Genomic DNA, 45159 nt, shown 5'->3' on the forward strand with positions numbered 1-45159 from the left:
AAATATTACCGCATCCTTTTTATCATTTTTCCGTCTATAATGGGGAAGAGAGGAATTGGGGGATACAAATGGAAGATCGTGAGCTCATTAAACGCATTCAAGAGGGGGATAATCAAGCAATAATAACTTTACATAACCGGTATGCCGATCGTATTTTTCATTATATTTATATGCAAACGGGCAGTTATCATGACGCAGAAGAACTTTTGCAGGATGTGTTCTTTAAAGCTGCCAAAAATTTAAATCAATTTAAAGGAAAATCAACTTTTAAAACCTGGGTTTTTAAAATCGCACGTCACACAATAATCGATTATTACCGGGGATCAGCGAAGGAAAAGGATACTATAACAGTAGAAGTGGAAAAATTTGACTTCATTGGCCAATACGTAGATTCAGCTGAAGATAAAGCCTTAAGCCGTATCCAGGTAAATGAGGTACTCAAGTATATAGAAGAACTGCCACTTCAATATCAATCTGTCTTGCATTTACGGTTTTTTGAAGGGTTCACGGTCAAAGAGACTTCTGACATTATGGGAAAATCCGTTTTAGCCGTAAAATCAATGCAACATAGGGCAAGAGCAGCATTGAACATCAAAATGAAATGGGAGGTGTATGACGCTTGAAAAAGAAAAACGATGAAAATCAGGAGCTGAAGAAAATAATAAAACAAAAGAGCCTGATCAAAGCGCCCAAAGAAGCACATCAAAAGAGTTTACGCACTTTTCAAAAGGGGATGGAGACAAACAAAATGACAAAGCCTTCTAATTCAAAAATTAATAGACAACTATTAGCAAGTATAGCAACTTCTGCCGCGGTTATTGGGATCATGATTGTATTATTGCTGGATACAGATTTATTTGCAAATAATGAACCAAGTTCGACACCATCCCCACCTGCTGCAGATGTGGAAGAGGACGTGGAGGAGGAAATTGAAGAAGAAGTTGAAGAAAATGCAGAACAGAGCAGCCAGCCGATACATTTAAAAGATATTGGGGAAGATGGAGAATTTATCAATGAAGTGCTGGAACGACCAATATTCGACGCCATGGAATATCACCCGAGATATCAATCTTTTGATGAAAATCAGTTTGTCCTGGATTTGCCGTCAAACTGGTCCATGGAAGAAACAACAGAGGAAGATAATTTGAATGTTCACCTCAGCGGAGACGAAACGGAGCAGATTCAAATTATTTTATTTGATGAGGATCAGACTAATGAGGCGATAATTGATTACGCAGAGGAACTACTATCTAGTTATAATCAAACGGATCAAACCATTGTCCCGAGCTCCAGTATTATTGAAAAAATTACGCAGGAACCTCTGTCATTCAACCGTTATGAAATGCTGTTTCCATTTAATATAGAGGAGGCTCAGGTGTATGCATTTAAAAATGAAGATATAGGACGTTATTACGAACTTTTTGTAGCAGAATTATTTAACAGACAAATGATTTATGTTTCCGATTTGCCATTGGACAATAAAGATACATGGCAAACATCATGGGAAATGCTTGCTTCCTTGGCGCCTGAAGAAACGCCACTACTGATTCTGGATGAGACAGAAATGCACCCAACTTATGATAGACCATTACAGGGTGAGGCTATTGTAGCCAAAGGGGCCCTGAGCATCGATACCGTGGATTTAGAACTTTATGTAAATGAGGAGCTGGGGATGACCAGTTATTTTGAATCCACCACAGAGACAGACAAAATAGATGATGACTTATATACGGAGTGGCGTTTTTATGACAAGAGATACTCGGATTATAGTTTCTATTCATACGGAATGCTGAAGGAAGGATTTCCATTGGATCAGGGATATCAACTCATTTTTGAGACGTTTGATATGGATCCCGCTACATATGAAGAGATGGATGGAGCTATACCTTATCATTATAGCTATGGAAATAACGCCAACGGAAATAATTATAATGGTTATATTGAGTTTTTCGAGGTGGAAGATAGTTGGTACTTCGTGCGTGTTCATGAAGATTATCAAGACTATAATGGCGGAATTTTCCATGAGCGAATGAGACTATTGAAAAATGAGGCGGAATATTTTTGATATAAAACGCCCGTACACCCATTACTTTAGTGGTGGGTGTACGGGTGTTTGTTTCTATTAAAGACTATGAATTAACGAAGGTGTATATTATGAAACAGTCAATCGGTGTAGCCCTTATATTCTTTAGTTATTTACTTTTAGTCCCCTACTTAATAATCTTGATTTCTTATCCATTTACTTAGTATATGAGGAAATTATTTACTCATCTTTAAGCATTGTTGATAGGCATTGGAGATGAAAATATGTATCTATTTGCACCCATTGTAGGAAGTATAATTCTTTTCAGTGTGATAATAATTTTTATATCTAAGGTTTTAAGTAGGAAAAAGCATCCCTACACTTGGTTTATACTTGTTATGCTCATTATTATTTTATCTATTTCTATTTATTCTTTTGTTGGGTCTTTAAAATAACAGTATTGAAAAAGCGAACCACTCAAAGGCGGGAAATAAGCAATGATGTTGCTAAGGGAGTTGACAAGAACATATTTTTTGAGATTTTAGGAATTAGACAAAGCTATCGAGCATAAATTCTCGAATCAAAACGTATTCAGGAATGTATATGTGTATTGGAAAGCACTCAACATCAAACCACAGAAGTAACAATGAAAGAATTAATTATTAAAAGGGGATATAAAGAAAAATTAGCAAACTTGTGCTACGCTTAGATTAAGTAAATTTGTTTATAAAACACCTATGCTTATTCAACAACTATTGAAGCCGTTTAGTGGAATAAAATTTTTAAATGAAATATCGGGGGGATAAGTGTGAGTAAAAACACATGAAGTATTATATCGGTTATTCTTTTCATTCCATTGGTCTTTCTGATAATAACTTGGTTATGGAACTTAGCCAATCCGAGTAGCTTTACATTGGGGACTAAGATTTATTTAGGTTATTTAATTACTTTACTCAGTGTTCCTATAGCCTATTTACTCAGTGTAGGCAAAATTAACAAAAAGAAGTGCAAAATATGGGGTATTGCTATTATGCTACCAATTTCTGCACCCTTAGCTTACTCAATTGGATTTAGTTATGCAATTTTTATAGGAGACGGTTTTGCAGCATTGCTGATGTTATTTGTATTTCCAATTCTTTTCATCATAGGGCTTATTCTTTTGTTGGTTGGCATTTTTAAAAAGGACGAAGCAGGACTACTATAACTAACGGTACTTTAATTAAATAAGACATTGTTATACATTAGAAATTCCAAAAAATGTAATATGGAATTTCTATTTTTTTATCTTATATTAACAATAAGATTTAACTGAACCAAATTCATAAGTTTAAAATACAATATAGAAGAGATGAAAAGAATCACACCAAAAGAATCAAAGATTTTTCATTTCAAAAAAGACCCTAACAGTAGGACATAAAGACTGTAAAGTAAACTTGACGTAAAGTTTACTTTACTATAAGCTGAATATGAAAGTGGGTGGCGGCAACTTGAGAAATAAATTAGTGGATTACAGACAAAAATTTGGCTATTCACAGGAAAAGCTTGCAGAGATGCTTGAAGTTTCCAGACAAACAATTATCTCAATAGAAAAAGGAAAATACAATCCATCGCTGCCTCTTGCTATGAGGATGGCAGAAATTTTCCGGACAAATGTGGAAAGTATTTTTATCCTTGAGGAAAATGATTATAAGAAATGATTTTAAAAGGAGGGGTTTGATGGCAAACAAAGATTACATGCCAGTAACTTACTTTATACTAGGTGTTTTAAATTTGATTTTGGTTGGTTTTATGCTATTTGCAGCCTATATGGCAAAAGCTGCTCCGCCTCAGCAGACATACATAATATTTGCTCTTATGGTAATGACCTTTTCACTTAGCTACTTATATCCGCATTTGAAACAGAAAGATGAAAGAGCAAAACTGATCAGGCAAAAAGGTATGTTTTACAGTTATTTTGCATTGGTTTTTTACTATATAATACTTACATTAATTATCCAATTTGATATTTTGCAGCTGACAGCCATGGATTTACTAAATATTTTAGTTGTGCTTACAATTTGTACAGTTTTTCTTTCCTGGGTCATTTTAGCGAAACGAAATTAAAATAGAAGCGAGGCGAAGTATTATTATAGATTGGGAAATTTATATAGGTTTTTTGATTGTGTGGGGCATCATATATCTAATCGTTCGTAAATTTTATGATAAGAAAAAGGGACTGTCGAGGAAAGGATTTATTATTATAATTTCTTCTATTTTTATTTTTTTTGTGGCTGTGGCAATACTTGGTTTTATTATGGGGGGAGTTAATTAATGGCTCACAATGCACTGTGATTTTGCAGGTTGGAACAGTTGGGAAAGCTACATGTATATTATGTCTAGAGGAAAAAAGAAAGAGGTAATGTTCTAATGAAAAACAATCATAAATTATTAATAGCATTTTTTTCAGTAGTACTAGTTATCCTGGCTGCTTGCGGGAACTCAGTGGATGAGCCAGATACTGAATCAGATGATAACGCGGCAGCGCATTCTGATGATAACGCAGATGAACAAGAAGATACATCTCAAGAAACAGAAGCTGATTCTTCGGAAGACATATTCTCCAAACAGGAAGAGGAAAAAAAGGATAATCCATCTGAGGAACCTTTAGAGGAATATGAACCAAGTGAAGCTGATGTTGTATTTAATGATAATGTATTGAAAAATAAAGATACACTGGAAAATTTCATAGAAGTTGCCGGTGAAAATGGCGAAAATAATGAAAGCGAAATTAAAGTAGTCAAAGATGAAGGGGAGAAAGGTGTATTGATTTATGATTTGAAATCAAGATATGACGAAGATGCTGATCAGGGGTGGATTGATGTCTTTCCGGATTTAAGTTACTATAGAACTTCAGAAAATGAAGGGCAAGATGTATTTAATAATGCGCGTCAGCAATGTGGATATATGGAAAAAGATGAAATACAGGGATTTTATAAGTTATATGAATGCAGAACGCATTGGGAATATCATCTTATTCCGATGGTTGATGCTGATGAATAATAATGGTTTGTGATTGAGGTTAAGCTTAATCCTTTAATAGATGTAAGAAACACGCAGTGACTATTAGTGATTTTTTAAATTTCACCGGTCACTTTTATTTTATTTAACAAGAGAAAAATAAACACGGAGAGATAAATATGGAACAGGAACAGACCCCTTTATATGATACCTTAGTCAATTTCACAAAACAAAACCCGATTTCCCTCCATGTGCCGGGTCATAAAAATGGGGAGATTTTCCCTGTCAAGGATTTTTACGACCGGATATTGCAGCTTGATCTAACTGAACTGTCAGGTATGGATGATCTGCATGCCCCAACAGGAGCTATTGCTGAAGCACAGGAGCTTGCTGCTGATTTTTTCCAATCAGACCATACATTCTTTCTTGTAGGCGGAAGTACTGCAGGAAATCTCGCAATGATTTTAGCGGCATGTTCCAACGGGGATAAAGTAATCGTACAGCGCAACTGTCATAAATCGATCATGAATGGACTGGAGTTAGCAGGGGCGCATCCAGTGTTTATCTCACCAATGTACGATGAGACAGTTGACCGGTATACAAATCCGGAAATACATACATTAGAAACAACGCTTAAGGAGCATCTGGATGCCAAAGCCGTGATGCTCACGTATCCTGATTATTTTGGAAAAACCTATCCTATTCAGGAGATGATTAAAGCAGCACATGCTTACAATATTCCTGTACTGGTGGATGAAGCGCATGGGGTTCATTTTTCTCTGGGTGAACCATTTCCTCCCTCAGCTTTATCACTTGGTGCGGATGCCGTTGTCCAGTCAGCGCATAAAATGGCGCCGGCCATGACAATGGGAGCCTTTTTGCACGTCGCAAAACCATCACGCATTTCCAAAGAGAGGCTGGCTCATTATTTGCAAATGGTGCAATCTAGCAGTCCTTCCTACCCGTTAATGGCTTCCTTGGATATTTCACGAAAATTTTTAGCCACTATGACTGGACCAAAGATACAAGAAGTCCTGGCAAGTGCGGCACATGTAAAACAAGTACTGCAGGCTTCGAATAAATGGCGGCTTGTACCATCAGATGATCCAGTGAAAATGACACTGCAGATGGATAAAGGGATCTCTGCAAAGGAAACAGCAGCACTGTTTGAACAGGAAAATATCTATCCGGAACTCACCACACATAACCAAATTTTATTTATTCATGGACTTGCCCCATTCCCGCATAACTCGAGGTTAGAAAAAACAGCAAAAACAGTCAATGAACAATTAAAAAAACGGGACAATCATGATATAATAGAGGGGAAAGACCTATTTATGAAATCAATCCAGGAATTAGAGTTATCCTATCAGAAAATGGATGAATTACAGCAAATATTTGTGCCTTTTCATAAGGCAATAGGATATATAGCGGCGGAAGCCATCATTCCCTATCCACCAGGCATACCGCTTATTCTCAAAGGAGAAAAAGTGAGAGAAGCGCATATGGAAATGATAACGCATCTTAAACAGCAGCAGGTATCCATCCAAAAGTGGGAAAAGCATGGTATGATGATATTTCAGCAGTGAAAAGGGGATATGATTACGGTGAGCGGATATTTTATCACGTTTGAAGGCGGAGAGGGAGCAGGGAAGACGACGGTTCTTCACGCCGTAGGTAAAGTACTGAAGGAACAGGGCTATGATGTACTTACAACCCGGGAGCCAGGCGGAATTGAAATAGCAGAAGAGATCAGAAATGTCATCCTTAACCCTGACAATATAAAGATGAAAAAAAGAACGGAAGCATTGCTGTTTGCTGCAGCCCGCCATCAGCATTTGACAGAAAAAGTATTACCGGCACTGGAAGCGGGAAAGATTGTTTTATGCGATCGGTTTATTGATAGCAGTCTTGCATATCAGGGGTATGCTCAGGGGCTTGGCATAGATGATGTATTTTCGATCAATGAATTTGCCATCCAGGACAGCATGCCCGATTTAACATTATTTTTTGATATTGCACCAAAAAAGGGATTAGCCCGGATTGCAGCGAATAAAGATAGAGAAAGAAACCGTTTGGATTTGGAAACCATCCAATTCCATGAACACGTTTATGACGCTTATCATATTTTATTAAAAAGATTTCCGAATCGCATGCATACTGTTAATGCGGATCAATCAATAGAAGCAGTGGCAGCAGATGCATTAAATCAAATTGTTTCCCATTTGAAAACGTAAGGAGGTGGACGGGTTGAAACTGATAATTGCGGTTATTCAGGATAAAGATTCCAATCGCCTGTCGGATGCATTGAGTGATGAAAATTTTAAAACAACCAAGCTTGCGACAACTGGCGGATTTTTGAAAGAAGGAAATACGACATTAATGATAGGCTGTGAGGATCAATATGTAGATGAGGCATTGGAAATCATCAAGGAAAATTGTTCCCACCGTGAACAAATGGTAGCTCCAATTTCTCCGATGGGCGGGAATGCAGATTCCTATATTCCTAAACCGGTCAAAGTGGAAGTTGGCGGCGCAACCTGCTTTATACTGCCAATCGAGTCATTTTACCAATTTTGAAACCGCGGGACGGTTCTTTTGGGACTGCGCTGAATGCTCGTCCCACCGAAAACCATTGTTGCATTTGATGAAAAAATCAGTCTAGTGCAACAAAAGAACCGTCCCTATGTTGCACGAAGGGGCCAAATCATATGAAAATCGGTCATGAGATGAAAACACAATCGGATACAGCAGCATACACACGGACATCTGCAAACAATGCGGAGGCTTTTCAAAAAACGTTTCAGTCACAGATGCACCAAGTGAAAGCGCAGGAATTAGAACAATTAATGAAAGCTATTACAGCGCAGGGAAATAAACTCGCACGTTTCCGTTCCTTTCGCGATTTGGCCAAATTCAAGCGAATGATCAAAGGCTTTTTGCAAAAAGCAGTGAAGGAAGGGCTGGATCTTGAGCAGTCCCATAGCTTCGGGATGGATGGACAGACGCGTCAATTGACGGTTGTTACTAACGTAGATGAAAAACTAATGGAATTAACAGAAGAAATAATGAACCAGGAAAAGAAGACAGTGGACATATTAGGCCTGATAGGGGAAATTAAAGGTCTGCTGATTAATATATATTCATGATTTTCCAGAGGAGCAATACATAATGAAAACATGGTCTGAAATGGCGGAGATACAGCCATTGGCAGGTAGAATCATTACAAATAGTATAAAAAAAGGCCGCATTTCCCATGCATACTTGATTCAAGGAGAGCGGGGAACAGGAAAGGAAGCCATTGCAACATTAATTGCAAAGGGCTTATTTTGTACCGACAAAGAGGCATTAGAACCGTGCCAAACATGTAATATGTGTAAACGAATTGATTCGGGGAACCATCCGGACGTACATTGGTTGGCGCCTGATGGGAAATCAATTAAAATAGAACAAATTAAAAACCTGCAGAAAGAATTTACATACTCCGGCATGGAATCTAATAAAAAAGTTTATATTATCAAAGCTGCAGATACATTAACGCCAAATGCCGCAAATCGTATTTTGAAATTTCTGGAGGAACCATCCAGACAAGCGACCGCCATTATGCTGACAGAAAACAGCGGGGCCATTATTTCAACCATTCGTTCCAGATGCCAGGTGATTGACCTACAGCCGCTTAATCCAAAAAACTTCCAAAAAAAATTAATGGAACAAGGGATGTCTGAGCATCAGGCTGTTTTAATGAATGCGTTGACGAACAGTATGGATGAGGCGCTTGCCTTGAAGGCTGATGACTGGTTTGCCACAGCCTCAAAATTAGTGGTACAATTGGTAGAAACGCTTGTAAATAACGCTGAAGATGCATACTTACTTATTCACCACTCCTGGATGCCTCATTTTAAGGAAAGGGCAGAACAGGAACAAGGACTGGATTTAATGCTTTTGGCATGGAAGGATATGCTTTATTATCATATCGGCAATGAAGAACAGCTCGTATTTTTTCAGAGAGATAGTGATTTACTCCAAAAGTGCGCATTGTCATTTTCGCAGGAAAATATTATAGAAATCTTACAGGTTATTTTACAGGCGAAAAGAAAATTGAAGCAAAATGTCCATCCGACTTTAGTGATGGAACAGCTTACACTTCAACTAAAGAGGTGAAAAAGATTGATTACAGTTACAGGCGTCCGCTTTAAAAAAGCGGGTAAAATATATTATTTTGACCCAGGAGATGCTCCCGTTGAACTGGACAGTTACGTGATAGTGGAGACTGTTCGGGGCATAGAGCTTGGCAAGGTTGTCCTTGTCGATAAGAAGGTAGATGAAGAGGATGTCGTGCTGCCTCTGAAAAAGATTATTCGCATGGCTACGGAAAAAGATAAATTAATCGTAGTGGAAAACCAGGAACAGGCCGAGGAAGCCTTGAATACAGGTACGAAGAAAATTAAAGAACATAATCTGGATATGAATCTAGTAGATGTAGAATATACATTTGACCGGAATAAAATCATTTTTTACTTTACGGCAGATGGGCGTGTCGATTTCCGTAACTTAGTAAAAGATCTGGCTTCTATGTTTAAAACCCGCATCGAACTAAGACAAATTGGTGTGCGAGACGAGGCAAAAATGCTCGGGGGTATCGGCCCGTGCGGAAGAATGCTTTGCTGTTCCACGTTTTTAGGTGATTTTGAGCCGGTATCTATTAAAATGGCAAAGGATCAGAACCTATCTTTAAATCCGGCAAAAATTTCTGGTTTATGCGGACGGCTAATGTGCTGCCTGAAATACGAAAATGATGAGTATGAGCAGGCTAAACGTGAGCTGCCTGACATGGGTGAAACTATAAAGACTCCGTATGGAAAAGGAAAAGTAGTCGGTTTAAATATGCTGGAGCGGCTGATCCAAATAGAAATCAGTGAAAATGATCAGGTCATTGAGTATACATTGGATGAACTCATTAATGAAGGTATGGTTGCAGCCGCAAAATAATGGAGTGAGTGAGCGTGGATAACAATCGGAGAAAAATATTTGATCAAGTCTCTGATATGGAGAAACAGATAGGGGAACTATATGAGCAGCTTGGCGATCTTAAGGATAAGCTAAGTGAGCTCCTAGAAGAAAATCACCGGCTGGCCATGGAAAACCATCATTTGCGCGAACATTTCGGTGAAGCTGAGGAAAAAGAAGAAGACAAAACTGGCGAAAGAAAGTCCAGGTACAGCTCTCCGAAAGAAGGCCACGATAATTTAGCAAGACTATATGAAGAAGGCTTTCATATATGCAACTTCGAATTCGGCAGTCCAAGACAGGAAGATTGCATTTTCTGCCTTGACTTTTTCAATAAAACGTCGTAAACACAGGGACGGTTCTTCTGTTGCAACTGCAGCGGGGGAATCGTCCCTGTGTTGCATCAGTATGATAAAACAGGTTAGGTCGCTGATATATCCTATGTCTAAACGCTTAATTCGGTAAATCGGTATTCTCAGCTGATTAGCCTCCCTTAATAAAGATTTTGCAACGAGAGAACCGTTCCTGTGTTGCAAAAAGAAAGGAAGAACAATGGTACAATTATATGATGATGAACGGCTGGATTATTTACTGGCAGATGAGAGCATGAAGATTATCCAAAGTCCGACGGCATTTTCTTTTTCGCTTGATGCTGTCCTGCTTGCTTATTTTGCTTATATTCCGATTAAAAAAGGTGAAATATTGGATTTATGTACGGGTAATGGGGTGATTCCCCTGTTGTTATCCAAACGCACCAATGCAAAAATAACCGGGGTAGAGATCCAGGAACGTATTTTTCAGATGGCAGAAAGGAATATCCAATTAAATGAGCTTACAGATCAATTAAACGTGATGCATGGTGATTTAAAAGAAATGCAGCCTGTGCTCGGTCAAAGCAATTTTGATGTGGTAACATGCAATCCGCCATATTTTCGCACACCGTCCAAAAATGAATATAATCATAATGAGTATTTAACCATTGCCCGGCATGAAGTATATTGTACCCTGGAAGATGTGGTGAAGGCGTGCAAATTGCATGTAAGACCAGGAGGAAAAGTTGCCATGGTGCATCGTCCGGGAAGGTTAGTAGATATCATCGCATTGTTCCGTGCTTACAAGCTCGAACCAAAACGAATCCGGTTCATTTACCCGAAAAAAGGGAAAGATGCGAACATGCTGCTGATAGAAGGAGTCCGGGACGGAAAACCGGATTTAAAAATTTTGCCGCCTTTATACATTTATGAAGCGGATGGAAACTATACAAAAGAAGCAGAGGAAATCATTTATGACAGAGCATGAGCGTGAACATATTGTTTATATATTGAAATGCAAGGATAATACGTTTTATACCGGCTATACCAATGATTTGGAGCATCGCTTGAAGATGCATACAGCAGGAAAAGGGGCAAAATATACGAGGGGAAGAGGACCGTTTCAGGTGGTATATGTGGAACGTTTTCCAACAAAGGAAACTGCGATGAAAAGGGAATATGAGGTTAAGCAGTTGAATAGGCAGGAAAAATTACAGCTGATCCGGCGTATGCTAAAGGAAGTGAGTAGCAATGAACATTCAAAAGAGCTTTGAAGAGACGGAAAAAGGGGTACTTTATGTCGTGCCCACGCCTATTGGAAATCTGGAGGATATTACATATCGGGCTTTAAAAATTCTTGAATCCGCTCATTACATTGCAGCAGAGGATACAAGGAACACGAAAAAGCTGTTGAATCACTTTGAAATCGCAACTTCCTTAATTAGTTATCACGAACATAATAAAATGGCCAGGGAAGAACAACTGATCCATAAACTTTCACAAGGTGAATCCATCGCAATTGTCAGTGATGCCGGCATGCCTGCGATTTCCGATCCGGGTTATGAAATCGTTCAGACAGCAATAAAAAGAGAGTTCAAAGTGGTTGTTTTGCCTGGTGCCAATGCAGCTTTATGTGCACTAATTGGCTCAGGACTCCCGACAAATGAATTCTATTTCTACGGATTTTTGCCGAGAAAGAAAAAAGAAAAAGAGACTGAGCTTGTTCGTTTAAAAAATGTGCAAGCGACACTTTTATTTTACGAATCTCCCTATAGATTGAAGGATACTTTAAAAATAATGAAAAGTTCACTTGGAATGCGGCAGGCAGCCATTGCCAGGGAATTAACAAAACGGTTTGAAGAATATGTACGAGGGTCGCTGGATGAATTAATGACTTGGTCAAATGAAAATGAAATTAGAGGGGAATTTTGCATTATAGTAGAAGGAAGTGAAGCAGGGGCGGTAGAAAACGAGCCCGCTATATGGTGGAGAGAGTTATCAATAGAGGAGCATGTGAATCATTATGTGGAGAAGGAGAATTACAGGAATAAAGAAGCCATTAAGCGGGTGGCGTTAGATAGGAATGTTCCTAAGCGGGAGATTTATCAGGCGTATCATGTGGACCAATAAGAAGAGTAGCTTATCTTTTTGGTTAAAAAAACTCTCTCACGAGGACATCTCAACACCAATTGAACGTACTTTTAGACAAAAGGGCAGTAAAAAGGGACGGCCCTTCAAGGGGCTTATAATCAAGGCCGAAAAAATTAGAATTACGATCCAGCATCCGGAAATTTTACACAATAGCTCCGGCAACTTACGAAGACTCCTGGGACTTTGCTAAATGCTCGCCCCACCGTAAAGATTTGCGGGAGGTATAACCACCGTGAAACTCCATAAGCCAGAGGCTCATCAGTCTCGCGCGGTAAAGAGCACCGAGAAAATGACCAAAGGGAGTTTAAACGGTGGCGCCCTTCTGCCCGTGGTGAAAACGGAATACGTTGCCGGAGTGAGTAATGTTCGCGAAAATTGGGATTTTCTTTGGGTTGCTATGTCCATTACAACTCAAATTTTACCTTATATAAAGTCACGCTTACTTTAATGAAAACATACCTTTACTCTACTCTACTTACTTAAAACGTGACTCGATTTCTTCTACTAAAGCTTTAGCGCCATCCTGGCTAAGTACGATCTTTCCATTTGCCAAAGAAAGATTATCTTCAGAAGTCTCCCCTGTAAGGTGACAAGTCATGTTCGGCTTGTATTTTTTTAGGATGATTTTGTCGGTATCCACATAGATTTCCATGGCATCCTTCTCATGGATATCCAAGGTACGGCGTAATTCAATTGGAATGACAACTCTCCCCAGCTCATCAACTTTTCTTACAATACCTGTAGATTTCATCTCATTTCCCCCCTCATTTGTTTTGTAAAAAAACCCCCCCTTTGACAACTAAGCCCTTGCGATTAAAGATTCTAATAAAACAAAAATTCGCTTTTGTAAGTATCCCTTTAGCAATAAGCCAAGAAGTCTATAGGTGAAGGATTGTTTAAAAGACTTATTTAATAATAATCGTCATATTTCGACAACTTTATATGGATAGGATACCAACCATTCCTTTTATTGTCAATAAATTTTTAGAAAAAATTAAAAATAAAATTTCCTGCGTTCAAGCTGATTAAAGCGGGGTTCGATGAATATATAAGAATATTTTAAAAAAATATGTATGGATAATATCAAAAATGATTCAACAAAATCCGACAAAAATTCTTGTTTTGTCGAATGGAATAAATGGAAATGATAAGTATTATGCCTGATTTGGCAAAATCCATAAGAAAAGCTACAATAGAAATAGATTAATTTTTTTAAAGAAGTGGCTGGAGGTAATACCCATGGCGGAAGATAAAAAAACATTTTATTTAACAACTCCAATTTATTATCCGAGCGGTAATTTACATATTGGACATGCTTATTCAACGGTGGCAGGCGATGCCATTGCAAGATATAAACGAATGCGCGGGTATGAGGTCATGTATTTGACAGGTACGGATGAACATGGCCAGAAGATCCAGAAGAAAGCAAAGGAAGCAGGGATGGAGCCCAAATCATATGTAGATGGTATCGTCGCTGATATACAAAATCTATGGAAGAAACTAAAAATATCCAATGATGATTTTATTCGGACGACAGAAGACCGTCATAAAAAAGTAGTGGCGAAAATATTTGACCAACTTGTAAAACAAGGAGATATCTATCTGGATGAATATGAAGGCTCCTACTGTACATCATGTGAATCTTTTTTCACTGAACGGCAATTAGAGGGCGGTCGCTGTCCGGATTGCGGTGGACCTGTCGAAAAGGTAAAGGAAGAATCCTATTTCTTTAACATGAGCAAGTATGTCGACCGGCTTGTTCAGTATTATGATGAAAATCCAGAATTCATTCAGCCGGAAAGCAGAAAGAATGAAATGTTGAATAACTTTATTAAGCCGGGGCTGGAAGATCTTGCTGTTTCCCGTACTACGTTTGACTGGGGAATCAAGGTGCCAGGGAATCCGGAGCATGTTATTTATGTCTGGATTGATGCATTGACGAATTATATTACAGCACTGGGATATGGGTCGGATGAGACGTCAAAATTCCAAAAGTTCTGGCCGGCGGATGTTCATTTAATGAGTAAGGAAATTGTCCGCTTTCATACGATTTACTGGCCGATCATGCTAATGGCACTTGATTTGCCATTGCCGAAAAAAGTATTTGCTCACGGGTGGATTTTGATGAAAGACGGTAAAATGTCCAAATCAAAAGGAAATGTGGTCGACCCGGTTAGTCTTACAGATCGTTATGGTCTGGATGCTCTTCGCTATTATTTACTAAGGGAAGTGCCTTTTGGATCAGACGGCGTATTTACACCGGAAGGATTTGTGGAGCGTACAAATTACGACCTGGCGAATGATTTAGGAAATCTGCTCAATCGTACTGTTGCGATGATTAACAAATACTTTGACGGAGAGATCCCTGCTTACAAAGCTTCTGAAACAGATATCGATGAATCGCTGGAAGCATTTGGAAAAGCAACCATAGAAAAAGTAGAAGAAGCGATGGAAAATATGCAGTTCTCTGTTGCTTTGTCCTCACTATGGCAACTGATCAGCAGGACAAACAAATATATTGATGAAACAGAGCCGTGGATTTTGGCGAAAGATGAAGCAAAGAAGGAGCGTCTCGGCAATGTAATGGCGCATCTTGCAGAATCACTACGAAAAGCTGCCGTGATGCTGCAGCCATTCTTAACTGAGTCCCCGGATGAAATTTTCCGTCAGCTGAATATAACGGATGAAGCTTTAAAAGAATGGGACAGCGTGTATACGGACGGTCAGATTCAAGCCGGAACAAAAGTGCAAAAAGGAAAACCATTGTTCCCTCGGCTTGATGTGGAAAAAGAGGTAGAAGCAATAAAAAACATGATGAAAAAGACACCAGCAGAACCGAAGAAAAAGAAAAGCGAAGAAAAGAAAGAAGAAATAGCTTTTGATGATTTTATGAAGCTTGATCTCCGGGTAGCTGAAGTGGTACATGCGGAAAAAATGAAAAATGCCGATAAGCTGCTCCGGCTCCAGCTTGATGTTGGTTCAGGCAAGCGCCAGGTTATTTCCGGCATTGCGGAATACTATAAACCCGAGGATCTCATCGGTAAAAAAGTGATCTGTGTAACGAACTTAAAACCGGTGAAACTGCGCGGAGAGCTTTCGGAAGGCATGGTACTCTCCGGTGAGGATGAGAACGGAAACCTCGCTCTTGCTTCTGTAGCGGGAGATCTTCCTAACGGTTCCGTTGTAAAATAAACAATTTCCAGGAAGCTAAGTGAAGGCACTGGGGCAAATAAAAAGAATCCATTTTGAAAAAATCTTTGATCAAAATGGATTCTTCTCTTATGATTTAGTATACATTTTTTATAAAAAAGCTCAAGTAATGGAATAACATACTAAAAATGAAGCTGATTGTAAGATTTTTGCTTTCAAGCTGAACCACTCCCCCTCATTGTTATTTTGTATTTGGAAAAGTTAAGATGAATTTTCATAAATTGGGATCTGGAACTTTAACGGATTGCCTGGACTAAATTTAAACAATCCGAAAATGTGGGGGGGGGATTTCATGTTGCCGATGAGGATCAAAAAAGGCATCATTCTGGTTTTATGGAACTTGCATGTACCATAAGCGGATTAATGATACATCATTCTCGTTTCTGGAGCTTCCATGTACCATGCGAATTTTATGATACATTATTCTCGATTATTGGAAACTTCGTGAAGTCGATGAAGTTCAAAGGCAAAATGTAATTTAAAGAGTCTGGTTCTTGTAGCCCAAGAGTCGGTTTCAGTGCTTAAACAGCTCAGCAAAGCAACAGGAGAGTTTTAGAGAAGGATTCACACTACCTGAAATAATTTCCAGGTCGAAATAGTAATAACACCAGGATAGTTTCTAAGCGGATATTAACGCTACTCTTCTGAATTGTTACAAAAGTATACTGTGGTAAAAGAAGTATATGTAAAAGCACAGAGTGAAAATCCTAGTGGCTCATTTAAAGATAATGGTATGACTGTAGCTGTTTCTCATGGAAAATCTTTAGGATATAAGAAATTCACATGTACTTCAACTGGAAATACTTCATCTTCATTGGCTATGTATGCTTCAATTGCTGGTGCAGATTCCTACGTTTTTGTTCCTAATAAGGATATCTCTTTAAATAAAGTATTACAAACCTTAGCGTATGGGGCGAAAGTTTTTAGCGTTGGAGGAAACTATTTGATGGGATTCAATTTTTAGAGAAGCATAACAGTGATCTTGGCCTCTATATTTGCAACTCGGTTAATCCCTATCGAATTGAAGGACAAAAAAGTATTATTTATGAAGTAGCACAAAATTTAAATTGGAAATTTATAATTAACACATTGAAAACTTACTCATAGTAAGAAAAATTGCTGTTGATGGTCAGAGAATTAAAAATGACTACATTATCACACCTATTGAAAAAGGGTTTTCAAAAGAATGGACTTTGATATTGAACAGCATGATAAAATAAAAGTTGGTTTATATGTGTAAGCTGATGATAGATTGGACCAAAATAGAATTTTGTTTGTGAAAGAATGCAATTAAACAACCGAGGGCAAAGAACGAATAATTACGCCTGGTCATTTGAAAAGAGCAATGTGGTTGATATTGAGTATATACTTAACAAGAATTCTCTTGCAAGCTTACCATCAAAGTTATTCTAACTAAGAAGGTGTTTGCTATTCATACAGAAAAGAATAGACATAAGCGCAATATCGTGGTCATTGCTTTAGTTACCGCTTGCTGTCTGCTTGGCGATTCCATGCTTTATATTGCTCTTCCGATTTATTGGAGAGAAGCTGGCTTGGATGGAATTTGGCAAGTGGGTGTGTTACTTGCTGTTAATCGGTTTGTTCGCCTACCGTTAAATCCCTTCGTTGGCTGGATTTATGAAAAAATCCCCTTAAAAATGGGCTTGGTATTTGCTGTTATTCTTAGTGTGATTACGACAGCAGGTTATGGATTGGCCACAGGATTTTTGGCATGGTTGCTTCTCCGTTGTTTATGGGGGCTTGCTTGGGCGTTTTTACGGATTGGCGGACTATCGACCGTGGCTGTCCACGGTGAAAACCATAAGCAAGGGGAAGCGATGGGTTTATATAATGGTCTTTATCGATTGGGAAGTCTTGTGGGTATGCTTGTCGGCGGTGTATTAACACCGTTTTTGGGGTTAACCTGGATATCCCTAACATTCGGTTTGGTTTCCGGCATTGGCGTGGTGATATTAGGTGTATTCTTTCAAAGTGAAACACCTTCCTCGAAATCAGCGTCGAAAGGAAGAAAGAAAGGCATTCTTGGGCTCGATATACTGAAGAATCATGCACTTATCATGAGCAGTGTTTTTTGTATTACGTTTATAATACAGGGGGTATTTACGGCAACGTTATCCTCGCTCATTATTTATCATTACGGCGAGGATGTAGAAATTCTGAATGTTGTCATTGCTGCCTCGGCACTTTCAGGAGTATTGCAGGCATTACGGTGGATGTGGGAACCTTTTTTAGCGACGAAGGTCGGTCTCTGGTCGGATGGTTCAAAGGGAAGGAAGCCATTTTTAATCGGCTCATTAATCCTGGGAAGTATGAGCTTTCCACTGTTAGCTTTTTCCTTCCTCCCTTTGATTTGGATTCTTATTACAATAAGTGCTTTGTTGACATCCACAGCATTAACAACACTCATGGATGCAATGGCTGCTGATCATTCTCAAAAAGCTGGAACCGTTCGCTTCTTCACCTATTATACAGTTGTTCAGGATATGGGTGCGGCCTGTGGTCCATTTGTTGGTTATCTCTTGCTATCACTCACATTTGGCTATGAAATGCTATATATAGGGTGTGCGATGTTACTCGTTGTATTAGCAGTAAGTTGGATCATTCAATTTAAGAAAGAACAGCACAAGCATCTGTTTCGTAGCACAAGCTAGTATGTGTTTTGTTATTTAAAGAACGTAGTAATTAACGTTAGATATAGTAGTTTTAAACAGATAGCTTTGAATGGCTTTGTATTAAAAGATGAACAACTGGTGAGCAAGAGTACTTAATGGCGTGGAATAAAAACTAACATGTTTGTGCAAAGAATGGGAGCAAAACTGGAATAAATGCATCCGGTCTTTTGGAAAAGGGACATCTTCTAAATAAGGAAACAATGTAAATTTAAGGATGTTAACGTCAATGACAAAATTAATTGATCTCAGTCATGCCTTTGAGGAAAAAATGCCTGGATTTAGACTAAAAAATGAAGATGGTTCTTATATACAATACACATCTGAAATTAAACCTTTTTTAACACACGAACAATCACAACCTAAATTTGATGAAAAAATCGTCTTTTGATATTACCGAGATCACATTTCAAACCTCAGTTGGAACATATCTAGATTCTCCATACCATCGTTATCCGGATAATAGAGAGTATAGGCAATATTCGGATAGATGAAGTTATTCTTCCAGGTAAAGGGATTGACGTTGGCTATAAGTTAGAATTTGAATCATCGGGGTGTGAGGTTCTTTCAAAAGATATAACTATAGGCATCCGTTTGTTGACTATCGTTATGTTGTGTTATGTTTATCATAAAACCAGCTTTCGGACAATGCAAATCCAAAAGGGTAAAACTTCGCAACTTTATTTTAAATCCACATTTGGCCTTTTTCTGCAAATATGATCCTAAGGGGAATTACTTAAGAAGTTTGCAGCTAACATAAGGTGGATAACAAAAGGAGCAAAACACATGCTATTTGACACACATGTACACCTAAACGCAAGACAGTTCACCGAAGACCGGGACGAAACAATCCAGCGGGCATTTGATGCCGGTGTGAAATATATGACCGTTATCGGCTTTGACAGTGAAACAATACCACTTGCAATCGAGATTGCTGAACAATACGAAACCATCTATGCGGCAGTTGGCTGGCACCCTGTTGATGCCATTGACATGACAGATAAAGAACTTGACTGGATTGAAGAATTATCTTCTCACCCTAAAGTAGTTGCACTTGGAGAAATGGGGCTTGATTATCATTGGGATAAATCGCCAAAGGATATACAAAAAGAAGTATTCCGCAAGCAAATCAGGCTGGCCAAAAAGGTAAAAATGCCGATCATTATCCATAACCGGAATGCCACGGAGGATATCATAGAAATGCTGCAGGAGGAAGATGCTCAAACTGTAGGCGGAATTATGCATTGTTACAATGATTCTGTCCGCTATGTACAGGCTTGCCTTGATATGAATTTCTATATTTCATTGGGAGGGCCCGTTACTTTTAAAAATGCAACACTGCCAAAGGAAGTTGCAGCAGAAGTGCCACTGGATAAACTATTGGTCGAAACAGACGCGCCATTTCTTGCACCTCACCCGTACCGCGGTAAGAGAAATGAACCTGCCTATGTAAAATTAGTGGCAGAAAAAATTGCCGAAATAAGAGGTATGAAACTAGAAGAAATCAGTGAAATTACGACAAATAATGCACGTAAATTCTTTGGCATTTAAAGTTTACTTCGAGTTATCCAAGTATATACATTTGTAAAAAATATGGATAAATAATGCAATAAAAGTAAATAAATCACGTTAATTTCCAGACTTGTTCTCAAGCAAGTCTGTTTTATTTTTCAATCATGTTACATGAGTCAATCCAGTCGTGCCAAGGTCTTGTATATTTATTCATAGAAAAAGCGGAAAAGGCTGGCCATGCTGTAACGGAAATGTAAACCAACCGTAAACAGAATTCCTTTGACTTTGCATATACCTGTTACTATAATCAATTGTGCAATTCAAAGGAGGCAGTAGCATGAGAGTCTTTTCAAAGCTAATGCCGGCGTCTACAATGAAGCTGGTGATGTCAGGTGTGGGAATTCTGGCACTTGTCGTATTTTCGGGTTTCATACTATTTGAAGCAACAAAAGCAGAAGTTGTCATCATAGATAATAATAAAGAACAAACAATACAAACACATCAAAGTACAGTGGAAGAAGTGCTGGATGAAGTCGGGATTACGGTAGGCCAGTATGATGGATTGTCACATGAGCTAGACGACAACATAGAAAATAACATGGAAATCGACTACCAGACTGCAAAAGAGATCATTGTTACACTGAATGGCGATGAAAATGAATATTACACAACAACCGCTACGATCGGGGAATTTTTTAACGAAAATAACTTCAATTTTGCAGAACGTGATGAAATCTCCCACAAAACAAGCGACGAAATCGAAGACGGACTACATATTGAAATATCACAGGCATTCCAGATTACCGTAAACGATGGTGGAGACAAGAAAGAAGTTTGGGCTACAGGCGGTTCAGTTGAAGAATTGCTGGCTGATGAAAATATTGATTTTGACCCGGACAGTAATGACAAAATTAACTTTGCAACAGGTTCGAAACTTGCAGAAGGTATGAATATAGATATTACTAGAGTAGAAAAACGAACAGAGGAAGTTACTGAAGCGGTCGCCTTTGACACAGAAGAAAGAAATGACAGCTCCCTCTTAAAGGGGGAAGAAGAAGTTGTTACCCAAGGTGAAGACGGGGAGCTAACAAAAGTGTACGAAATTACACTGGAAAATGGAGAACAAGTCGATAAACAACTGGTTGACGAACAAGTAAAGAAAGAAAGCACAAACAGGATTGTAGCAATAGGAACGAAAGAACCGCAGCCAGAACCGGAACAAAATGTAGTAACACTTTCCAGTGAAAAGCCGAAATCCGGCAGTTCAGAGTCAACTTCCAAGAATTCGGGTTCGTCCGACAGTACAACATCAAGCGGATCATCGTCTTCTAAGGAGTTTACGATGTCATCTACTGCTTATACAGCAAACTGTAATGGATGCTCCGGGTACACCGCAACAGGGATTAACCTGAACGCCAACCCAAATAAGAAAGTAGTAGCAGTGGATCCGAGTGTCATTCCACTGGGGTCAAGGGTTTGGGTAGAAGGATATGGAGAAGCAATCGCCGGAGATACAGGCGGCAGCATTGTTGGCAATAAAATTGATGTGCATGTTCCTAACCAGGCGGCAGCAAGCAGCTGGGGAAGAAAAACCGTAACGGTAAAAAAACTTGACTAATAAGAATGCTCTTATCATGATAAAATGATAAGAGCATTTATTTATGATTGAAACACAGGGGCGGTTCTCCTGTTTCATTGGAAATGACTGACGAAAAGAGGAAACACATTGAAGATCAAAGAAATCATTGTCGTGGAAGGAAAAGATGATACGGCAAAAATAAATCAGGCGTTAGATGCCGATACCATTGAAACAAATGGATCCGCTGTAAATAAGGAAATACTAAAACGAATCAAACATGCAAAAGATAAGCGGGGCGTCATTATTTTTACGGATCCTGATTATCCGGGAGAAAGAATCCGTCATATTGTGGATGAGGCTGTTCCCGGCTGCAAACATGCATTTTTGCCTCGGGAAAAAGCGATGGACAAGCATTCCGCGGTAAAAAACCTAGGTATTGAACATGCATCATCTGAGGATATAAAGGATGCCCTTTCAGCCGTTCATGAATTAATGGCAAAAAAAGATAGTGATATTCAAAAAGAGGACTTGATTTCTTACGGGCTTATTGGCGGAACCGGAGCAGGAAAACGGCGAGAAAAACTTGGAGAAAGATTGCAAATTGGCCATACAAATGGAAAACAGCTTTTAAAACGGTTGACGATGTTTCAAATCACAAAGGATCAGTTTGAAAAAACAATGAAACAGGTATTGCAGGAGGAAAACAATGACAGCTAAAAAATTTATTGCAACACCAACCTACACAAAAGAAGTTTTAAAAAAATATCAGTTTTCCTTCAAGAAAAGCCTGGGACAAAATTTCCTTATTGATGCAAATATATTGGAAAATATAATTAAACATGCCGGAATTGATCAGTCCGCAGCAGCCATCGAGGTAGGTCCCGGTATTGGCGCACTGACAGAGCAGCTGGCGATCCATGCGGATAAGGTGGTTGCTTTTGAGATCGACCAACGGTTATTGCCTGTGTTAAAAGATACGCTCAAGGAATACGACAATGTATCCATTATTCATCAGGATATTTTGCAGGCGGATGTTGAAAAATTCGTGCAGGAAAACTTTCAAAACGGACAGCCTGTGCATGTTGTGGCAAATTTGCCTTATTACATTACCACACCGATCCTGATGAAGCTGTTGCGAGAAAACCTCCCTGTAACCAGCTTTACAGTGATGATTCAAAAAGAAGTGGCAGAACGGATGGCGGCAAAACCAAACAGCAAAAGCTACGGATCATTAACGATTGCTATCCAGTATTATACCGAAGCTGAAATTGTGATGAATGTACCCAAAAGTGTGTTTATGCCGGAGCCGAATGTGGATTCCAGTGTATTAAAACTTACGAAGCGAAAAACACCGCCTGTTCAAATTGAAGATGAGGATTTCTTTTTTACGATCGTTCAAGCAAGTTTTGCACAGCGGCGCAAAACACTGAAAAATAACTTATCCAGTCATTATAAAGGCATCTATGAAAAACCCCAGATCGCTCAGCTGGTTGAGGACAGCGGAATCGATGGCTCCAGAAGAGGAGAATCTTTAAATATAGAGGAATTCGCCACCTTGGCAAATACATTTTATTCAATAAAAACCTGAACGTCATGAGGCTGGGATTTTGATGGGTATGGCAGAATTAAAGGGTTTTTGAACTTTCATGAATTTCCAGGATAGAAGTAGGATAAGCTGCAGAATAATAAATAAATTGGCTATCGCCACACGCTAACGGCGATAGCCTTGGATGAACTTATGCCGGTTGAAAGAGCTCTTTATACCACCTTACCCTGGCAAGATAAAGGTTTAATCGGCTTGCGCTTACAGATTGTAAGGAAGTTGTTTTTTCTTATGCTAATTGTTTACATGATGTGCAACTTTATAATAGGCATTCAGCGAGAATGCCCATTTAAATTTGCTTTTATAATTATTTCTTATTTTTCTTTTGCATCTGGTTGATATAAGTCAAATGCATTGCCATATAGATCCTCGAAACCTGCGCCTTTTCCGCCAGGGACTGATTGCGGTTTTCCATGAAAGATCACGCCACGCGCTTTCATTTCACTATAATCCTTTTCAATGTCGTCACTTAAAAACATAATGAACACTTGGTTTCCGGTTTGTTTGCCGATCATTTCCTCTTGCTCCGGTGTGTCTGCTTTGACTAATTCCAGCTTCGTTTCATTTGCAGCACTTGGTGAAACGGTGAGGTACTTCCATCCCGGCGAAAATAATACTTCGTCCTGAATGATGAACCCTAATTTTTTGGTATAAAATTCTTTTGCTTCTTCAAGATCCTTAACTAATATAGAAACCTGGGCTGCCTGTGTAATCATGTCAATATGTCCTCCTTCTACAATCATGTTACCAGTCTTTATACCATTATATTTTACCAAAATAAAGATAAATAAATTTCTTTTCGATTGCTGGAATTTCATCAGCTGCTGGGGGGTTTAGGTTAAAAAAGTGCTGTTAATCACACCGAGATGAACTATCCTGTTATAAAGTTATGTTCAAAGTTTCCTAACGATTATTCGAATACCCTTTTCAAGTTACTTTTACCCGCACAGATAGGCATTCATCCTCATAGTCTATACAAGGAAAGCTTCCATTTATGCGAAAAGCGATGAGGTGAATGTATGCGGCTTACAAAAGGTGATTTAGTAACACGAATTTCCTACGGGCATGACCTGCTTTTTCGGGTTGCTTCTATCAAGGATAAAACAGTGCAATTATTCGGAGAGGATATTCGACTGGAGGCAGATGCCCCAATCGATGATATCGTCATAGTAAAAACACGGGAACTGGAAAAAAGGAGAAAAAAGGGAAAAGAACAGGAGGATTTTTCCTACCGTTTATTTCGTCAGGATTATCAATTAATGAAAGATAAACGGGAATACCAGTCAACTGAAGGTTATTATTATGAACCGCAGTATTTCCAGCTGCCGGCCAAGGTGCTGCACTTGGATGGGGATCAAATGTATTTAAAAAAATGCATTGAACTTTATCAGCGTGTCGGACTTCAGGTGCATGGTGTCCATGTAAATGAAAAGGAAATGCCTGTAAAAATCGGTGAACTCATTACGAAGATTCAACCTGATATTATCGTTATAACCGGCCATGATGCTTTTTCAAAAAATAAAGGAGAAAAAAATGATTTGCGGGCATACAGGCATTCCCGTCACTTTGTGGAAACCGTAAGGGAAGCGAGAAAAATCAATCCCAATCTGGACCAGTTAATTATTTTCGCAGGTGCGTGCCAATCTCATTTTGAATCCCTTATACGAGCGGGGGCCAATTTTGCAAGCTCCCCCCTGAGAATTAACATACATGCATTAGATCCCGTTTATATAGCCGCAAAAATCGCTTATACATCTTTTATGGATAGAGTAAGTGTCAGGGATGCCCTTAGAAATACACTTACAGGGGATAAAGGCATGGGCGGGGTGGAAACAAGGGGGCTGCTTCGAACCGGTATGCCGTATTTAGAAAGCGGATTTGATGAAAATGTTTAGATAAGAAAGTGCGGGCAACTTTCTTATCTGGCTTTCTTTTCCCATTTCCATACCCTCTATACATAAAAAAATCATTTTTAGTACATAAATTGTTAACATTTACACATAATACGATAAATAGACAAAATAAATGGTTGACATGTGAAAAGATACCTTGTTATAATATAAGATTTTATTTGACTCTTATACAAGCATATGATATATTATTGGAAGTGAGGTGGAGTGTAGTGGCTAAGACATTAATTGAAATTAAGCAGGGTCTCGAAGGTCATGTTGGACAGCGTTTAAAGCTGAAAGCCAACGGTGGCAGAAGGAAAACGATCGAACGATCAGGTGTATTGGCGGAAACATATCCTTCCGTGTTTATTGTTGAACTTGATCAGGAGGAAAATGCTTTCGAACGAGTATCTTACAGCTATGCAGACATACTGACAGAAACGGTAGAATTAAGCTTTGCGGATGAAAGAACAATAGCAACCATCCTTGAACAGTAAACATACTTTTTGTTTACTGTTTCTATTTTGCGGAGAGATAACAGAATATTGAGATGGCAGGGGAGGTAGTAATGGAGCATAAAAAGGTGGAAGAAATCTGGGGAATAATTGAAGCGGAACTGGAGAAAAATAACGCACCTTATAAAGGTACACATGCTGTATATCAATTTGAGCTAACCGACGTGGATGAAGGCATTTATCAGTTAAAATTAACAGGAGCTTCGGCTTTGGTAAAAAAAGATGCAGAAGATGAGGCTAATTGCACGCTGAAAATGAAGGAGAAGTACTTTAGGGAATTTTTGTCAGGGGATTTAAACAGCACAACAGCCTTTATGACCGGAAAGTTAAAGGTGGATGGAAATATCGGTTTGGCATTAAAGCTGGAAAACATGTTAAAACAATACGATTTTGCAAAATAACCCTTTTTTGTATACATATAACTCGTTTGAAATAAGCGCAACTGCATAATCTATAGATGTCGTAACAAATCCAAGCAGAAAGGGGTAGTTCTCTTATGGGGCGACGTAGAGGAATTATGTCTGACCATTTGAAAGAGGAAATTGCCAAGGAGTTAGGGTTTTACGACACGGTGCAGCAGGAAGGCTGGGGCGGCATTAAAGCACGGGATGCCGGAAACATGGTCAAGCGTGCCATTGAAATGGCTGAACAAAGTGCAGAAAAAAAAGGCAAATCCTAACGGATTTGCCTTTTTGGCATACAGAGGGCGGTTCTCCTGTTTCAGAAAGGCGGAATTTTCGGTTGATTAAACAAAAGAACCATCCCTCTGTTGCACCGCTGTTTCAAAACGCATAACCAGTCGCGACTTATTTTTTTTTGTGTTACAATTTGTTTATCTTTTCACACGGAGCTCTCACATCTTACGAATCTCTCCATCAGGAGTCATTCCGGACAGAAGAAGGTGAAGCGAATGATTATATTTGAAAAAGCACCTGCAAAATTAAATTTATCGCTTGATGTTATCAGTAAGCGGGAAGATGGATACCATAATGTGGAAATGGTTATGACGACCATTGATCTGTCAGACCGGATAAGTATCCATGAACTGGAAGAGGACAAAATAGAAATTTCTCTGGAGAGTAGATATGTACCTAGCGATGAGCGGAATTTAGCATATAAAGCGGCAAGGCTTTTCAAAGAAGCTTATAATATCAAAAGAGGAATCCATATTGAAATAGAGAAGAGCATCCCGGTTTCTGCAGGTTTAGGCGGAGGCAGTGCAGATGCAGCTGCTGTCTTGCGTGCACTAAATAGATTATGGGCATTACAAATACCTGCACAGGAACTGGCGGAACTTGGGGCACGTATTGGTTCTGATGTTCCTTTTTGTGTTTTCAGTCATACAGGTGTAGCTACGGGGCGTGGAGAAATTGTTAACAGCCTGCCTGCTCCTCCATCTTGCTGGGTCGTATTGGCAAAACCGGATATCGGTGTATCCTCCGGGACGATTTTTGAACAAATCATCCTCGAGGAGCTAATTCATCCGGAAACAGCTAAAGTCATTGAAGCGCTATATGAAAATGATTACTTTAAGCTTTGCCATAATATTGGCAATGCCCTGGAGGAAGTTACTTGCAGTATATACCCGGAAGTGAAGCGGATAAAAAATAAAATGGTACAAGCTGGGGCTGAAGGTGTTTTGATGAGCGGCAGTGGTCCGACGGTGTATGGTCTGGTGAAGCATGAAAGTAAGGCACAACGGATTTATAACAGCATGAGGGGCTTTTGCAAAGAAGTGTATTACGTACGATTAATTGGATAAGCTATTGCCTGAAAACATATATTAATGGTATATTTATATATAAATATTCGGTTTTGAGGTGTACATATGAAAAGAAGTAATCGATTGGTCGTACTGACAAATTATTTTCTTGATAACCCAAGAAAGCATACCCAATTGCCCTATTTCGTGGATCGGTTAAGTACAACAAAAGCCTCGGTAAGTGAGGATTTGGATATCATCCATAATGTATTTCATAGTGAAGGTTTGGGCTATCTGACAAGAACAACAGGGGCAGCTGGCGGGGTTAAATTTATTCCGGAAAATGCTGAGTCGGTAAGCGCTGGCTTTATCGAAAAACTTTGCAGCAAACTGGAGGATCCTGCGCGAATTCTTCCTGGCGGCTATTTGTATATGAGTGATTTACTCGGAAATCCGCAGACAGTGAGGGAGATTGGACGTGTTTTTGCCTCTCGGTTTTCCGCTGAGGATATTGATGTGGTTGTAACGGTGGCCACCAAAGGGATTCCACTTGCCTATGCAACAGCATCTTTTTTGGACGTCCCTGTTGTCATAGTGAGAAGGGATCCAAAAGTAACAGAGGGTTCTTCTGTCAGTATTAATTATGTTTCCGGCTCATCACGAAAAATCCAGACGATGGTTTTGCCGAAGCGAAGTTTGCAAGTTGGTGCTAACGTCTGTATTATAGATGACTTCATGAAAGCGGGCGGTACGATTACCGGCATGATTAATCTTCTGGATGAGTTTGAAGCAAACGTAAAAGCAATCGGTGTGCTTGCAGAGGCAGATGATGAAGAGGAAGAACGGGTAGTGGATCATTATACTTCTCTGGTGAAGATCACCAATGTAGACAGCAAGGAGAAAAATATTTATGTACAGCCAGGGAATTTGCTGAATCACGAATAATAATTTCATAATTTTTCTTATTGCAACAAAAAAAACTGCTTTTATGTTTTTCAAATATCAGTAAATATTTTATTTTTTTCGTTTTTTAGCAGGACTTTTCAAACTTTTGTTGAACTAGTTAAGTAAGCAAAAGGGAAAAGGTGGTGATACATCATGGAAGTAACTGACGTTCGATTACGCCGCGTAAATACGGATGGAAGAATGCGTGCTATAGCTTCAATCACGTTAGATGAAGAATTTGTGGTCCATGATATCCGCGTGATTGATGGGAATAACGGACTTTTTGTTGCAATGCCATCAAAAAGAACTCCAGATGGAGAGTTCCGGGATATTGCACACCCGATTAATTCAGGCACAAGAGCAAAAATACAGGAAGCCGTGCTGGAGGAGTTTCGTCGAGTGGGGCAGGAAATGGAATACGAAGAAGCAGGCGCTTCATAATTAAATGCAAACAGCTAGAGGTCTAATCTTCAAAAGGTTAGCCTTCTTTTTTTCTGGTAAGAAATAATGATGCTATAGCTGTTCTTACCTGGCTCATTTTTTGGTGTACAAAAAATATGACACAAAACTACCAGATCTTTATATAGCAAAAATAGTTAGGGTCTGTACTTAGGAATCTTGTGATGAGCAGTTTATTACCAGTGGTTACGATAACTTGTATAAAAAATTCTAATTAGACAAAAAGAACTGCCCCCCGCGTTTCAACGCTTGAAATTGGCGGCTTTTTAAGATATATTCATAATGGATAAAAAGAAATTTTGGGGGTCTCCATATGGCAAAACGGTATGCTGTTATTTTAGCGGCAGGGAAAGGGACCAGAATGAAGTCGAAGCTTTATAAAGTACTTCATCCGGTCATGGATCGACCAATGGTACAGCACGTTATTGACCAGGTGAAAACGGTTCAATTGGATAAATTAGTTACTATCGTTAGTTTAGGTGCAGAGAAAGTGGAGGAACATATTGGGAATGACAGTGAATTTGTAATACAAAAGGAGCAGCTGGGAACAGGCCATGCTGTATTGCAGACAGAAGAGCTGTTAAAAGATAAAGAAGGAATGACGATCGTTGTATGTGGTGATACACCATTAATTACAGGCGACACATATCAGGCACTGTTTGACCACCATGAGAAAACGAATGCTAAAGCGACGGTATTAACTGCAAAAGCGCCAAACCCTTCTGGGTACGGAAGAGTTGTTCGCAATAAACAGAATGAAGTGGAAAGAATTGTAGAACATAAAGATGCCAATGTTGAGGAACGCTCCATTGATGAAATAAATACAGGTACATACTGCTTTGATAACAAGGCGCTGTTTCAGGCACTGCAGCATGTTTCCAATGACAATACACAGGGTGAATATTATTTGCCTGACGTCATCGGGATTTTGCGCCAGCAGTCAGAAAAGGTAAGTGCCTTTTTAACAGCGGACTTTAATGAAACAATTGGAATCAACGACCGTGCAGCATTAGCCGAGGCTGAAAGAATTTTGAAACAGCGAATAAATGAAAGCCATATGCGAAATGGTGTAACGATTATCGATCCGGTTCACACATATATCCATCCGGATGTTAAAATAGAACAGGATGTCGTGATTCATCCTGGTACTATCATTAAGGATGAGTCCATCATTGAGGCAGATGCCGAGATCGGACCGCATTGTGAAATTACCAATTGTTATGTTGGAAAAGAAACGGTCATTAAGCAAAGTGTTGCCACCGACAGTAAAATTGGAAACAGGGTGAACATCGGTCCGTATGCGCATATTCGCCCGGAGTCCGTGATCAGCAACAAAGCGAAAATCGGAAACTTTGTCGAAGTAAAGAAAACGAAGCTTGGGGAAGGAAGCAAGGTCTCCCACTTAAGTTATATGGGTGACGCGGATGTGGGGAGCAATGTTAATATCGGTTGTGGTACAATAACAGTAAACTATGATGGGAAAAATAAATATTTAACTACCATTGAGGATGATGCGTTTATCGGCTGTAATTCAAATCTGATTGCTCCCGTAACCGTGGGCAAGGGGTCCTATGTTGCAGCAGGTTCAACGATTACGAAAGATGTACCAGGAGACGCCCTGGCTGTAGCAAGAGCAAGACAGTCCAATAAAGAAGGATACGCAACAAGACTTAAAAACAGAAAAAAAGATTAGCGGAGGGTTATTTTCATGGCATCCACGTATAAAGATTCATCATTAAAGGTATTCACATTGAATTCAAACAGAGCATTGGCAGAAGATATTGCAGCGCATATAGGGACAACCCTCGGGGAATGTACCGTGAACCGATTTAGTGATGGGGAAATTCAAATCAACATCGAAGAAAGTGTTCGGGGCTGTGATGTATATGTGGTTCAATCAACCTGCTCTCCGGTTAATGAGCGCATCATGGAATTATTGATCATGATCGATGCGTTAAAGCGGGCATCGGCCAGATCCATAAATATTGTTATGCCATATTACGGTTATGCCAGACAGGATAGAAAAGCGCGCTCCCGCGAACCGATTACAGCCAAACTGGTTGCAGACCTGCTGGAGACAGCGGGTGCAAACAGAGTAATTACACTTGATCTGCACGCGCCGCAGATTCAGGGATTTTTTAATGTTCCGATCGATCACCTGCAAGGTGTGCCAATCTTGTCCGATTATTTTGAAGCAAAAGGACTGGAAGACATTATTGTTGTCTCCCCGGACCACGGAGGAGTTACCAGAGCAAGAAAAATGGCGGATCGCCTGAAAGCGCCGATTGGCATCATTGATAAGCGACGACCAAAACCGAATGTTGCAGAAGTGATGAATATTGTCGGGAATATAGAAGGAAAAACAGCTATTCTCATTGATGATATCATTGATACAGCAGGTACTATTTCCCTTGCTGCAAATGCGTTAGTGGAAAATGGTGCAAAAGAAGTGTATGCTTGCTGTACACATCCTGTACTTTCCGGTCCGGCAATTGATCGCATAAATGAATCAAAAATCAAAGAACTGGTGATTACAAACTCTATTCCAATTTCGGAGAATAAACTAGTTAAAAAAATCACCCCATTATCTGTGGCACCATTAATCGGGGAAGCTATTATTCGTGTTCATGAGCTGCAATCTGTCAGTATTCTCTTTGACTAGTGCAGCGTTTAGAAAAAAGATGAGAAGGGTATTATGAACGTATACATTTATGACGTTTACGTTTTTTAGATATAAACAAACAAAAGATATAACTTTTTGGAGGATGATAAATATGGCAGTCAAATTAAAAGCAGAAAGACGAGAAGATTTAAAGAAATCAGCAACAAAGGAAATAAGAAATAAAGGGCGCTTGCCTGCAGTACTATACGGGAAAGAGAAAGAAGCTAAAGCTATCTCCCTGGATAGTATTGAGCTGGTAAAAACCGTTCGGGATGAGGGAAGAAATGCTATTATTTCCTTAGATATCGAAGGAGAAAGCCCGGTGGATGTTATGCTGCATGAGTATCAAATGGATCCGATTAGAGAAGAATTGCTCCATGCAGACTTTTATATTGTCGATATGTCTGAAGCAATGGATGTCGAGGTTACCCTGAACCTGGAAGGGGAAGCTGAAGGTGTGCGTGATGGCGGTGTCCTGCAGCAACCACTCTATGTATTGCAAGTGCGAGCTAAACCGCGTGAAATTCCTGAAGAAATCGCTGTTGATATATCCGAATTAAAAGTAGGGGAAACACTTACAGTTGCTGACCTGAACACAGCAGGAAATTATGAAGTGCTCGATGAACCTGATACAACGATTGCTACTATTTCAGCACCGGATACATTAGATGATCTAGAGGCATCGCCGGATGAAAATCAAGAGCCAGAACTTGTTGGTGCAGAAGAAGAGACGGAAGAAGACAAATAATCATTTAACTGATACACTATCTTTTCCTTCATACACGGGGAAAAGGTAGTGTATTCCTTCAGTATAGAAAATAAAGGAAGAAAAATATGAAATGTATCGTTGGGCTGGGTAATCCCGGCAGGAAATACAAAGACACAAGGCATAATGTCGGCTTTATGGTGATTGAAGCATTACGCAAACGCCATAATTGGAAGTTGAATCAATCAAAATTTAATGGCAAATATGCGATGGAAATGCTTAATGGTGAAAAAATCATTATACTGCAGCCGCAAACCTATATGAACCTTTCCGGAGAATCAATCAGACCATTGATGAATTATTTTAACATCGATTTGGATGATCTGATTGTTATTTATGATGATCTGGATTTGCCTACAGGAAAAATTCGACTCAGGCAAAAGGGTGGCCATGGGGGGCATAATGGCATACGTTCCACGATAGACCATCTAGGAACAAAGGAATTTAAGCGTATTCGGATTGGTGTTGGAAGGCCGGTGGATCAGATGCCGGTCATAAATTATGTGCTTGGAAAATTTCCAAAAGAAGAGCAGGACAGTGTAGATTCCAGTATCAATCTAGCGGCTGATGCTTGTGAAACATGGTTGACAAGCCCTTTTTCAGAAGTGATGAATAAGTTTAATCGATGATCAACCTTATATGGAAGTTCATTTTTGTGCATGATTTATACAGTCTGGTAATATACTTAAGTCAATATATAAACTGTGCGTTTTTTCGCAGTGTAACTGGCTGGCCGACAACGCCACGTCCTGGGACTGTGCGTAAATGCTCGTCCCACCGAAAACCTTTGGGACTATGGTACAGTGGTTCCTCGTCCCACCGAAATACATTGTGGCAACGTCTGCATGGCCTACGTCCTGTAGGCCTAAACCCCCATTGAATGAAGTTTTACTTTATATGCTGGAGATGGGCAGCTTGGTCTTCGCAGAGTATCTTTTCGCCTAGTATAAGATAAGTCCTTTTCGGATAAACTTTTAACACAGGTTATTCGTTCATCCGAGGAGGTAAACGCATGTCCATCATTTATACATGCAAGCATTGCAGGCAGGAAATCGGCAGACTGCAGGAAAAGGTTGTTGATTCCTCTGTACTTGGCTTTCAGCAATTAACAAAAGAGGAAAAAGAAGAAATGATTCAATATGCGGAAAATGGCGACATGATTGTTCACGCTATCTGTGAAAGCTGTGAAGAATCGTTAAGTCAGCATCCGCGCTATCATGAACTGGATTTTTTTATCCAATAAAATAACTCGGAAAAAAGCTTTGGCTGCGGACCAAAGCATTTTGCGCTTTACCTGAGCGTAGCAAGTGGAGGTTAAAAAATTGAAAGGTATTCATCAATATTTACAATCGAAAGAAGACATCAAGGCTATTATAAATGGTGTTACCGATGGCATGGAAGAACAATTGGTGGCAGGGTTATCCGGTTCTGCAAGGGGACTGCTCGTGTCTCTTATCCATGAATCTGCGGACAGACCGATCCTATTAATCACCCACCAGCTCGTCCAGGCACAGCAATTATTTGACGACCTAAGTGAATTTATGGATGAATCATCCGTTCACTTATATCCGGTCAATGAGCTGATCGCCTCGGAAATAGCTTTTGCCAGCCCAGAACTAAGAAGCCAGCGCATTGAATCATTAAGCACCTGGGCGCATAAAAAGTCAGGCATTCTGATCGCTCCTGTAGCAGCATTAAAACGGATGCTTCCCCCGCCGGACTATTGGAGCAAATACCAGCTCTTTTTTAAACTTGGCGAAGAGATAGGTGTTGAAGGTTATTTGGCATCACTTGTCGATATGGGATATGAACGGGCTCCGATGGTCACAAAACCCGGGGAATTCAGTTTGCGCGGGGGCATTATCGATATTTACCCATTAACGGAAAAACACCCGCTACGTATAGAGCTCTTTGATGAAGAGATTGACTCTATACGCTATTTTGATGCAGAAAATCAGCGTTCTTTGGGTAAATTAAATGAAATAACCGTTGGGCCGGCGACCGAATTATTATTAACAAAAGAAGCTATATTATCCGGCGGTGAACGCTTGGAAGATGCGCTCGGCGAGACATTAAAGAAAATGAAATCAGACGAGAAAAAGGAAAAGCTGATAGAAGTCATTGAGCATGATATAGCACGTTTGAAAAACCTGGAACACTTTCAAGAAATGTATAAATATATTGGATTTCTCTATGAAAATCCTGCTAGTTTATTAGATTACCTACCTAAAGACGGGCTAATGATTCTAGATGAAATGAGCCGGATTCAGGAATCAGCTACCAATCTGGATGTAGAAGAAGGGGAATGGTACAGCAGCCTCTTGGAATCCGGCCAAATGGTGACGAACAGCAAATTTTCCTTTGACTGGGAGACAGTGTGGAATAACATAGATTCACAGCGCATTTATATGTCGGTTTTTCTGAGACATATCCCCAATACACAGCCGCAAAATATTGTGAACCTATCCACACGGGCGATGCAGGAATTTCATGGACAAATGAATTTATTGAAAAATGAAATAGATAGATGGGAAAAAGGAGATTTTTCTGTCATTGTACTTGCACCAAATGAAAAGCGGGCGGAAAAAATCCAATCCATTTTTGCCGATTATGACATAGAAGCAGTCGTAACGGAAGAACCGGAGCTCCCAGTAAGTATTCCTACGATCACTGTAGGGAACATCACAAGCGGACTGGAACTGCCGATGCACAAGCTTGTATTCATCACGGAAAATGAGTTATTTAAAAAACGCACGAAACGGTCGAGAAAGCAGCAGAAAATTTCCAATGCGGAACGAATTAAAAGCTACCAGGAATTAAAAATTGGTGATTTTGTTGTTCACGCCGGTCATGGTGTAGGTAAATACATTGGTATAGAGACACTGGAAGTCAGTGATCTGCATAAAGACTATATGCTGATTAAATATTCCGGTGATGACAAGCTGTATGTTCCGATTGAACAAATCGACCAGGTGCAGAAGTTTGTTGCCTCGGAGGGAAAAGAGCCAAAACTGCATAAATTGGGCGGCACAGAATGGACCAAGGTTAAACGCAAGGTCCAATCCTCAGTGGAAGATATTGCCGAAGATTTAATTAAGTTGTATGCCGAAAGAGAAGCTAGAGAAGGATACGGATTTTCAGAAGATACTGAAATGCAGCGGGAATTTGAAGCATCTTTTCTATATCAGGAAACAGAAGATCAATTGCGCTGTATCGAAGAAATAAAAAGAGATATGGAAAAAACACGTCCAATGGACCGGCTGCTTTGCGGCGATGTCGGTTATGGAAAAACAGAGGTAGCGATACGGGCGGCATTTAAAGCCATTGCCGATGGAATGCAGGTGGCCTTTTTGGTTCCGACAACCATTTTAGCCCAGCAGCATTTTGAGACGATCCGCGAACGTTTTCAGGATCATGCGATCAATATCGGTATGTTAAGCCGGTTCCGCACGAAAAAACAACAGAAAGAAACGATTGACGGGCTTAATAAGGGGACGATTGATGTCGTTGTTGGTACACATAGAATTTTGTCCAAAGATATAAAGTATAAAGACTTAGGCTTACTCGTTGTGGATGAAGAACAGCGTTTTGGGGTAAAGCATAAGGAAAAAATTAAGCAAATGAAAACGAATGTCGATGTATTGACATTGACGGCTACACCAATCCCAAGGACATTGCATATGTCCATGCTTGGGGTGCGCGATCTTTCCGTTATTGAAACCCCGCCGGAAAACCGTTTTCCTATTCAAACTTACGTGATGGAAAGCAACCCTGTGTTTGTCCGGGAAGCTATTGAGCGTGAGATGTCCAGAGGCGGACAGGTGTTTTTCCTGTATAACCGGGTGGAAAGCATTGATAAAGTGGCTCGAGACCTCGGTTCGCTTGTAGATGCAAGGATTGCAGTTGCCCACGGACAGATGAATGAAACAGAACTGGAAAACGTTATTTTTGCCTTTTTAGCAGGAGAATATGACGTTCTAGTCAGTACGACGATCATTGAAACCGGGGTGGATATCCCGAATGTAAACACATTAATCGTCAATGATGCGGATCGGATGGGATTAAGCCAGCTTTATCAGCTCAGAGGACGTGTTGGTCGTTCCAACCGGGTAGCTTATGCTTATTTCACCTATCAAAAGGATAAAGTATTAACGGAAGTGGCAGAGAAACGGCTGCAGGCGATTAAGGAATTTACGGAACTTGGATCCGGCTTTAAAATTGCCATGAGGGATTTATCCATCAGAGGAACAGGAAATATTCTCGGTTCTCAGCAGCATGGATTTATCGACTCTGTCGGCTTTGATATGTACTCCCAGATGCTGAAAGAAGCCATTGATTCTCGTAAAAAAGGAAAAACTATAGAGGATGCCGCGCCATTTGAACCAGAACTTAACTTAAAAGTGGATGCCTATATTCCGGATACCTATATAAAAGATGGAAAGCAGAAAATTGATATATATAAACAGTTTCAGGCAATTGATTCACCTGGGGATATTACAGACTTAAAGGATGAATTGATTGACCGTTTTGGAGATTATCCGAAAGAAGTGGATAATCTATTTACCGTAAGCTCGCTAAAAATGTATGCAAAAAGAGAACGAGTGGAATCGATTTTTGAAAAAAGCAATAAAATTGAAATGTGCATCGAGGAAAACCGCAGCCAGCAGGTGGATGGCTCCAAGTTATTTGAGCTGGCAAATACATTTGGCCGTGAAATGCAGCTCGGTACACAAAATAACAAATTGAAGATTGTCTTCAAAGCATCGATAAAAACAAAGCCAAAAAGATATGAAATTACCGAACACTTTATAGATAAATTGGCAAATGTAGACAGGGGCGCATAAAGAGAAACTTCGTTCAGTAGGCTTTCTCTTCCTACCCTACTGAATGATAGTTGCACAGAATCCGAGCTGTTTATCCTCCCACCTTCACATTTTTATTTATTCAAGCATAGAAGTGGAGGATTTACAGTCCCGTTAATACATGATAAAAATCAGGCAGGAATGTATAGTTCTTCCAAGATGATTCATACTAAAAGCACAGCTGGTGATTTTCTTAGAAAACTTGGCTTATCGCCAAACTTTTATGGCGGGAGTCTTCGTTGTCAAAAAGGAATAAAAAATGAAATCACTAAAAGATACTCATCTTAAGAAAGGGGAACTGCTAACGGATGAAAGCAACAGGAATTGTGCGCCGTATTGATGATTTAGGCAGAGTAGTTGTTCCTAAAGAAATCAGAAGAACATTACGAATACGTGAAGGAGATCCATTGGAGATATTTGTGGACAGAGAAGGCGAGGTAATTTTAAAGAAATATTCTCCAATAAATGAATTAGGACATTTTGCACAAGAATACGCAGAAGCCTTGTTTGATTCCCTTCAATCACCAGTGCTCATCTGTGACAGGGATGAAGTTATTGCCATCAGCGGAGAATCGAAAAAGGATTACTTAAATAAACCAATTGGATCACAGCTGACAAAAACAATGGAAAATCGCACACAAATTTTTGAAAAAGAAGCAGATACCGAAGAAATCACCGTTGGAAATAAAGTGGAGTTAAAGTCATACTGCATCAGTCCGATCATCGCAAATGGAGATGCGATCGGCTGTGTAATGATTTTCTCCAAAGAGGATGGAAAGCTTACAGAGGTGGAACAAAAAGCAGTGGAAACCGCTGCAGGATTTTTGGCGAAACAGATGGAATAAGAGGTGGGTGGAAAAGAGCAAACCGGAGATTCCCGGTTTTGCTCTTTTTTTAGTAGTGTGGCTACGGTTTTAGGCAAGTGAAAGGCATAGCAATTAAATTTGAAACAAGTCGTACCTTTTATAAAAAAATACGGCTTGTGCAACAGAAGATATACATGTATCATAAAGGGTTTTAATGGTATATGGAAAAGGAAACAACACTTGATCATGAATCATAAAGGGTTTTAATGGTATATGGAAAAGGAAACAACACTTGATCATGAATCATAAAGGGTTTTAATGATATACGAAAAAGAAAAAAACGCTTGATCATGAATCATAAAGGGTTTTAATGGTATATGGAAAAGGAAACAACGCTTGATCATGAATCATAAAGGGTTTTAATGGTATATGGAAAAGGAAAAAACGCTTGATCCTGTATCATAAAAAGTATTAATGGTATATGGAAAAGAAAAAATCGCTTAGTCATTACTTTGAAAGAGCATTTGAAGGTTTCAATTTGATAATCAGTATGATGCTTCCGCACTACTAATTCGAGTAGGAGCTATGCCTCTCAATTATTTTATAAGGGGGACTATTTTCGGGTCGTAGATATCATGAAGCCATCGAAAGAATACTTAGACATTAATTATTTATTATTATATGCGAGGAAGAACACATTACATACTCAAAGGCTTACGAGAAAACAGAGGACTCTATTTCCGTTGAAACCTATATGAAAATGGAAATTATACAATAGAAGATAAAACCAATTATAAAGATAAAGCTTTAAAAGAACTTGAACTAATAAAATCAAAAAATGTAAAGTTTGCTCTTAAGTAGTTTTCATTCTTTAATTCTCTCGGGCTTTAACCAACTGCTTGTGTTGATCCATTAAGGAACCATAAATTAGTGGTTTTTTTTCGTTAAAGTAGATGTTGCAATAAATTACATAGACCCCCTTCCACTTATGCTATAATAAGGGGACAATTCGTCATGCGAAAAATTATATGCAGCTATTTTAAAGGACAGTTTATATGATTGAAAATGAATCGAATACATTAGTAAAGGGTGCATTGCTGCTTACTTTAGCAGGACTGATCAGCAAGGTTTTAAGTGCTGGATACCGGATACCCTTACAAAACCTTACAGGTGATATCGGGTTTTATATTTATCAGCAGATCTACCCTATATTGGCGATTGCTGTTATCTTAGCGCTTTACAGCTTTCCTTCTGCCATTTCAAAAATGGCAACGGATATAAAAGCAGAAGGGAAATCCCTATCTTTTAAAAGCTTTTATGTCCCCATTTTCATTATTTTGCTATGTATCTGTGTTCCATTGTTTATTTTTCTCTTATTGAATGCAGGCTCGCTGGCACTGTTCATAGGGGATGTAAATTTAGAGCGGGTTTATCAGCTGGGTGCGTTTGTTTTTTTACTTGTACCATTGACTTCGTTATTAAGAGGATATTTTCAGGGAAATATAGTGATGAAGCCAACCGCGTATTCCCAGATTGGGGAACAGCTTGTCCGTGTTTCCTTTATTATTTGTGCTGCGGTTTTTATTTTTATGACCGGGGCGAATATATACTTCATTGGACAAGCTGCTGTAATGGCGTCTGTATTGGGAGCAGCTGTTGCGACCTTGATTTTGTGTGTATTTTTGTTTAAAAAACATTCCAAGGGGACAATTGAAAAACAAGATTCTGCTGTCCCATGGAATTATTACGTCCGGACATTACTCACGCTGGGAATCGTAGCATCATTAAATCATATGGTGTTGATTATTATTCAGTTTGCGGACACGTTTACATTAATTCCGAGTTTAATGGATTATGGTCTGACGAATCGTGAGGCGATGGAAGCGAAAGGCGTATTTGACAGAGGACAGCCGCTCATCCAGCTTGGCACCGTATTGGGGTCCTCTTTCGCTTTAGCGTTACTTCCGGCGGTCACAAAACAAAAGCTGGAAAGTAATCCGGATGCCTTTTATTCCTACATACAGGGAACATTATTATTCAGTTTTTATTTGGCCATCGGTGCAACGGTCGGATTGGTTTTCATTTTCCCGGAAACAAATACGTTATTGTTCCAAAACGATAAAGGAACCACGGATTTACAGATTCTCGTTGTTTCTATACTACTCAGTTCCATGGCGATGACAGGGGCGGCCATTCTCCAGGGACTGGGTTATATGAAAAGGACAGCAGGCTTTATCCTAATTGCTTTTTTTGTAAAATGGACGGCAAATCAGCTGCTCGTTCCTCTCTGGGGCATTACCGGCAGTGCTATTGCTACGGTTGTTAGCCTGCTATTCCTTTGCGCTATTGTGCTATTCGAATTAAAACGGAAACTGCCCGTACTTTACTTTTTCAAGAGAATTCGTTGGCGTGCGCTTATTAGTGCTGCAGCAGTTATGATCCTGTTTATTATGGCAATAGGCACCATGATGTCAGAGCCGGCCCATCTTTCACGAATCACACTATTATTCTACTGTACATTTGTTTCCATCATAGGGGCAGTATTGTACTTTTATTGTTTGATTCGCTGGCAGGCATTCAAAGTAGAGGAGCTTCGCATGCTGCCAATGGCTTCACTATTCCTAAAAATTCATCACAGGAGGTAGCAGCTTTATGAATAAAATTGAAATTATCGGGTTGGGCGCTGGAGATATCGATCAGCTGCCGCTCGGCTTATATAAAAAATTAACACAGCATCAGGGTGTTATTTACACACGAACCATCGATCATCCAGTCATCAAATCTTTACAGGAAGAATCTGTCGCATTTGAGACATTTGACAGTTTTTATGAAACAGAAGCGGAATTTGATCATGTATATGAACGTATCACATCATCGTTACTCGAAGCGGCAAAAAAGGAATCTATTATTTATACGGTTCCCGGACATCCGATGCTCGCTGAAAAAACGGTTCAACTATTATTAGAGCAAAAGGAAATAGAGGTGGAGATTGTCGGCGGCCAAAGCTATTTGGATGATTTATTTTCCGCCCTTAAAATTGATCCGATTGAAGGTTTTCAATTTGTAGATGCTAATTCTTTTAAAAGGGATCAGCTCGACTACAGGAATCACCTTGTATTTTGCCAGGTATATGACCAATTTATCGCATCACAAGTGAAGTTAGACCTCCTGGAGGATTTACCACCGGATTACATGATTACAATCGTGGATGCAGTAGGCACGAATCAAGAGGTGATCAAGGAAATTCCATTGGAAGAATTGGATCACGGAATCGAAATGAGCAATTTAATGAGTGTGTATGTTCCTCCTGCGCCCGATTCGCTCCTGAATCACAAATTTCACCGGTTAAAGGAAATTATCACCATATTAAGAGGGCCAAATGGTTGCCCATGGGACCGGAAACAGACACATGAATCATTGCGCCCCTATGTGATTGAAGAAACATATGAGCTCATAGATGCGATTGATCAACAAGATGATGATAATATCATCGAAGAACTGGGAGATATCCTCCTGCAGGTCATGCTTCACAGCCAAATTGGTGAGGACAATGGGTATTTCCAGGTGGATGATGTCATTCGTTCGATAACGGAAAAAATGATTTATCGCCATCCCCATGTTTTTGGCAATAAGCAGGTGGATACGGTCGATGAAGTATATAAAAATTGGGATGAACTGAAGAAAGAGGAAAAGGGAAAAGGAGAAAAAACGTCTGTACTGGATGGTGTACCCAAAGAGCTGCCATCACTTGCAAAAGCATACAAGCTGCAGTACAAAGCAGCAAAAGTCGGTTTTGAGTGGGAAGATGTCGGCGGGGTCTGGGACAAGCTGGATGAAGAGCTGAAGGAAGTAAAAGAAGCGGTAGAAGCTGCGGATACAGAAGAAGTGGAAAAAGAACTGGGCGATGTACTGTTTGTGCTGGCGAATCTGGCAAGGTATTATAAAATAAACCCGGAAGTAGCATTGAACCGTTCAAACAGAAAATTTCTATCGAGGTTTTCCTATATCGAAGCAGCGCTGGAAAAACAAAAGAAAGATATAAACGATGCAACTTTGGGAGAGATGGACAAGTTTTGGGATAAAGCTAAGGAAGGGGAGTAATTTATGAGACTGGACAAATTTTTAAAGGTATCTCGTTTAATCAAGCGGAGAACGATGGCAAAAGAAGTCGCCGATCAGGGAAGAATTACGGTCAACGGTAATCAGGCAAAATCATCTACCAAGCTAACGGTAGGGGATGAGCTGGTTATCAGGTTTGGGCAAAAACTTGTAACGGTTAAAGTGAATGATCTGAGGGAGACTGTGAAAAAGGATGAGGTGGAGACGTTGTATACTGTTTTGAAAGAAGAGAAGGCTGGGGATAAATCATAAAGTAGCTATTGTAGCTTTGAAATAAATTCGTAAAGTGATGCTTTAAATTGAACAAAGAGGTTAGTTTCTGGATTAAATGATGGTCAGTTTAAGGCATGTTCAAGGAGAGGAACAGGGGGACTTGAGTTGTCGATAAAGAGCTGATATTCCTATTTACTAATATATACTAAACAATCATAGGATAAGGAGATTATTTATGAACATGGATGCTTTCCAACAATATGTTAAAGAATTTTGCGAGGAAAAAGGTTTTAATGATGTTTCAGATGAAGAGCGTTATTTATTTTTCATGAGTGAAGTCGGCGAGATGAGTGAGGAATTACTAAAATTAAAGTATGCAGGTGAGGATAAACAGACAGAAATTAGAAAAGCGCTTAGTCATGAAATATTTGATGTGATATGGAACGCTGTAGAAATTGCAAATCGACTGGATATAAATTTGACACAGGCATTTAAGGAAAAGATGGAGGTAAACAGTAAACGGTCCTGGTAATTGTGGATAATCAACAACTGATCGCCAATGCTGGATAAGTATAGGTGACCATATCGGGTGGGATAGGGTGCACACAACCTTTTGGGAAAGGGCCGAATGTTGAAGGTCGGTTGTTGGAGATCATTATGAATAAGTAATACAGTAGTAGATTTACAGTTATTTATTGGAGGAGGAACCATGGAAATTCGAACAGTGAATAGTTCAGATTACTATGTAATATCACCATTAATAAATGATTGGTGGGGTGGGCGACAAATGTCAGACATGCTGCCGAAATTATTTTTTGATCACTTTAACGACACTAGTTTTGTTGTTGAAGAGCATGGTGAGATTATAGGTTTTTTAATTGGATTTCTATCTCAATCCAAGTCAGATGAAGCTTACATACATTTTGTTGGGGTTCATCCCGAGTATCGTAAACGAAGTATAGGAAAAGCGCTTTATAACAAATTCTTCTCTAAAGTGCAGCGTGAGAATCGAAACAAAGTACGCTGTGTTACTTCACCAGTCAATAAAACATCTATTGCTTATCATACAAGAATGGGCTTTACTGTTGAACAGGGGGATAAAACAGTAGATGGCACAATGGTGAAGGCAGAGTATGATGGTCCAGGTCAGGATAGGGTATTGTTTGTGAAAGAACTCCATTAAATAATCTGCGTTAGAAAAAACAATGGTGCACGGTCATTGGAAGAAGGGCCATTTCCGGTATAATGCTAAGCAGGATATTGCTTTACACATAGGACATTTTTATTAGCAGTCCATATTATTTATTTTTGGAGGGAATATTATGAGCAATGTTGTTTATGAAATTAAAAAACTCCCTGCTTATCGTGCTATGGGGCTTAAATATGAGGTTCCATTTACGGAGATTGAAACGATAACAGATGTGATCCAAAATTCAATCCGTAGAGTGGATGAGTTTGAATACGCTGTAAATAAAGACAAAAGATTGGGGTTGTCGTATCATCTTCGACCAGATGGGTTCGTATATTATTCAGCCTATGAAGTGCGGGATGAACAACAAGTTCTTGAAGGTATGATTGAAATTCGTGTTCCTGAAATGACCTACCTGGTCACAACACATACAGGCGGAAGTATTGAAGAAACTTATGGGAAAATTATGGATTGGATCAGCGGGAGTGACTATGTACCCTTTAAAGAACAAGGTACGGAATACTATGATGAACTGCCGATAAAGCATGAAATACACCCAAGTGATTCAGTCACAAGCGACCCTCATTTTGATATTTTAATACCGATAAAAAAGCTATAAACAATCTTCTTGCCCGAGCATATAATTGATCATTTATACCCTATTATGTTCAACTTACTGTAATGAAAAGCACTGATTACTTGAAAACACCTAGAAACCCAAAAGAAGTTCATGCACCGGTTGCCCCTTATGTGCACCAAATTGAGTGACTGGCCCCAATAGATGGTTAACATTATCTGGTCAATTGGGTATGAGTGTAGATGGAGACGTTCCAAAAGATCCATTAGAACAACTAAAGTTAGCACTAAACAATATCAAAAAGAACCTCGATGAGGCTAATATGCAGGTACAAGATTTAACAAAGTTGGTTTTTTATCTTGTTGGAGAATTTGAAGCAGATAAGAGAAGAGAAGTGATCAAGGATTTTCTTGGTGATCACCTTCCTTGCACGACAATGATTTATGTCATCGCTTTAGCAGCACCTTCCTTTAAGGTTGAGATTGACGCATGGGCGTGTAAAGAGATTGAACAGCTATAGTTCTTTAAACAGCGAGCGCAAGGGTAAAGAAACTTATTCAATGCACATTTTTTCAAAAATTAAGAAAAAACAAGGTTTTCCCTATATATTCTTCTGACTTGTGACCACTGCAAAGACGAGGGATTCAGTCGAATTTTCTCATAAAAGACCATTTTCTCGTAATGAATGCGCTTGCTTTGTGCATAAAACTTCTTATTTTCTAATAGACAAATTTTTAAAAGGGATTGAAGACGAATGAATATTAGACCATATCAAGAAAAGGGTAAAGAAAGCATCATCGGCCTATCTAATCGTTTTAGTGATATTCAATTTATGGAATATAGGAACCGGGAGAATATGGAACAAAAACAATTGTAATTAGCAAAAAGCGCTGTTTCGTCAAATGCATCAGACATTTTTGTGGTTGAACATGATAGTGAATTTCTGGGATACATAGAATTAACTGAAGACAGGGATTATTTCACAAATAACAGGGTAGCTTATATTTTAGCGATTGCAGTGACGAGTGCAGGTGAGGGTAAAGGAATAGGCAAGGTGTTAATGGGTAAAGCAGAGAAATGGTGTTTAGAAAAAGGATGTAAACAGATTGTTTTAGATGTATTCAAAGCAAATGATAATGCCATTCATTTTTATCGGCACTTAGGGTATGAAGAAGAAATTGTAAAGATGGTTAAACCCACTAGCGTTGCATAAATATTGATTTAATTTTCTGTTTTTATCACTTCTTAAATTGCAATAGTAAATGCAACACCCCCTGTGAAACCGCTATATAAGGTTTTTCTGTAATTTGTTGGTGTTGGGGCCTAGGCCCCAACACCAACAAATTTTGCGAACGCTTCGGCTGGGGTT

Annotated in this window: 46 protein-coding genes and 3 pseudogenes; 47 read left to right on the forward strand and 2 right to left on the reverse strand. The window is 39.4% G+C overall.

Annotation, left to right across the window (positions count from 1 at the left end; translation table 11 throughout):
• The 17 genes from ACDX78_RS19635 to ACDX78_RS19715 all read left to right on the forward strand — a co-directional run.
• Positions 1 to 623 (forward strand): RNA polymerase sigma factor (locus tag ACDX78_RS19635; RefSeq protein ID WP_486030029.1); only part of this gene is annotated, 623 nt, incomplete at its 5' end.
• Positions 620 to 2065 (forward strand): hypothetical protein, encoded by a 1446-nt coding sequence (locus ACDX78_RS19640; protein WP_486030031.1) that lies wholly within the window; start codon positions 620 to 622, stop codon positions 2063 to 2065. The genes ACDX78_RS19635 and ACDX78_RS19640, both read left to right, overlap by 4 nt.
• A gap of 871 nt (positions 2066 to 2936) precedes the next feature.
• Entirely contained in the window at positions 2937 to 3227 is a 291-nt protein-coding gene (locus tag ACDX78_RS19645; RefSeq protein WP_486030033.1) for a hypothetical protein, read from the forward strand.
• 283 nt (positions 3228 to 3510) lie between these two features.
• Entirely contained in the window at positions 3511 to 3720 is a 210-nt protein-coding gene (locus ACDX78_RS19650) for a helix-turn-helix transcriptional regulator (protein WP_486030035.1), read from the forward strand.
• A gap of 19 nt (positions 3721 to 3739) precedes the next feature.
• Positions 3740 to 4126: a permease gene (locus ACDX78_RS19655; protein ID WP_486030037.1), complete on the forward strand. Its 387-nt coding sequence runs from the start codon at positions 3740 to 3742 to the stop codon at positions 4124 to 4126.
• 303 nt (positions 4127 to 4429) lie between these two features.
• Positions 4430 to 5062, forward strand: coding sequence for a hypothetical protein (locus ACDX78_RS19660; RefSeq protein ID WP_486030039.1), 633 nt, complete (start codon positions 4430 to 4432; stop codon positions 5060 to 5062).
• 137 nt (positions 5063 to 5199) lie between these two features.
• Positions 5200 to 6609: an aminotransferase class I/II-fold pyridoxal phosphate-dependent enzyme gene (locus ACDX78_RS19665; protein WP_486030041.1), complete on the forward strand. Its 1410-nt coding sequence runs from the start codon at positions 5200 to 5202 to the stop codon at positions 6607 to 6609.
• Between the two features lie 18 nt (positions 6610 to 6627).
• A complete protein-coding gene (gene tmk / locus ACDX78_RS19670) occupies positions 6628 to 7257 on the forward strand; it encodes a dTMP kinase (RefSeq protein ID WP_486030043.1) in 630 nt (209 codons plus the stop codon).
• A gap of 13 nt (positions 7258 to 7270) precedes the next feature.
• Positions 7271 to 7600, forward strand: a complete 330-nt coding sequence (locus ACDX78_RS19675; RefSeq protein WP_486030045.1) for a cyclic-di-AMP receptor — start codon at positions 7271 to 7273, stop codon at positions 7598 to 7600.
• Between the two features lie 131 nt (positions 7601 to 7731).
• A complete protein-coding gene (locus tag ACDX78_RS19680) occupies positions 7732 to 8169 on the forward strand; it encodes a YaaR family protein (protein WP_486030047.1) in 438 nt (145 codons plus the stop codon).
• Between the two features lie 22 nt (positions 8170 to 8191).
• Positions 8192 to 9181: a DNA polymerase III subunit delta' gene (holB, locus tag ACDX78_RS19685; RefSeq protein WP_486030049.1), complete on the forward strand. Its 990-nt coding sequence runs from the start codon at positions 8192 to 8194 to the stop codon at positions 9179 to 9181.
• Positions 9182 to 9187: 6 nt separating this feature from the next.
• Complete coding sequence (locus tag ACDX78_RS19690; RefSeq protein WP_486030051.1) at positions 9188 to 10009, forward strand: PSP1 domain-containing protein; 822 nt, start codon at positions 9188 to 9190, stop codon at positions 10007 to 10009.
• A gap of 56 nt (positions 10010 to 10065) precedes the next feature.
• On the forward strand, positions 10066 to 10374 hold the full coding sequence (locus tag ACDX78_RS19695; RefSeq protein ID WP_486030114.1) for an initiation-control protein YabA: 309 nt from the start codon (positions 10066 to 10068) through the stop codon (positions 10372 to 10374).
• 205 nt (positions 10375 to 10579) lie between these two features.
• Positions 10580 to 11326: a tRNA1(Val) (adenine(37)-N6)-methyltransferase gene (locus tag ACDX78_RS19700; RefSeq protein ID WP_486030053.1), complete on the forward strand. Its 747-nt coding sequence runs from the start codon at positions 10580 to 10582 to the stop codon at positions 11324 to 11326.
• Positions 11313 to 11612 carry a GIY-YIG nuclease family protein gene (locus ACDX78_RS19705; RefSeq protein WP_486030055.1) on the forward strand — a complete coding sequence of 100 codons (300 nt, stop codon included), beginning with the start codon at positions 11313 to 11315 and terminating at the stop codon, positions 11610 to 11612. Before ACDX78_RS19700 ends, ACDX78_RS19705 begins: the two co-directional genes overlap by 14 nt.
• Positions 11590 to 12468: a 16S rRNA (cytidine(1402)-2'-O)-methyltransferase gene (rsmI, locus tag ACDX78_RS19710; RefSeq protein ID WP_486030057.1), complete on the forward strand. Its 879-nt coding sequence runs from the start codon at positions 11590 to 11592 to the stop codon at positions 12466 to 12468. Before ACDX78_RS19705 ends, rsmI begins: the two co-directional genes overlap by 23 nt.
• A gap of 253 nt (positions 12469 to 12721) precedes the next feature.
• Entirely contained in the window at positions 12722 to 12937 is a 216-nt protein-coding gene (locus ACDX78_RS19715; RefSeq protein ID WP_486030058.1) for a hypothetical protein, read from the forward strand.
• A gap of 27 nt (positions 12938 to 12964) precedes the next feature.
• On the opposite strand, the gene abrB is transcribed toward ACDX78_RS19715, so the two are convergent.
• Entirely contained in the window at positions 12965 to 13240 is a 276-nt protein-coding gene (gene abrB / locus ACDX78_RS19720) for a transition state genes transcriptional regulator AbrB (protein ID WP_486030060.1), read from the reverse strand.
• 488 nt (positions 13241 to 13728) lie between these two features.
• On the opposite strand from abrB, the gene metG reads away from it, so the two are divergent.
• The 8 genes and pseudogenes from metG to rsmA all read left to right on the forward strand — a co-directional run bounded on the left by metG (position 13729) and on the right by rsmA (position 23068).
• Positions 13729 to 15681: a methionine--tRNA ligase gene (metG, locus tag ACDX78_RS19725; protein ID WP_486030062.1), complete on the forward strand. Its 1953-nt coding sequence runs from the start codon at positions 13729 to 13731 to the stop codon at positions 15679 to 15681.
• 655 nt (positions 15682 to 16336) lie between these two features.
• Positions 16337 to 16770 (forward strand): annotated as a pseudogene (locus ACDX78_RS19730) (pyridoxal-phosphate dependent enzyme); the annotation flags it as partial.
• 350 nt (positions 16771 to 17120) lie between these two features.
• A complete protein-coding gene (locus ACDX78_RS19735) occupies positions 17121 to 18371 on the forward strand; it encodes an MFS transporter (RefSeq protein ID WP_486030064.1) in 1251 nt (416 codons plus the stop codon).
• A 247-nt stretch (positions 18372 to 18618) separates the two neighbouring features.
• Positions 18619 to 18780: a hypothetical protein gene (locus tag ACDX78_RS19740; protein WP_486030066.1), complete on the forward strand. Its 162-nt coding sequence runs from the start codon at positions 18619 to 18621 to the stop codon at positions 18778 to 18780.
• A 395-nt stretch (positions 18781 to 19175) separates the two neighbouring features.
• Positions 19176 to 19940 (forward strand): TatD family hydrolase, encoded by a 765-nt coding sequence (locus ACDX78_RS19745; RefSeq protein ID WP_486030068.1) that lies wholly within the window; start codon positions 19176 to 19178, stop codon positions 19938 to 19940.
• A 298-nt stretch (positions 19941 to 20238) separates the two neighbouring features.
• Positions 20239 to 21519, forward strand: coding sequence for a resuscitation-promoting factor (locus ACDX78_RS19750; protein ID WP_486030070.1), 1281 nt, complete (start codon positions 20239 to 20241; stop codon positions 21517 to 21519).
• Positions 21520 to 21627: 108 nt separating this feature from the next.
• Complete coding sequence (gene rnmV / locus ACDX78_RS19755) at positions 21628 to 22197, forward strand: ribonuclease M5 (protein ID WP_486030071.1); 570 nt, start codon at positions 21628 to 21630, stop codon at positions 22195 to 22197.
• Positions 22187 to 23068 (forward strand): 16S rRNA (adenine(1518)-N(6)/adenine(1519)-N(6))-dimethyltransferase RsmA, encoded by an 882-nt coding sequence (rsmA, locus tag ACDX78_RS19760; protein WP_486030073.1) that lies wholly within the window; start codon positions 22187 to 22189, stop codon positions 23066 to 23068. The genes rnmV and rsmA overlap by 11 nt, the downstream gene beginning before the upstream one ends.
• A 329-nt stretch (positions 23069 to 23397) precedes the next feature.
• Here the strand turns inward: rsmA and ACDX78_RS19765 are convergent, their stop codons facing one another.
• Positions 23398 to 23799, reverse strand: a complete 402-nt coding sequence (locus tag ACDX78_RS19765) for a VOC family protein (protein ID WP_486030075.1) — start codon at positions 23797 to 23799, stop codon at positions 23398 to 23400.
• Positions 23800 to 24102: 303 nt separating this feature from the next.
• On the opposite strand from ACDX78_RS19765, the gene yabG reads away from it, so the two are divergent.
• The 22 genes and pseudogenes from yabG to ACDX78_RS19875 form a co-directional block, all read left to right on the forward strand.
• Positions 24103 to 24978 carry a sporulation peptidase YabG gene (yabG, locus tag ACDX78_RS19770; RefSeq protein ID WP_486030077.1) on the forward strand — a complete coding sequence of 292 codons (876 nt, stop codon included), beginning with the start codon at positions 24103 to 24105 and terminating at the stop codon, positions 24976 to 24978.
• Between the two features lie 227 nt (positions 24979 to 25205).
• Positions 25206 to 25472 (forward strand): biofilm formation stimulator Veg, encoded by a 267-nt coding sequence (gene veg, locus ACDX78_RS19775; RefSeq protein ID WP_486030078.1) that lies wholly within the window; start codon positions 25206 to 25208, stop codon positions 25470 to 25472.
• Positions 25473 to 25543: 71 nt separating this feature from the next.
• Positions 25544 to 25891, forward strand: a complete 348-nt coding sequence (locus ACDX78_RS19780) for an SCP2 sterol-binding domain-containing protein (RefSeq protein WP_486030080.1) — start codon at positions 25544 to 25546, stop codon at positions 25889 to 25891.
• 95 nt (positions 25892 to 25986) lie between these two features.
• Positions 25987 to 26169: a small, acid-soluble spore protein, alpha/beta type gene (locus ACDX78_RS19785; protein ID WP_486030082.1), complete on the forward strand. Its 183-nt coding sequence runs from the start codon at positions 25987 to 25989 to the stop codon at positions 26167 to 26169.
• A gap of 231 nt (positions 26170 to 26400) precedes the next feature.
• Complete coding sequence (gene ispE, locus ACDX78_RS19790; protein WP_486030083.1) at positions 26401 to 27252, forward strand: 4-(cytidine 5'-diphospho)-2-C-methyl-D-erythritol kinase; 852 nt, start codon at positions 26401 to 26403, stop codon at positions 27250 to 27252.
• 66 nt (positions 27253 to 27318) lie between these two features.
• Positions 27319 to 28137 (forward strand): pur operon repressor, encoded by an 819-nt coding sequence (gene purR / locus ACDX78_RS19795; protein ID WP_486030086.1) that lies wholly within the window; start codon positions 27319 to 27321, stop codon positions 28135 to 28137.
• 153 nt (positions 28138 to 28290) lie between these two features.
• A complete protein-coding gene (gene spoVG, locus ACDX78_RS19800) occupies positions 28291 to 28578 on the forward strand; it encodes a septation regulator SpoVG (RefSeq protein WP_486030088.1) in 288 nt (95 codons plus the stop codon).
• 331 nt (positions 28579 to 28909) lie between these two features.
• Positions 28910 to 30289 carry a bifunctional UDP-N-acetylglucosamine diphosphorylase/glucosamine-1-phosphate N-acetyltransferase GlmU gene (gene glmU / locus ACDX78_RS19805; RefSeq protein ID WP_486030090.1) on the forward strand — a complete coding sequence of 460 codons (1380 nt, stop codon included), beginning with the start codon at positions 28910 to 28912 and terminating at the stop codon, positions 30287 to 30289.
• Between the two features lie 15 nt (positions 30290 to 30304).
• Positions 30305 to 31258 carry a ribose-phosphate diphosphokinase gene (locus tag ACDX78_RS19810; protein ID WP_486030092.1) on the forward strand — a complete coding sequence of 318 codons (954 nt, stop codon included), beginning with the start codon at positions 30305 to 30307 and terminating at the stop codon, positions 31256 to 31258.
• Positions 31259 to 31370: 112 nt separating this feature from the next.
• Complete coding sequence (locus ACDX78_RS19815; protein WP_486030094.1) at positions 31371 to 32006, forward strand: 50S ribosomal protein L25/general stress protein Ctc; 636 nt, start codon at positions 31371 to 31373, stop codon at positions 32004 to 32006.
• 86 nt (positions 32007 to 32092) lie between these two features.
• Complete coding sequence (gene pth / locus ACDX78_RS19820) at positions 32093 to 32653, forward strand: aminoacyl-tRNA hydrolase (RefSeq protein WP_486030096.1); 561 nt, start codon at positions 32093 to 32095, stop codon at positions 32651 to 32653.
• 383 nt (positions 32654 to 33036) lie between these two features.
• Positions 33037 to 33267, forward strand: a complete 231-nt coding sequence (gene fin / locus ACDX78_RS19825; protein WP_486030097.1) for an anti-sigma-F factor Fin — start codon at positions 33037 to 33039, stop codon at positions 33265 to 33267.
• 79 nt (positions 33268 to 33346) lie between these two features.
• Positions 33347 to 36868 carry a transcription-repair coupling factor gene (gene mfd / locus ACDX78_RS19830; RefSeq protein WP_486030099.1) on the forward strand — a complete coding sequence of 1174 codons (3522 nt, stop codon included), beginning with the start codon at positions 33347 to 33349 and terminating at the stop codon, positions 36866 to 36868.
• A 326-nt stretch (positions 36869 to 37194) separates the two neighbouring features.
• Positions 37195 to 37731 carry a stage V sporulation protein T gene (gene spoVT, locus ACDX78_RS19835; RefSeq protein WP_486030101.1) on the forward strand — a complete coding sequence of 179 codons (537 nt, stop codon included), beginning with the start codon at positions 37195 to 37197 and terminating at the stop codon, positions 37729 to 37731.
• 1016 nt (positions 37732 to 38747) lie between these two features.
• A complete protein-coding gene (locus tag ACDX78_RS19840; RefSeq protein WP_486030103.1) occupies positions 38748 to 40337 on the forward strand; it encodes a putative polysaccharide biosynthesis protein in 1590 nt (529 codons plus the stop codon).
• Between the two features lie 7 nt (positions 40338 to 40344).
• A complete protein-coding gene (gene yabN, locus ACDX78_RS19845; protein WP_486030105.1) occupies positions 40345 to 41793 on the forward strand; it encodes a bifunctional methyltransferase/pyrophosphohydrolase YabN in 1449 nt (482 codons plus the stop codon).
• Positions 41794 to 41796: 3 nt separating this feature from the next.
• Positions 41797 to 42063 (forward strand): RNA-binding S4 domain-containing protein, encoded by a 267-nt coding sequence (locus ACDX78_RS19850; RefSeq protein ID WP_486030107.1) that lies wholly within the window; start codon positions 41797 to 41799, stop codon positions 42061 to 42063.
• A 196-nt stretch (positions 42064 to 42259) separates the two neighbouring features.
• A complete protein-coding gene (locus ACDX78_RS19855; RefSeq protein WP_486030109.1) occupies positions 42260 to 42556 on the forward strand; it encodes a MazG nucleotide pyrophosphohydrolase domain-containing protein in 297 nt (98 codons plus the stop codon).
• A 177-nt stretch (positions 42557 to 42733) separates the two neighbouring features.
• Positions 42734 to 43207 (forward strand): GNAT family N-acetyltransferase, encoded by a 474-nt coding sequence (locus tag ACDX78_RS19860; protein ID WP_486030111.1) that lies wholly within the window; start codon positions 42734 to 42736, stop codon positions 43205 to 43207.
• A gap of 139 nt (positions 43208 to 43346) precedes the next feature.
• Positions 43347 to 43832, forward strand: coding sequence for a GyrI-like domain-containing protein (locus tag ACDX78_RS19865; RefSeq protein WP_486030113.1), 486 nt, complete (start codon positions 43347 to 43349; stop codon positions 43830 to 43832).
• An 80-nt stretch (positions 43833 to 43912) separates the two neighbouring features.
• A pseudogene (locus ACDX78_RS19870) lies at positions 43913 to 44310 on the forward strand (RidA family protein).
• 390 nt (positions 44311 to 44700) lie between these two features.
• Positions 44701 to 45003: pseudogene (locus ACDX78_RS19875) on the forward strand (GNAT family N-acetyltransferase); the annotation flags it as partial.
• Between the last annotated feature and the right edge of the window lie 156 nt (positions 45004 to 45159).

It is taken from the genome of Virgibacillus oceani (assembly GCF_041521345.1).
Classification (GTDB): domain Bacteria; phylum Bacillota; class Bacilli; order Bacillales; family Amphibacillaceae; genus Virgibacillus_N; species Virgibacillus_N oceani_A.

Coding starts and splice junctions, on each gene's coding strand:
- ACDX78_RS19655 (WP_486030037.1), top strand. CDS start 3,740: ATGGCAAACAAAGATTACATGCCAGTAACTTACTTTATACTAGGTGTT.
- yabN (WP_486030105.1), top strand. CDS start 40,345: ATGAATAAAATTGAAATTATCGGGTTGGGCGCTGGAGATATCGATCAG.
- ACDX78_RS19855 (WP_486030109.1), top strand. CDS start 42,260: ATGAACATGGATGCTTTCCAACAATATGTTAAAGAATTTTGCGAGGAA.
- ACDX78_RS19680 (WP_486030047.1), top strand. CDS start 7,732: ATGAAAATCGGTCATGAGATGAAAACACAATCGGATACAGCAGCATAC.
- ACDX78_RS19785 (WP_486030082.1), top strand. CDS start 25,987: ATGGGGCGACGTAGAGGAATTATGTCTGACCATTTGAAAGAGGAAATT.
- pth (WP_486030096.1), top strand. CDS start 32,093: ATGAAATGTATCGTTGGGCTGGGTAATCCCGGCAGGAAATACAAAGAC.
- abrB (WP_486030060.1), bottom strand. CDS start 13,240: ATGAAATCTACAGGTATTGTAAGAAAAGTTGATGAGCTGGGGAGAGTT.
- spoVT (WP_486030101.1), top strand. CDS start 37,195: ATGAAAGCAACAGGAATTGTGCGCCGTATTGATGATTTAGGCAGAGTA.
- fin (WP_486030097.1), top strand. CDS start 33,037: ATGTCCATCATTTATACATGCAAGCATTGCAGGCAGGAAATCGGCAGA.
- ACDX78_RS19815 (WP_486030094.1), top strand. CDS start 31,371: ATGGCAGTCAAATTAAAAGCAGAAAGACGAGAAGATTTAAAGAAATCA.
- ACDX78_RS19695 (WP_486030114.1), top strand. CDS start 10,066: ATGGAGAAACAGATAGGGGAACTATATGAGCAGCTTGGCGATCTTAAG.
- spoVG (WP_486030088.1), top strand. CDS start 28,291: ATGGAAGTAACTGACGTTCGATTACGCCGCGTAAATACGGATGGAAGA.
- ACDX78_RS19750 (WP_486030070.1), top strand. CDS start 20,239: ATGAGAGTCTTTTCAAAGCTAATGCCGGCGTCTACAATGAAGCTGGTG.
- rsmI (WP_486030057.1), top strand. CDS start 11,590: ATGAACATTCAAAAGAGCTTTGAAGAGACGGAAAAAGGGGTACTTTAT.
- ACDX78_RS19765 (WP_486030075.1), bottom strand. CDS start 23,799: ATGATTACACAGGCAGCCCAGGTTTCTATATTAGTTAAGGATCTTGAA.
- ACDX78_RS19740 (WP_486030066.1), top strand. CDS start 18,619: ATGACAAAATTAATTGATCTCAGTCATGCCTTTGAGGAAAAAATGCCT.
- ACDX78_RS19660 (WP_486030039.1), top strand. CDS start 4,430: ATGAAAAACAATCATAAATTATTAATAGCATTTTTTTCAGTAGTACTA.
- ACDX78_RS19665 (WP_486030041.1), top strand. CDS start 5,200: ATGGAACAGGAACAGACCCCTTTATATGATACCTTAGTCAATTTCACA.
- ACDX78_RS19700 (WP_486030053.1), top strand. CDS start 10,580: ATGGTACAATTATATGATGATGAACGGCTGGATTATTTACTGGCAGAT.
- ACDX78_RS19865 (WP_486030113.1), top strand. CDS start 43,347: ATGAGCAATGTTGTTTATGAAATTAAAAAACTCCCTGCTTATCGTGCT.
- purR (WP_486030086.1), top strand. CDS start 27,319: ATGAAAAGAAGTAATCGATTGGTCGTACTGACAAATTATTTTCTTGAT.
- glmU (WP_486030090.1), top strand. CDS start 28,910: ATGGCAAAACGGTATGCTGTTATTTTAGCGGCAGGGAAAGGGACCAGA.
- ACDX78_RS19850 (WP_486030107.1), top strand. CDS start 41,797: ATGAGACTGGACAAATTTTTAAAGGTATCTCGTTTAATCAAGCGGAGA.
- holB (WP_486030049.1), top strand. CDS start 8,192: ATGAAAACATGGTCTGAAATGGCGGAGATACAGCCATTGGCAGGTAGA.
- ACDX78_RS19810 (WP_486030092.1), top strand. CDS start 30,305: ATGGCATCCACGTATAAAGATTCATCATTAAAGGTATTCACATTGAAT.
- ACDX78_RS19840 (WP_486030103.1), top strand. CDS start 38,748: ATGATTGAAAATGAATCGAATACATTAGTAAAGGGTGCATTGCTGCTT.
- yabG (WP_486030077.1), top strand. CDS start 24,103: ATGCGGCTTACAAAAGGTGATTTAGTAACACGAATTTCCTACGGGCAT.
- ACDX78_RS19780 (WP_486030080.1), top strand. CDS start 25,544: ATGGAGCATAAAAAGGTGGAAGAAATCTGGGGAATAATTGAAGCGGAA.
- ACDX78_RS19860 (WP_486030111.1), top strand. CDS start 42,734: ATGGAAATTCGAACAGTGAATAGTTCAGATTACTATGTAATATCACCA.
- ispE (WP_486030083.1), top strand. CDS start 26,401: ATGATTATATTTGAAAAAGCACCTGCAAAATTAAATTTATCGCTTGAT.
- ACDX78_RS19745 (WP_486030068.1), top strand. CDS start 19,176: ATGCTATTTGACACACATGTACACCTAAACGCAAGACAGTTCACCGAA.
- rsmA (WP_486030073.1), top strand. CDS start 22,187: ATGACAGCTAAAAAATTTATTGCAACACCAACCTACACAAAAGAAGTT.
- ACDX78_RS19705 (WP_486030055.1), top strand. CDS start 11,313: ATGACAGAGCATGAGCGTGAACATATTGTTTATATATTGAAATGCAAG.
- metG (WP_486030062.1), top strand. CDS start 13,729: ATGGCGGAAGATAAAAAAACATTTTATTTAACAACTCCAATTTATTAT.